Genomic DNA, 57,671 nt, shown 5'->3' on the forward strand with positions numbered 1-57,671 from the left:
ACAGCCAGCGATTCGTTTGGGATCGGCTCTGCGATCGTCGAGGCAGTCGGCAGCGAATCGCTCTCGGTTCGTTTCGCCAAACCGTTGGGCAGAGACTCCTGTTTTGCCAGCCCCGCCGGCAATTCGTCGCGTTTCGCCAAGCCGGCTGGCAGGTTCGGATCGACCGCTCGCGGCGATTCCTCCAGCACCATCATCGATGCAGGTGTGTTGGATGCAGGTGCGGACGTCAGGTTATCGAATGTTTCGACGTCAGCCGATGAGAGTGGCGGCAGCGAATCGTCGACCGACGTGTTGTTGACGAATTCGACTTCGCTGAACGCGGCCAGTTCGTCGTCGACATGCAGATCGTCGATCTGCGGGGCGGCTTCGACGCGGGCCGTCAGCACTTCTCTTTCGGCCTGTTCCGACGGTGCAACATTTGTGCTCGTCGTGTTCACAAGCCGAGTTTCCGCGGTCGCCATCGGAGCCGGAGCCTGAGCCGGAGCCTGCTGCGACACATCGTCTGTTGCCGTTGCGACATTGTTTGGTGCTGGCGCGGTTGTGCTCGGTGCCCTCTCGGACGCTGCGGGTGTTGCAACGGCTGGTGGACTGGTCACAACCGACGCATCCTTGGGCTCCGCCGCGTCAGCGACGTCGCGTTCATCGCCACGATCCGCTTCGCTTGCGACGGCTGTTCCGACAGGCTCGATTTCCGCCTTGGCTGTTTCGATCGACTGGCGATTGTTTTCCGAGGCTTCGGTTTCGCTGGCGACCGCTATCTGTGGCGAGGAAGCGATGTTGGTTTCGGCGGCTGTGCTGCTGCTTGGATTGGCGGTTTGGGGTGACGGTGCTGCAGAGCTGCCTAAGGGAAGAAGGCCGACGACGGTTTGTCCCAGCGAAGCGACGGTGGAGACCGCCTTGTTCGCCGTGTTGGTAGCGAGTTCGACAGTCGTTTGCGCAACATCGGTTACGCTTTGGACAACCGATGGTGTTTCGGATCCTGCGGTTTCGGACTCGGTTGTCGAGGCTTCGGTGCTGCTGTTTGCGGCAGCTGCCGAGCTGGGGGCTGCTGCTGCGGTTCCGGTTGCTGGCGTTTGGGGACTGTTTTCAGTCGAGCTTGCGGGACTGGAGGCGTCGCTTGCAGGAACCTGTTGCGGCGTGGAGGAGCTGGCGGGGTTGGAGGCCGACTCCGCAATCGAAGGCTGCGATGTAGAGCTGGCGTCGGACGCGACAACAGGGGCTGCGGCGGTAAGTGGCGTGCCAGCGAGCAGTTGCCGAGGTTCGAGCGGTTCAGCAAACGACACGTCGCGCAGTCGATTTTGTCGTTTACGAAAAAGCATAGCGAGCGTAATCTAGAGTTGAACCGAAGCAAGCCTGGGACTCTAGGATAGTTGCACAGTTAGCTTTGGGGTGCCAGCGGCACCAAAAATAGCGACATTTCTAGCTTTGTAGCTCGCCGCCCTTCTCCAAATAAGAATTCCATGAACGCAGGACCTGCCGACCAACGCGGCCCCGGAATCTCCCGCTGGAAGCTGGTTGGTGCTTGCTGCGCGTTGGGGGCGTTTTTCGTCCCCTTGCCCGCTGGTTCGCAACGCCTTGACCAGCTCTACAACTTCTCGCATCTACTGGTGTTCGGCGGACTTGCGTTCATGATGATGCAGGTCTTCGTCGGCTGGGGATTTTGGCGAAGGGTTGCCTTTACGCTCAGCAGCGTGCTGGCGCTCGGCGTTGCGATCGAACTGATTCAGCCGTTTTTTGGCCGCCGGGCGAGCCTTCATGACGTCATTAACGATCTGATCGGTGGCGTCGTGGGAATTTCGATCGCCGCAGCGTTTCGCTGGGCGACGCTGATGTACAGACCTTCGGATCAATCCTGAAGCGAAATCGTTTCCTGCATCGCAACCGGAAGCGTCGATTCTGAGTCGGTATCGTCGTGCGCTGCCGATGAATTCGCTCTCCGGACCAGGTACCACATCGCTCCATTGACCATCATGATCGCCAACGCTGCGATGATCCCCTCGGCGATCAATTTGTTCGTCAGGCTCTCGACCCGCGCGATCGTCTTGCTCAAGCGGAACTGGACCAACACGATCCAGTCGGTTTGGCCGCCGTTTCCTTCTCCCGATTTCGGTAGATGCACAGGTTGAACCGCAGCGATCCAGTTGCCTTTAAAGCCCTCGCCATCGTGTGCCGCGGCGATCGGATCGTGGTAGTTGATGTCCCCGCCAGCCAGCAGTTCGTCGAGGACCGCATTGCCAACTTGGAACCGCTCATCCTGATGTCCTTGATGCCGCGATTGATGGTTTTGCATCCAGGGATGCTGAAGAATCGTTCCTCGCAGCGGCCCCGGCCGGGCGTCGACTAAAACTCCGATCACGTCGTATTCATCGTCTTCGCGAACCCGAAACTGTTCGAAGTCGCCGAAGTTGGTGGTGGCCACCAAGACGCCGTCGATCTGGTCGTCGCGGCTGCTGGAGTCGTCCAGGTTGGGCAACCGGATCGGCGTGCTGACAGCGACCTTCCAGACTCCCGTCGCCGTGCTCTGAAACGCCGTCGATAGATGTGTCTGCTGGATGATCTGGTCGATCTCTGCGGGAGGCGTTCCCTTGGGAAGGTCTTCCTTGAGGCCAGTGAAGTAGGTCCGGAAGGCGTAGTTGCGGCCCCGGCTGTTGGTTCTGCGAGTAATCGGCGCCGAGTGAGCAAATCCGATCATCGTTCCTTGGCTGTCGGTGACAAACATCGTCGCCAACTTGGGAACGCCCGGATGCGTTTCGGCCAGCTGGTTGTAGTGGTCCAACCGTTCCGTTAGATGATCTTCCAGCGGTTGGCCCAGTTTCTGATCCAGGATTTCGTCGCGCGCCGCCTCGGGCTGCTGCTGCGCCGCGATCTGCCGGCGCAGCTCCTTCAGCCTCGGCTGCTGCAATGCATCGGTCAGCGTTTCGGCAAGCTCGGGGCTGGAAGCTTCCAGCGACACGAGATCGAAATAAGAACGCAGTTCGATCTCCAACGCGCGGGCTTTTTCGCCGGCCACGCTCAGGTTCGTCTTGCTGCGTTCTTCGCGCATCGCCGTTGTAAATTGTTTCCCCGTTTCGCGGATGCTACGGATCGCGTACAGCCCCATCGCGGTCAGCAGTAGCAGCGGCCCGACAAGCCCCAACAGGATCAATGGCCGGCGAGCCTTCGACGCGTTCCGCTCGTCGATCGCTTCGACCAATTGCTGGACGTTCGCGTACCGATGCTCAGGATCGGGAGCCAAGCAGCGTTGCAGGATCTGTCCCAGTCGGCGATCGACTCCCGCAACTTTTTCGTGCCCCGTTGGCGGCCCAGATTGGCAAATTACATCGCGATATTTTTCGAGCCGCTTGTTCAGCGAACCGGCGGTGTCGATCTGATCCAGCAGCGCTCCTTCGCGATGCGGCGCCGTGCCGGTCAACATCCGGTACAAGATCGCCCCCAGACCGTAGACGTCCCAGCGGACATCGGGGGACGCGTCGAGGTCGGCTTGTTCGGGAGCCATATAAAACAGCGTCCCCAGCGCCGGCGACTGTTCGTGCGACAGTCGGCTCTGACCGAAATCGGCCAGCCGCGGGCGAAGCTCTTCATCCAACAGGACGTTGGCCGGTTTCAAATCGCAGTGCAGGATCCCCTTGCCGTGGGTATGGTTCATGCCGATGCAGATCTCGCGGAACAACTGCACCGCTCGTTCGACCGGCAATCGGCCGCGCTTGTGCAACAGATCTTCCAACGATCCGTTTTCGATCAGCTCCATCACATAATAGGGCGGCTCGCTGTCCCAACCGACTTCCAAGACTTGCACGATGTAGCTGTCGGCACTCAGCGCCACCAGATTCTTGACCTCACGACTCAACAGCGACCAATTGACCCCACCGCGATGCAGATAGAATTTGATCGCCACGGGGCGACCCGTATTGAGGTCCCGCGCCACCCAAACCTGACCAAACGCACCGGCACCAAGGAATCGCTCGATGCGATATCCTGGTACTTCGGCTGGTGGCGTCGTCGTTTGCAAGCTCAGCTTCAGAGCATCCTGCTGCTCGCCCGTCGACTGTTGCTCGGTATAATCATCTGCCATTTACAGTGCAATTCCTTTGAATCCGTGGATCACAATGTCTCTGGCTCGCATTCTATCACTTTGTTGCGCGATCGGCTTGACCACCGTTTGGTGGGTCGGCCTGGTCGATGCTCAACAACCTGCAACAACTCCCGTCGAAATCGATTCGCCCCAGGAACAGCTTTTGATGCCGTTGGATGGCCGCGACGGACGCGAGCTACTGTTGCGGAACTTCCGTCCGAAATCGCGGCTCCGCGTTCCCGAAAATCCTCGCGACGCAGCCAAGTTCCCTGTCGTCGATGTCCACACGCATCTCTCCTATCGTTTGAAAGATGATCCCGAGGCGCTCGACGCGTTTGTCGAATTGATGGACCGCAACAACATCGCCGTCTGTTGCAGTCTCGACGGCCGCTTGGGCGATAAATTGCAGCAGCACATGCGTTATCTATGGACCAAATATCGCGATCGCTTTGTGATCTATGCCAACGTCGATTGGCAGGGCTCCGGGGATGCGGACGATCCGGCGACATGGGCCTGCAACCAGCCGGGGTTTGTCCGCCAGACGGTGATGCTGTTGGAGGCGGCGGTCGAACAGGGCGTCAGCGGTCTGAAGATCTTCAAGGGCTTTGGGTTGGGATACCGCGGCGAGGATCGCAATCTGTTGGCGATCGACGATCTGCGGTGGGATCCGATCTGGGAGGCGTGCGGCCGACTGGGGCTGCCGATCATCATGCACGTCGCCGACCCAGCCGCCTTCTTCGATCCGATCGACCCGCAGAACGAGCGTTGGGAAGAACTCAGCCGCCATCCCGACTGGAGCTTCCACGGCGATGACTTCCCGTCGCGCGAGGCGTTGCTGGAGGCGAGAAACCGCGTGATTGAGCGGCATCCGAAAACGAAGTTTATCGGCGCCCACGTGGCGAACAACGCAGAGGATCTGGAGACCGTAGCCGCGTGGTTGGATCGCTATCCGAACCTATCAGTTGAATTCGCTTCGCGGATCGGTGAACTTGGACGCCAGCCCTATTCAGCCCGCGACTTCATCATCAAGTACGCCGATCGTGTGATGTTTGGAACCGATGGTCCCTGGCCCGAGACGCGGATCCGGCTGTACTGGCGGTTTCTGGAGACCCGCGACCAATACTTCCCGTATTCGGAAAAAGAGTTTCCGCCGCAGGGGCTGTGGCAGATCTATGGGCTCTATCTACCCGACGACGTGCTGCGGAAAGTCTATTCGGAAAACGCAGCCCGGCTGATTCCAGGAGTCCGTCAGCGACTCGGTTCGTAACGCACGAACTCCCTTCCCCTCGAACTTCGCTTCGCTTGTTCTCCGTTTATTCCGCTTCATTGTCGGCGCCGGAAAATTTGAAACTAAAGACATCTGCGTCTTGGAGTTCGAATCGCAATCGGATCGGTTTGCCCGCCAGGGACGACACGTCTTGCGTCTTGTTCCAGGTGACGGTTCTTGCGATGGTGTCTCCGAAGATTTCAGGGCAATCTTGCATTGCGAAGCCGTCGATCGGCTTTCCTGCTTCGTCTTGAATCTCGATTCGAACCGTGCCTGCGGCTGAGGTTGCGAAGTTGAGTTCCAACCGCGTTCCTTCGAAGGTAAAAGGCCTAGTCAAGAGCGAGCCGCCCGTCCAACCAGCCCGCGCCGATACAAATCCGTCTTGCCGCAAGGTGTAGCGGCGGACCGATGTGGAATCGCCTTGCCAATAGCCTTCGGTGGCGTAGAGCGAGATGTCGTCGGGGGCGCCGTCGAGGTCCGATTGCGTTTGCAGCATGCCCCAAAAGATGAAGTTGTCGCCGTAGACCCAAGAGTCAATTGAGGAAGGGCCGGGCTGGATGAAGGCTTCACCCCAACGGGAAAAGCTCTCACCATCGCGACTGGTCATAAACGCTGCATCGGTCACCGTGGTGCCGTAACGAGGATGTTGCTTGGCACGATACTCACGCTCTTCAAGCCCCGGCAACTGTTTCATCGATGGCGACCAACCGCGGTCGACATAACGCATTGGAAAGCCCATGAAGATATGCGGCGCTCGGTAATAGGGCTGGATCTGATTCGTATACAACGCCTGTTCGGGGGCGCCGGGGTATTCGAGCCATTGCGGTTCGGGGAAACGACTCGGATCGGTCGATGTCGCCGTCATGATGCCCCGCACGCCCTCGTCGAATTGACGGTGGTACTCGCGATAAACCTTCCCCACCGAATCCCAAAACATGAGGTTCTGGGAATCGAAGGCACCAACGGTGGTAAAGGGTTTCTTGCTCTTTAAACGAAAACGGACACCATCGGCAGAGACCATCAGGTACAGCCCCCTAGGTTTCGTTCCAAAGATCACGATCTTATATCGTTCCTCCTCGGGGCAATCGGGATTGGTGTCTTTGAAAGTGGCTGTGTGGGCGGGGCTGCCACCGATCTCAGCGACCATCTTGGCGTCGAGGATCAAGTTGTTCTTCGTCGATCCTTCAAACTCGACGATGTCCAGTTCGGGCCGCGTCCAGTGGATGCCGTCGTGACTCTCGGCCAGACACAGCGTCTCCCACGAGTTCTTCTGTTTCTCGTAGGCTTTCGATGCAGTGTGGTGACCGCCGCGGTAGTACATTCGAAAACGGTCGCCATCGCGGAAGACGCTCTGGTAGGCACTTCCGTTTCCCTCCCATGGCGCGTCGGTGCGAAAGACGATCTCTCGCCGCTGGGGGCGGTTCAATTCGAGCCGGACGCCGTCGAGTCGGTCAATCAGATAATCATCGACGAACAGTTCACGTCGCGAACCAATATCGATCGGATTCGATTTAGCGTTCCCCGGTTCGTCAGCGCCCGCCGTCGGCCCCACTCCCGCGTGACCGGTCGCTGCGATGCCCAATACTGCCGCCGTCTTCATCCAATCGCGTCGCGTATGCATTTTGGTTTTTCCATTCAAAGGGTGCGGAAGTCGATGTGAACTAACGTTCGTCCGGGCGTCGATCGCTCGATTATACAAGTCCCGGGAGGGGAATGCGTGACTTGCCATCTTCTGTCGGCGTCACTGCCATTTAAAGGTTTTGCAGAGCCTTAAACACAAACTCAAGAGCCTGCTTTGTGTCGTCGTAGGTGGTGCTGTGGCCTCCATCGGCACGATGAAGGCTGAGGACGTGACAATTCGTATGTTGTACTTTTTCAACCAGTCGCAGCACGCTGTCAGCCGGCACGATCTCGTCGCCGCCGCCGGTTGTTGCTGCCAGCGGCATCGTGAATCGGTCGGGAGCAAATTCAGCGCTACGGCGACGGTATTCGTCGGGGACCTGCTGTTTTGTGCCGCCATAAGATTCCGCGATCGCATCGAGGAACCGCTCGTATTCGACAAGGTTTGCTGTTCCGTTCAGGGAGACAACGGCATCGATCAGGTCGGGATGCAAGGCCGTAAACGTTAACGCTCCCGTTCCTCCCATCGAACCACCGCACAGGATCACACGCCCGATACGAAATTCACCTTTCATCGATTCGATGATCTGCACCACATCCGCTTCGGCCTTCGGTCCCATCCAAGAAGTCTTGGCTCGATAGTCGGGCGAGACTAGCAACGCACCGCGGGTTGCTGCTACGTCGCGGACCGCTCGGCACTCGCCGCGATCCTGCCGAACGAACTGCCAGCGATCGGAACCGTGACCATGCAAAGCAATGATTAAGTCGACACGTTGATCGGAGCTGAACGCGTCGGGCGTGACGAGGACGTATCGCTGTTCGGAGCCATCACATGTGGCGATGAACGTGTGGTCTTCAACCGTCGCCGCGCTGAGGTTGCCCAACGCCAGAATGGAGATAAACGCGGTGCAACACCCAACGATCACTGATCGCGACACAAGACCGTTCAGTAGAAATCGCGTCAGCATGGTGGGATGTGCGGGAGGCGGGGCGGGAGCAAGCACTTCGAAGTAGAGAATGTACGCGGACTCTTTTACGAATGCAATGAATTTCTCTACGGTGGACAGAGTTGTTGGCTTTTCCAAAGTGGATCGTCACGGGAATTGGTGACTCGAAGTTGAATGGCTGGTCGCAGCGGTCTACGATGATTTGGCACTAACCCTCCACTCAATTTGGAATCCCACCTCATGTCCAATCGCTTCGATAGTAAGAACCATCCGGTCGGGAGTTGTCGACTTTCGCGGCGAAAATTCGTAGCCGCTGCAGGAACCGCAGTTGCTGCACCGACGATCGTGTCGAGCTCGGTCTTGGGTGCGAATCCACCGAGCAACCGCATCAACGTCGCTCTGATCGGGTGTGGGAATCAGAGCCGAGTGGATTTGCCGAGCATGCTGCGACAGCCCGATGCACAGGTCGTCGCGGTGTGTGATGTTAATCGAGGCAGTAGCGGCTATGCCCGTCCGGAACATTTCTTGGGACGCGAACCGGCGCAGAAAAAGGTCAACGACTACTACGCCCAAAAAACACGGTCGGGTGAGTACAGTGGTTGCGACGCCTACAGCGACTTCCGCGATGTGCTGGCCCGTGACGATGTTGACGCGGTTATGATCGTGCTGCCCGATCACTGGCACGCATTGGCTACTATCAAAGCCTGTGAAGCCGGCAAGGATGTGTATTGCCAGAAACCAATGTCGCTGACGGTTCATGACGGACAGCAGATGGTCAAAGCGGTTCGCCAACACGGACGTATACTGCAAACCGGAAGCCAGTATCGTTCCAACGCGGTCGTTCGCCGAATGTGTGAACTGGTTCGCAACGGTCGAATTGGCGAAGTGAAGCGAGCTGTCGCCATCATCAACGGCAGCGGTGCCGGACCAGGACCGGGGTGGCAGGAAATGCCCGTGCCCGATGGATTTGATTATGACATGTGGCTGGGGCCAGCACCCGATGCCCCTTACCATGCCGACCGCTGCCTTTACCGATTCCGTTTCCTGCAGGAGTATTCAGGCGGTCAGGTCACCAACACGGGCGCGCACTCGATCGACATTGTCCAGTGGGCGTTGGGTAACGACGGCACGGGGCCCGTTGAATTTGAAGATCAAGATGGAATCGTCTGGCCACCAGCGGGACATCTCTACACGACCGCGATGAAGTCACATTTCCGGGCACGTTACGCCAATGGCGTTGAATTTGTCTGCCGGACCCAGGCTCCCGGTTTCGGTGCCCGGATTGAAGGTACCGAAGGTTGGGTGCAGTTCTCTGTCAACAATATGAAAGAGGTCGAAGCCTCGAGTGAGGCGATCAAGAATTCGGTTATTGGTCCCGATGAAATCCGTCTACCCGTTAGCGGGAATCACTACCGCAACTTCCTCGATTCGGTCAAGTCGCGACAGGAGCCCATTGAACCGGTCGAAGCGGGGCATCGCACAGCCACGATCTGCCACGCGGGTAACATCGCCATGCAACTCAAACGAAAGCTGCAATGGGATCCCGAGCAAGAGATGTTTGTCAACGACGACGAAGCCAATCAGATGCTGCGCCGGCCGTATCGTAAGCCTTGGCAGATTGATGGAATTGAAAGTTAGGGTGTCGCAAAATTCTTATGCAACGTTGAACCCAACGTCGACTGCCGAGATCGGTTGAAGATCTCGGCAGCGCAAGTGACCCTAAATGTCTGAACCTGCATCGGAAAGTCATACGCGACTTTCGTGATGCCTGGGCAGCAGCCCAGGCCGGAGATTCATGCTGCGGCGCTACTTCGAAGATTCAGCCGTCTCATACAACCAGGTCACTGGGAAACGAGTGATCTGGAAAGAATTCAACTTGGGGAATTCACAGTGCCCAAGCACCACGTGATCACCCACAAATTCCATGGCTGTGTAACAGTACCATCCGTCGGGATCGGTGCCGATATTCTTGACGTTCTTCCAAGTCGCACCGTCGTCGCTGGAGATCGCTGCGGTGAATGGTCGACGACCGGTCGGTTTGATTTTTGCCAGCGGATCGTCTCCGTTGTTCCAAACCAGCAACAGGTCGCCTGTCGAAGGAATGCGTTCGATGGTTGCAGGAGACGCCGACGGTTGCGGGATATTGGATTTTTCCAATGGAGTCCATGTTTCGCCGCCATCGGACGAATAGGTCACTAGTTGGCAATCTCGGCTGCGGCAGAACATCATGATTCGGCCATCTTTGAGTTCGACGACTCCAGGTTCCTGAGCCAGCAGTTTGGATTCCAATGTGCTTTTAGAAGTCCGCCAAGTCTTCCCCAGATCGTCCGACAGATAACAATGAATCTGTGCGGAGTTTCGCCATCCGGGCCAGCCGGGTAGATAGTGAGTTGCGACAGGAGCAACCAGACGCCCGCTTTTCAGCTGGATCACGCGATCGTTGTTCAGCACGCGGTAGGCGGGTTCATCCGCTGGAGAAACATGAACGGGCTCCGACCACGTTTTTGCTTCGTCATCACTCGTCTGCATCAAGATCGAATCCAGAAATGGATACTTCGCATTCGCTGGGCTCTTGTACTTTCGGACATAGAACAACGCGATCCGCCCATCCTGCAACCTGAGCAGCGACACCGACATCAAGTTGGCATCGTCTTCGCCGCGTGCGATGGCGGATTCATCATCTTGAGTCCATGTCTTCCCCTCATCGTCCGAATAGCGGGCAACCAGTTCGGCTTCCGCGTGGTCGCTGCGACCGACGAACTTTGTGTAGATCAACATCAGCCTGCCGTCCTTCAGGCGGATGAAGTCTCCTTCGCTGTTTCGATCGTTGCCCGGACGGGGAGAAATTCGCATCGGTTTCTCAACCCCCGCGGCAACTCCCTGCGGCACGGGGGCGTCCGCTTGGGCCAGTAAAGATTCACAGCAGGTAAGCGAGATTGCACTCCAGGCAAACATCGCTACCGACTTCTTAAACAGAACTTGTATTACTCGCATCTCGGTTTTCCAGTTATGAGTTAGGACGTTTTAGTTTCCAAATTAGATAGTCTGTCGTCGTCGGATGTTGAACATCCGCGGCACCGGGGTAGACCAGTTCGCAATCGACGCCCGCTTGTTCGCAGTGCTCTTGCAATTTCACGCCAAAGTTGGCGGTGTGTGTAGGATCTTTTTGCTTCTTGCCCAGTGCTGGGGCAGAGGAGTAGCTGAGATAGACCGGGGGATCATCGGAACTGACCAATGCATAGGGCGAATACTCAGCAATCCACGGCAAGATCGTGTCCCGTTTCGCTAGAAACTCATCGAACGCGGACAACTTCTTTTCCGAGTCACCGCGGAAACCAAACGCATGCCCGCCATAGCGACTGTTGGGAGTCCATTCTTTCATCTGTTTCGGATCCAACGTGGTTTGAGCACCGGTGACGGCGGCACACCACAACCGAGTCGATTCGCGCGCGACGGGATCCTTGCTGTCGGGGTCCGCCATGTCGGGGTGAAACGCTAACCATAGACTCGAGCACGCGCCGGCGGATCCCCCCGATGCACCGATCCGCTGTTTGTCGAGATTCCAATCGGCAGCCTTGCTGCGGACGAACTGCAACGCGCGAGCGACGTCCTCAAGCGGCCCTTTCACCGGTGGCACCACGCCATCGGCAGTCGCTTCTCCGATAAATCGATACTCCACCGAGACGACCGAAATGCCTTCTTTCAGCATGGTTGGCAACATCCCCGACAATCCGCTTAAGCGTCCACCGTTTGTCCATCCGCCGCCATGGATGAAAAACAAAACGGGAGACGGTTTGTCCGATTCGGCTTGCCAGAAATGGAGCACCTGTTTTAGATGCGGGCCATAGGAGACGTCGTACTGCGTCGGCTGAGGCAGAGGGCGGTGCGATGCCAGGATTTTTTTACTCTCTTGCTCGCCAATCTCGCGAACGAAAATGTTACGCCAGCGAATCTCGCCGCCGTGCGTTTGCAACATGATCGGCCCCTTGGCGGGCAATGGTTGCGAGCGATCCCAGAAGTTCTCCATCACCGCGCCTTGGACCACGGCTCGCGAGTTGAGCCAGACCCAAGTTCGGTCGCCGACTTGGCGAATCCGCAGATGGTTCCATTGGCCAAACGGTTTGTCGGCACGCATGATCGGATCGCGTCCCAAGGTGCCCGGCGTGTTGTTGAACAATCCGCCCGAACCTTGATGAGGTTTTCGGTCCGGTCGCTTCAAGTTGTAGGGTTGGTTCCAATCCCAAATCTGAACTTGCGGCGTGCCTCGCAAATAGATGCCGCTATCGGCTTTCGGGACTGTTTTGTACTCGAGCTGCAAATCGATGTTGCCAAACTCTTCTTCGGTCGTTGCGTAAGGGCCGTGACCGTCGTTCACCAATTCGCCGTTTTCAACGGTCCAGTGCTCGGGGAACTCAGCCCGCTGCTTGCGTAGATTTTCGGCCTTCTTGTCGCCGGTCAGCTTCACCGATGCGTGTGGATTCCACCCGTACCATCCCGTTAGATCTTCACCGTTCAAGATCGCCCGGTAGCCCTTGGGTGGCTTGGGTTCCACTGCGTCGCTAGGTTGTGCAACCGACAGACAGATCAAGGCAGTCAACGAAGGTGCCAAGGATTTCAAAACATGCAGCATCATACGCTTCCAAGGTGGGATAGGATTCGAGTTCGTAGTCGGAGTTGCGGGGCTGTTCAGTTTATTTAACGAGATACCAATCGGTACGCGTTAGCGCCAGGCTAACTGGAGAACCAGACGCTAACGCGTGTCGGCTGATTGTCGCTGACACAAAAACTGACTAGCCGTGGCGGGAGTTGGCATTCTCCAAACGCAAGGCGGGCCCATCAATATAGTCCCTCGCATGCTCGGAAGACACATCCGTTTCGGTCATTGCTGTTTTTGGTCAATCCAGGGACCAACGAAACACTGGAAGATTGAAACTTGAGGGTTGTTGAATGCATTCATGCCCGACACAATCGTAGTTGTCGCCGCGGCTGAGTCGAACGAAAGCAAAGGCGGCGCCCTCCCCTTCTCCCGCCAAACCGTCACATCTGACGAGGACAATCGATGACTTCATTGCCCCACCGCGTCGTGTTTCGAATCCTGTTTTCCCTTGTTGCGACTGGCAGCCTGAACGCCTCGGCGTTGCTTGCACAGGAAGCGGCAGTGCGTTGGTGGGAACCGTATACCGATGCCAGCGGCCCGGAAGTCATTGGGCTTTGGAAGTTTGATGGTGACGCGGCTTCGTTCACAAGCGACTCGTCGTCTCACAAACACGCGGCGACTCTGCGAGGCGCGAAGCAGAGTTCTGATGGCCGCTTTGATGGCTGCTTGGAAACGTCAGCCGGCTACCCGGTCGAAGATAAAAGTCACAGCCTGCATGTTGCGAAGTCGCCGGTGCTGTCGCCCAGCGGAGCGTTCACCGTAGAGATGTGGTTGCGAGCGAAAGAGGGTGAAGAGTTTCCCGCAAAATACGCTGCCGTTCTGCTGGACATGAAATACGTGCCGGACAATCACACGGGGTTCATGTTCTCGTTGTCGCCGGGCCGCGCGACCGGAACACGATTGCTGCATCTGGAAATCGGCGGCGGCCAAGATTCGACGCATTGGTATTCGTTGCCGTTTCCGATGGAAGCGGGAGACTGGCGGCATGTTGCGTTCACGTACGATGGTATTGGCACCGCGGAGTTTTTTGTCGATGGCTCAACCGTCGGTCGATCAACAAATGCAACCGCCGGGCCAATGGCCGCCGCGATTCGTCCGTTGTCGATTGGCGACCGGATCGGTTCGCTGTATCGCGGCTTCCCCGGGTTCATCGACGAAGTGCGGATCACGTCGGGCGTGCGGGAGTTTCAGCCAGTCGGTTTTGTTCCCGAGACCGAGCGATTCGTGTTCCAACGCATGTCGGAGAACGCGTTCCTGACGGCGCAGTTGACCAACCGGACTGGCGAATCGTTGTCCGGTGCGATCGTCACGGCGCTGCTGCCCGACGGCTCGACGCAGCGGGTGAACGTGCCGGACCTTGGCGACGGAGCGTCGCATCAGTTGAAGCTGAAGATCGACACGGCATTGAAGCCGGGCGAGTACTTTGTGGAACTTTCGGCGACGGTGCCGAACTGGGGTGGTACCGATGCCGGTTATCAATCGACATCGCGAATTCCCGTCGTGATCGTGAAACGACCGCTGCCGGATCGGATGCCGGTCGTGATGTGGGGTGTTGGTGGAACGGATGGAGTTGTTAAAGAGATACCACGTTTGAAGCAGATCGGATTCACGCATTGCCTGGGGTTGCGATCGGAGTTCCAACGGATCTGGGACGGCGGTGCCGACGCGATCCCCGACTCTGCCGAAGATATTCGCGAAGGTCGCAACATGCTGAACGCGGCACTCGAAAACGATCTGCAAATCGTGGCGTCGCTCTCGCCAGGTCGATGGCTGAGGACTGCGGCCGTGGGTAAATCGTTTCGTCGCATCGATCGCAACGGAGACAACTACGACCGTCAAGACATTAGCGGATTGTTTCCGGCGGTGCAGGATTTTGCGTTCAACAGCGGAGCTGCGATGGGGCGTGCTTACGGCGATCATCCGGCGTTCAGTTCTGCTCTGCTGCACACCGAGGTGCGAGGCGAAACACAGGTTTCGTTTCTGCCGATAGAAATCGAAGCGTACCGAAAAGCAACGGGCAAAGAAATTCCCGCGGAAGTTACGATCAAAAATGGCGTTCAGTGGCAGAAGCTCGCCGACTTTCCGAAGAATCGAGTGATCGCTGACGACCATCCCATCCTGCAATATCTGACCTGGTTTTGGAAGACGGGCGACGGCTGGAATGAACTGAACACGCAGCTGCATGAGGGACTGAAGCAGCACACCCACGAGGACTTCTGGAGTTTCTATGATCCGGCGGTTCGTGCGCCAAGCATCGGCGGCAGTGGCGGCCGAGCCAATGTGCTGTCGCACTGGACGTACAGTTATCCCGATCCGATCCGCATCGGTTTGTGTACCGATGAGTTGTTTGAACTGGCTCGCGCCAACGGCCACGATCAGGATGTGATGAAGATGACCCAGTTGATCTGGTATCGGTCACAGACTGCCCCGAAGAAAAAGGCAACCGATGTCGCCGCGTCGCCGTGGGTCGATCAGGATCCCGATGCGGATTACATCAGCATCGCACCGATGCATCTGCGAGAAGCCTTCTGGTGGAAACTTTCGCGACCGATTACGGGAATCATGTATCACGGTTGGCAATCGCTTGTTGAAACCGAATCGCCTGGCGCGTACCGCTACACAAATCCGAACACGCAACACGAACTTCAACGATTGATTCATGACGTCGTGCAGCCATTGGGCCCGACGTTGATGCAGATTCCCGATCCACCGTCGGACGTGGTCTTCCTGGAGAGCTTCACCTCGCAAATGTTTGCTCGCCGAGGAACCTACGGTTGGAATCGTTCGTGGGCCGGCGACATGTATCACATCCTGATGTACGCGCAATTGCAGCCGCGAGTCCTCTACGAAGAATCGCTGTTGTCGGGCGGACTCAAGGGAGCGAAAGTCCTGGTCATGGCCGATTGCGATGTGTTGACCGAATCGGTCGTGCGCTCGATTCAGGAGTTTCAAAGCAATGGTGGATTGGTTGTCGGCGATGGCGAAGTCTGTCCGGCGATTAAGCCCGATCTGGTGATTCCTCGATTTGCGCGAACCAAGCAGGCGGACAAAGACCGCATCGCGTTGCAGGACGCTGTGAAGCGATTGCGGACATGGCTCGATCCGCAGTATTCGCGTGCTGTCGATTCGTCGAATCCCGACGTTGTCACTCGGCGTCGCGTTTTCGGCTCGACCGACTACGTCTTTGCTGTCAACGATCATCGCGAATTTGGGACCTACGTCGGCGGCTATGGAATGGTCATGGAAGACGGACTCCCTTCCGAAACGACGCTCCACATCGATCGTAAATCCGGATACGTATACGATCTCGTCGCGGGGCGGGAGATCGACACGGATCGCGTCGATGGTTCGATCGACGTTCCGATGCAACTTGGTCCTTGTCAGGGACGTGTGCTGATGGTGACTCAGCGTCCGATCCGCGAGCTGACGGTCACCGCGCCAAAAGAGTCGGCTCCTTCACAATCGATAACGATCGATGTCGCCGTCACCGACGGGAGCCAGCCGGTCGACGCTGTGGTGCCGGTGGAGGTTGAGATCATTTCACCCGAAGGACGCCGTGCAGAATTCAGCGGTCATTATGCTGCCAAAGCTGGCAAATTGACGATTCGTTTCGACTTCGCTGCCAACGACCGACTCCGCGTTTGGGAAGTGCAAGCGAAAGAATTGGCATCCGGGAAATCCGCGACCGCATACGTGCGATTGACTGAATCGGGCGAATGATAGAGAGCTGGCCTGATGCAGTTTCGTTTAACCGCGTGCCCCACGGGCCGCGCGTTTTTCAGACCGACGCGCGGGGCGTTGCCACCGCGGTTAAACGATTTGTGCAGGCGGAGCTGCTATCGGCAGAGACCGCGACTTACTTGCGTTCGATCAGCTTCTTCATGTCGTCGGTGATCGGCATGACTTCGAAGTCCTTGAAGTACATTTCGCAATCGGTGCCACCGTGCATCTGAAGTCCCAACTTGCCGGTCTTCTCAGACGCTTCGTCGATGAAATCCGAAGTGCAGAATCCGTTCAACGTCTGGACCAAGCGGTCGCCAAACGCAGCGGTGCAGGTCGTGTTCCACTGGTCGTCTTTGTTGCGAACCTTTTCGATGAACTCATCGTTTGTAGCGACCCAGCCGCGTCCCGGAATCATCTTGCCGTCGACGATGCCTGCGGTGTGCCAGAGAGCGGAGTCTTTGCTGTTGTTGGCAATTTCATTTTGGAATCCGCGTAGGACCCACGGGGCGCTCGTCTCCTCGGCGCGGAAATAGAGGGCGCTGTTGCCGCCGTGCATCCGGTAGGTGACGCGAGCAATGAAGTTGTCGTAGTTCTTGTTGGAGATCACGAGCCCGTCCTTGCCTTGGCTCTTGGAGTGGACGCCGTGCAAAACACCCTCTTCGGTGAACGACCATTCTTCGGGAAGAACGAACTTGGCGTCCGCAAGCTGATATTTGCCGTCGTCGGATTGGACGAAAAACGGTTCCCACTGGCTCTGTCCCAGATCCTTCACGCGGATATTTTTCCAAGCGACCGAGCCAGCCTTGCCGGAGTGAATCTGCAGTCCGAAAAAGCCCTTCATCGAAAAACTGTCGAACATGTCGACGACAAGCTTGCCGTTCAACCAAGTCTTGATCGATGGTCCAACGCACTGAATTTCCAGATGGTTCCATTCATCTTTCTTGTAGCTCGCTTGAGCTGCGGCGAGACGATCTTCGGGCGTGTAGGCATCGAGCCAGATGATGCCGTGCTTGTGGCCGCGCCGTCCTTCGTCATAGATGCGCCCCGTCGTGTTACCACCGGTGCTGATTTCGTACTGATATCCGTAGACACGCTCGCGATCCCCTTCCTCGCGTGCGGCGGAGCGGAATTGGACCCCGGAATTTCCGGCTTCGATGACTTTGTATTGCAGCTTCAAGATGAAGTTGCCAAATTCTTTTTCCGAGCACAGGAACGTATTGCCCGGCGTATTGGGCACACATTTCCCGACGATCGCTCCGTTCTCGACGTGGTATTCAGCCGACCCGCCACGCTTGACCCAGCCGGTCATGTCGGTGCCGTTGAAGAGGGAGGTGTAGCCCTGTTCGACATCAGCCGCCGACACGGTCATACCGCAGGGCATCAACAGCCCGATCGCCATCGCGGCTACAAAAAATCTTCTCATCGTTGTCTCTCCTGGGGGTGGTATCAGTGAATGCTGAGCCGCTTTTCAGCCCAACAGGTTTTCGGCTCGCAAAAGAACGCGCCAAATGTCGCAGACAATATATCTGGTGCGCGACAGATTCGCCTCTATGCATTTGCGGAGTTAGCCTCCAAGGCCTGACTGATTGTCGTCGCGTCGTTCCCTCCGTGAAGCACTCTGGAGCCTCGTCCACTGCCTACGGCGTGATCAGTGTGACCTTCGGAAAGTACGTCTGATAACGGGCTACGTCTCTTGTCACCAGCGTTAGCCCGCTGAACTCTGCGTGCGCACCGATATAAAAATCGGGTAGCGGCGACGTTCGCGTGCCATGACTGCGGCGATATTTGATAAATGCTGACGCTGCCAGCCAGCCTGCTTCAAACGGAAGAGCGATTCGCTGAAATAGCGTCGGATCAAGCCACCGGTCGAGATCGGATTGAGAAGCAAATGCTGGGGCGATCTCGGCATAAATCAGCGGATTGATCAACACCGGACCAACACTTGACGCGGCTTGAAACTGACGCTGTGACCAAGCTAGCCAATTTGCATCCGCAGTCGCAATGTCGAGCAACACGTTCGAGTCGAAAAGTAGACCGCTCATTCATCGCCACGCGTCAAAGCCATCAGTTCTGCGGTCGTAATCCCCGGCTTCGCAGCGCCAACCGATCGCTTGAGCCATTGGTCTACAGGCGTCGGCGATTGCTGCGTAGATCGAAATGCTTCGAGCCAACGAGCAAGCTCTTCAATCTGCGACGGTGGCAGGTGCGAAATCGCTTTTTCAATCTCATTTATCGTGGTCATCGAAAATCAATTCACTCGAGAAGCACCGAAACAGTTAATCAGTGTGGCTGCGTTTGCAGCGATCGAAGCACCGCCCTCTATCGTAACCTCGAATTCTGTTCGAAGAAACATCCGCGATAGGCTACGATCAATCAAATCGACGGAGCGGTATCGAGGGCCGTTTGTCGAAACTTACTGCAGCCATTTGCTTAGATGTTCACGGACAAATGCGTCGTCGTTCAGATGGGGATAGGCGGCGAGGACTCGGTCGATCTCTTCCGACTGGCCGGGCGAGAGAACTTCGTTGGGGTCCAAGCACCAGGTCCCCGGCAGCAGGCCTTGGCGACGCAGTACCTCATGAATTCCAGGGATGCAGCCGGCGAAGTTGTTTGCGGCATCGAAGAAGGCTGCGTTGCAATCGGTGACTTCGATGTTGCGGCTCAACAATTCCGAGGGGATGTCGTCATCGCCGCGGTCGATCATCCGATGGATTTCGTCGAGCAGGCTGGTGGCCGCGCGAGTCCATACGCACCAATGTCCAAGCAGTCCGCCACGGATCCGAACCGACTTCACGCCTCGTTCGGTGACCATCCGGTACGGTGTGATCAGGTCGGCGATGATGTTGTCGTCGTTGCCGGTGTAGAGTGTGATCGCATCCTCGCGACCGGCATCGCAAACCGCCCGAACGACATCAAGTGTTTGGTAGCGGTTGAAGGGAGCCAGCTTGATCGCGATGACGTTTTCGATCTCGGCAAACTCACGCCAGAAGCGATACGGCAACACGCGGCCACCCACGGCGGGCTGTAAATAAAAGCCGATCACCGGCATGATTTCGGCGACTTCACGGCAATGATCTAACAAGTCGTCGATGCTGCTTTCGGCAAGTGCCGCCAAGCTCAACAGACAGGCGTGATACCGCTGCGATACGGCGAACTGGGCTTCGGCGACTGCTTGCGGCGTCTCCCCGCAAACTCCCGCGACTTTAAACAGTTCGCGTCCCTGATCGCCCGCGTATTGGTCGATGACTTCCGACGCCAGGCTCAGCACCGGTTTGAATAATCCAATCGACGGATCGCGGATTGCAAACTGTGTCGAATGGACGCCAACGGCGATGCCGCCGGCCCCCGCGTCGATGTAGTACCGCGTTAGAGCGGTTTGGCAGCGGGGAGCGAATTTTCGTTGGGCGTCCAATGCCAGAGGCTGAGCCGGGATGACGGTTCCTCGGCGTACGTTCTCGCGGACGGCGGCGGGTAGGTCTTGGATCTTCATCGAATCAATACGCTCCGTCGCTGATTTCAAAGTGTGTTGGTTTGCCCAGCGAGCGGCCGCCGGTCTTGATCCAATGTGCCTGCCAACGGATCAGTTGCTCGGCGGCGACCGATGGCGGGCCAAACAGCTTCGTCGCTTGATTACTATCGCTCAGATAACAACCATCGCCCGGCGTGGATGTGAATTGAACAGGTTTCTCGAGCAGCTCGCCAAACTGCCTCGCAACCGCTTCGGTCTCAAGCGTTTCGGGGCCGGTGACATTCAGAATGTTGGCTGGCGACGAACAGCGCCCCAGGCAGAGCAACGCTTGCCGATTCGCATCCCCCTGCCAAATCACATTAAATGCTTCCGCCGAGTTATCGACTGGTTGCCCGTGCCAGATCTTCGTAGCGATGTCGTGCAACACTCCGTAGCGAAGGTCGATCGCGTAATTCAGCCGATACAGACAAACCGGCGTTCCCCAGCGGTTGCTGCCGTATTCGAACATCCGTTCGCGGCCCAGACACGACTGAGCGTATTCGCCGATCGGATCGGGGGGCGTCGTCTCGTCGGGTTGGCTGTCGACGCGAGCCAGCGGGTAAACGCAGCCAGTTGAAAAGGCGACGATCCTGGAATCGCGAAAATGATCGGCGACGTTTGCCGGGACCAACGTGTTCATTGCCCAAGTCAGCGGTTCCTCGCCGCCGGTTCCAAACTTGCGGCCTGCCATGAATAGGACGTTAGGCGATTGAGGGAGCTTTGCCACAGCGGTTCGGTCGAGCAAATCGCACTGGATCGTCCGGACACCTGCGGCTTCCAAACGACCGCGGGCGTCGGCGTCGGAAAACCTCGCGACCCCGTAGACGTTCTTTTCAACGCCCGCCTTCTCGATCGCCGCGACAGCCAACTGCCCGAGACTAACTCCCATCTTCCCGGCGATCCCCAGGATGATCAGGTCCCCTTCCAGTTGACGCATGAAATCGATCAACCGATCGTCGGGCTGAGCAAGCATCGCGTCGAGTTGTGCTTCGGATTCGATGAGGTCAGGCAAGGTGAGAGCCTCTCTGTAATTGAATATTCAAGCGCTCGCGGGGGAAGGGAGCGATCGACGGGAAGGGACCAGCGGCCGGATTGCGATCAAGCAAGTTATCCAACATTTTAACGGTCTTCGATCTCGTCCGTTAGTGGAAGCATCGCTTCCCAGCCGCGAATGCGGCGATCGCATAAAGCCTGCGGTGCAAACCGCAGGGGCACAATTCCCAATCGATCCCAAGCCCCGGCGAGGGCGACAGCAATCGGGTCTGACGCCCCTGTCCGGGGCTCGTGTGAATCGTCTTCATCCCGGACCTGCGGCTCGCGCCGCAGGCTTTATGCGGCCGCCGCCACCGCGGCTTCGTTCCGGTCGGATTGCAGCGGGCGTATTGCCCAGGCCTTAACCAGCCCGACGCTAAATCTGAAGGCGGCGTAAGTCGCCGGAATCCGGTTAGCCTTCCAACCTGCCACGGTAGGTCTTGTTGGATGCGGTACAATTTGAAATGATCGACTGTACCACGGGGAGTTAAAACCATGCCTGCGACAATCTCGAAGCCAATCCAACAGCGTTTTCAGTCGCTACGTGACGACTGGAAATCGAAGACTCGCCATTTGTCCAACACCGGGCAGATATCGTTGGTGTTTTCTTATCAGAGCATCATTGGAATGGGACCTGCCGCGGTGCCGCTGATCTTGGCGGAGTTGCAGCAAGAACCCGATCACTGGTTTTGGGCGTTGGAAGCGATCACTGCCGAAAACCCCGTCCGCGAAGAAGATGCCGGCAATATGCAGGCATCTACTGAGGCTTGGCTGCAATGGGGCAGAGAAAATGGTTTTCTCGAGCGATGAATCTGTTTGATTTGTTCCCCAATCTGACAGCTGACAATCACGAGGTCACCAGTCAGAAGACGATCAAATACAACTGCATTGCCTGGGCAGCACGCAATGTCGATCGTTGGTGGCAACCGGGAGTATTCTGGCCGATCCAGTCGTCACGCGAAGACATTGGTATCGGGAATCTCGTTGCAGCATTCAAGGCACTTGGATACGAAGAATGCGATGACGGCACGCTCGACGATGGATTCGAAAAACTGGCGATCTACGGATCGGGGTTGATGTATACTCACGCGGCACGCCAGCTACCCGACGGAAGATGGACCAGCAAGCTTGGGCAGCTCGAAGATATCACACACTGGACGACCGAAGCAATCGAAGGTGGCGACTACGGCGAGGTGGTTCAGTTCATGAAACGTCCGACCTAACAATTCTTGAGTTCTAATGAAAGAACCGGTTCTCGTTCAATAAAGTTCTCTGTTCCAGTCGCGGTTTGGGATGAAAGAATCCTAGAACTCAATTCGTAAATCGAGTCCGTGCACCGTCACTCAAGCCGGGGTTTGTTCTCCCGCTATCGACATCTCATCCAGCCCTATTGAAAAGCATCCGCCTGCGGATCGCCGCTGGATCTTAGGTAGGCGATGAGGTCGAGTATCTCGTCGAGCGTTAGCACGTTCATCAGCCCCGACGGCATCGGCGAGAGGCCGCTTGGCGTTGTCTGTTCGATCTCCGCGCGTTTTAGCGGGACCGTTTCAGCACGCATCGAATCGGTCTGGACGGTGATCATCGTGGCGGAGACACCGATCGGTCGGCCCGTGACCAGCTCGCCACTGTCCAACAAGTAGCTGCTTAAACGATATTTTTCGTCGATCACCTTCGACGGCTGAACGATCGATTCTAGGAGCGCCCGTTCGTCGAAGCGGCTTCCGACGTGAGTTAGGTCCGGTCCCGTTGAGCTTCCCTGTTCGCTCACGCGGTGGCACTTCACGCACTGCGCTTTGGCCAACGCGGTGCGGCCTTGTTCCCACGACCGACCGTGACGCGCCCGCGGCAGTTCGGCTTCTAGTTCTTCCCACGTCCATTGTTTGACAAACGAGGCGGAAGGCGATTCGTGTTCGCTCGAGCCATCAACCGCTGTTGCCAGCATCTCCAAGCGTGGTTTCAGATGTTCCTTCTCCGCTTCAGTCAATGTAGCGATCGCATCTTCCTGGATATTTTGCAGCGACGCGCTCAACAGCTTCCCTCCCTGGAATCGGCGAGCTGCCAACAGCGAATCAAAAAACGCCTCACGCGTTTCGTTCGTCCAGCCCTCGGAGAGACGAGCCAATCGCTGCGAATAATAGATCATGTCTTCCTGCCCGATCGCGGTGCGGATCAATTCAACCGTCCGCGGGACCACGTCGGGTGCCTGCAAGTAGATCAGCAGACTGCATAACTCACGATTCACGTAACCGCTTGTCTGTGGATACAAAGGGCTGAGTTGCGATAGCGATTCCGTACGGTCTGATTCCGAAGGCTCTCCCTGGCGAATGAAGCTCAATTGCCAAACCCGCAGCGCATCCAGCAGATCTTCACGGCCCAACGTCGCCAGCGGCAGTCGCCCCAGCGCCGTCAATAGCTGGGACTGATCCTCCGCACGCCCTCGGTGTGCCAACGCCAACAGCGCGGCAATCGACGCTTTCGGTTGCGATTCGTTCAACGCTCGCTCGCGCCACAGCTCTAGGTCCTGGCGTTCGATGGCCAGCCGCGCAGCAAATCGCAGCCAGCGATCGTCGCTGTTCAGGTGAGGCCAGATGAAGTCGATCGCCTTGGCGTCGGCATCGCTCCGCGTGTGCCATTGTTCCAATTGATGTCGCACCTGCCGGGCTGCAGCCGATGCCTGTGCTTGATCGGTTTGTTCGGCGTCGAGCGATGGTGCCGCGACTTCCGGGCCTTCGTAGGTCACTCGATACAGTCCCGACTGCGAACCGCGGCCCCCGGTGATGAAGTACATCGCTCCATCGGGGCCGAACGTCAGATCGCAGACGTTTAATGCGCCACCTTCGAGGAACACTTTGTATTGTCCGCCGTAGCTGGCACCGCGAGGTGTCAATTCGACTTGAAAGATGCGACCGTGCTGCCAGTCGCCCATGAACAGCGACTCACGATATTCCGGCGGAAACTGGGACCGCGTGCCAAACTCAAGCCCCGTGGGTGAACCCAGTCCGGTATCGAGCGTAGTGGGCAGGCTGTCGGCGAAATAGTCCGGCCATTTGCCCGTTCCCCATCGCCAGCCGTATTCGCCGCCGGAGACGACGTGATTCAACCGAGTCGGGCGGTACCATGGCAGGCCGACATCCCATTCCATATCCGCGTCGTATGTGAACATTTCGCCGGCCGCGTTGAAGGCGACATCAAACTGGTTGCGGAAACCTCCGGCGACAATCTCCCAGTTCTTGCCTTCGGGATCGGTCTTCGCAACGTACCCCACGCGAATGTCTTCCACTGTGTCGCGAGGTTCGGGCAGCAGGTGGTCGTCCTCAGGATCTCGGTAAGGCGAGTCGGCGGCAAAGCCCTCCGGGAACGCCACGTCGTTGCCGTTGACAACGTACAGCATGTTGTCGGGGCCCAGCACAATTTGATTGGGCCCGTGCCCGTAACGACTCTGGTAATCGAACGGCATCAGCTCCTGGACCGAATCAAACTGGTCATCCCCGTTGGTGTCGCGCAGCCGGTAGAACCCGCTGTTGTTTGTCGCGCACACATACAGGCTGTCGTGTGCCCAGAGGATCCCGCGGCAATGCTTAAGCGTGTTTTCGATCACTTCGAATTGGTCGACTTGCCCACGATCATCGCTCAACGTCAACCTGACCACGCCTCGTTTGTCGCGTCCCAGAATCACTCGGCCTCGATCGTCGAACGTCATGCTGACCCACGATCCTTCCCCCGTTTCCGCTGACCGCAGCAATTGAGCGCGGAACCCGGCGGGCAACGCGATCGAATCGACCGGAGTCGCCTGACCACCGCCGGGAAGATCGTCATCGCCATACGCGGACGCGCCGACGCAGCTGATCATCAGCAACAGACACGTCGCTCGCGCAACGCCATGGATTCGTGAAAGGTGTTCAAAAACTAGGCGTCGAGTTTTCAAAGGAACGTTCCCTGATGAAAGTGGTTAACGGCGAGAATCAAACGCAACATGACGTCTGACGGGGCAGCTTCCGTCGCGGGCAAGGGCTTCGACAGCTTGGTGAATTGCCAGTCGATCTAGCGAATCCGGCGACGGTGCACTGGGGGGAGCCACAATACTACCCCCCAGCACTGCTCACTTCAAAGCTTTTGGACCGAAGCAGCCGAAACAAAACCGAGATCATTGAAATCGATCCGAGTTGCCGGCACCCACCGCGAGGTTTGTGCATTGCCAGGTTGCAACGATGCTGAGAGTCAGAGACAGGAGGGCCGACGGGGGACTTGAGCCAGCGTCAACGTGGAACTTCAAGCCGCGGAGGCGGCGATCGCATAAAGCCTGCGGCGCGAGCCGCAGGATTGCGATTCGCAAAACAACACAAAGCCCCTGGCGGGGGCGACCGTTTTTGCGATCTGTCGTCGCTACACGCGGCCATCGTTCGTCCCCGACGTGCGGCTCGCGCCGCAGGCTTTATGCGGCCGCCGCTACCGCGGCTTCAAAATGCTCGGGCAGGCGGAAGGCCGGTGCTCCACTAAAACAGATTCATCTGCTGCGGCCCGGCGTTGGGGTTCTGGAAACGCGAGCTATCGACTTGAGGTAGCGGTTTATCCAAGCCATGTTTTTTTGCGAACAGCTGAAACATTTGTTTGATCTGTTCAGCGATTGGTCCCGAGCCACGCATGCGTTGATTCCACTGCGAATCGTACATCGAACCGTCGCGTGTCTGGCGGACGCGGGCTTCGATCAATTCCTGCTTCTCGGGCTGCGTTCGTTGCAACCATTCGCGAAACACAGGTTCGACCGTCAGTGGCAGTCGCAGCAGTATAAAGTTTGCCGTCGCGGCTCCCGCCTGTCGCGCTTGATCGAGGATCGCGGGGATCTCCGAATCGTTCAGGCCAGGGATTACCGGAGCGACCATCACGCCAACCGGCACGCCCGCTTCGGCGAGCATTCGCACTGCCCTCAGCCGCGCCGTGGGGATGCTGGTCCGCGGCTCCATCGCCCGGGCCAGTTCCGGCTGCAGCGTTGTGATCGACAGATAAACGTGGACCAAATTCTGAGCGGCCAATAACTGCAGCAGATCCAGGTCGCGGACGACCAACGCATTTTTGCTCACGATCCCAACGGGTTGCTGGTATCGCAAGGCAACCTCCAGACATTGGCGAGTCAATCGGAACTGTCGCTCCGCCGGCTGATAACAATCGGTCACACCGGAAAAACTGATGGTCTCCGGCTGGTACGACTTGCGATTCAAGAACGTCTCCAGCAACTGCGGTGCTTTGTGCTTGACCATGATCTTGGTCTCAAAGTCGAGCCCCGCGTTGAAACCAAGAAACTCGTGCGTGTTCCGGGCATAACAATAAGAACAACCGTGGACGCAGCCACGATAGGGATTGACGCTGTAGCGGAACGGAATGTCGGGCGATTTATTCTCCGACACAATCGACTTCGAATCGTCCGGCAGATATTCGATCTCCCGTCGGTCGTGCGAGGCGAGATGTTCCTGGTCCCACTGCAACTGCTCAAGATCCAACTCGCGACGAATCGACTCGAAGCGATTGGGCGGGTCGAGCTCGGATCCGTGTCGCATCGGCTGCATCGTCGAGGGGAAGAGGATAAGTTTGTTGACCGATGCAGTCTAACAGCCCTAGGCAAACACCGCGATCCGCAGTTCCTGGGCAAAGCAAAACGGACGCTAAAGCGAGTCGGCTGGTACTTCTTACTCGTAGCACTGATTAGTCCCGAGGGCCTCCAGCGTTGAGCCGCCCAAACATCTGGTGGAGATTCTTGCTACAATCGGCGGATCCCACCGAGGCGGCGGTTTGCAAGCGAGAACGAAGCAGTCAGTCCCAGCGAAGGTGTCCCACCATGTCGACTCTATCGACGCGATTCTTATTGTGTTGCATCGTCCCGTTTGCGGCTGCGTTCAGCGAACGCCCGGCCTGCGCTGTCGACTATCTCACCGACATCAAACCACTGCTGGAAGAGAAGTGTTACGCCTGCCATGGGCCGCTGAAAGCGCAAGGCGATCTGCGGCTGGACACTGCCGTGGCGCTGATTGCTGGCGGCGGATCGGGGGCGGCGATCAAGCGGGGCGATCCGGGTGAGAGTTTTTTGATCGATGTGCTTACCGGCGAAGCGGGCTATCAAATGCCGCCGGAAAACGAAGGGGCGGTGATGACGCCCGCGCAGATCGATCTGTTTCGCCAGTGGATCGCCGACGGTGCTCCCTCACCCGCCGATGAAGAACCGGCCGCTGATCCCAAGACCTGGTGGTCGTACCAAGCAATCACTCGGCCGCCGTTGCCCGAGGTCAACGCTCCCAATTGGCCTCTCGGTCCGATCGATCATTTTGTTGCGGCGCGGCGTCAGGCCAACGGCTTGCCTCACGCGCCCCCTGCCGACCGAGCGACTTGGTTGCGGCGAGTTTATCTGGATCTGATCGGACTGCCGCCGACCGTCGAACAGCAGCAGGCGTTCTTGAACGACGACAGCCCGATGGCGTTTGAAGCGGTTGTCGACGAACTGTTGTCGCGTCCCGAATACGGTCAGCGTTGGGGGCGTCACTGGATGGACGTGTGGCGGTACAGCGATTGGTATGGCAGTCGCGGGAGCAATGAGATCCGCTACAGCCAGCGACACATCTGGCGTTGGCGGGATTGGATCGTTGATTCGCTGAACGATAACAAAGGTTATGCGGCGATGGTCCGCGAGATGTTGTCGGGGGACGAACGGATCGATCCGGCCGATCCCACGTCGTTGGTGGCGACTGGATATTTGGGACGCAGTTGGTACAAGTTCGATCGCGATGTCTGGTTGTTCGAAACCGTCGAGCGGACCGGCGAAGCGTTCCTCGGTTTAACGCTCCGCTGCTGCCGCTGCCACGATCATAAATTTGATCCGGTTTCGCACGAGGAGTACTTTCGTTTTCGCAGCTTCTTCGAACCGCACGACGTCCGCACCGATCCGATCTCGGTGCTGACCGAAATGCAAAAGGATGCGTCCCAAGGGATGGTCCCGACCGATGGCATTCCATTGGTCTACGATAAAACCGCCGACACGCCGACCTATCGCTTTGAACGCGGCGACAGCCGTTTCCCAGACAAATCGAAACCGCTGGAGCCGGGCGTGCCGGAGTCCTTGGGCGGATCGGTCGACCTGCAACCGATCGACTTGCCGGCGCTGGCGTGGTATCCGATGCTCCGCCCCGGAGTCCGCGAAACCTTGATCGAAAAAGCGGTATCCGAAGCGGAAATCGCAGCCGTGGCGTTGGCTGATGCTCAGGCGGCGCTGCGTGAAATGCAAGACAAGCCGGCGGCCGAATCGCTCGCTGAGAAAGCTGATGGCGTCGGCGACATGGTGCTGCTTCACGACAACTTCGACGCTCCCAATCCCAAGCTGTGGCTTAGACAAAGCGGCAATTGGAAGGTTGAAGAGGGGAGCTTGTGGCAGACCGATGTCGGCAGCTTTGCCACAATCGTTGCCGACCGCATGTTGCCGTTGGATTTTAAGTTCCGCTTGCGTTATCGAACGCTTGCCGCAGGATCGTTTCGATCGGTTGGGTTGAGTTTCGATTATCAAGACGCTGGCAATTCGCAAGACGTTTACACGAGCGTGAACGATTCGCAGCCCAGCGTGCAAGCGTTTCATCGCGAGGGCGGACAGCAGGCCTATCCGACTGAAGGAATCGTCTACACGCCGTTGAAGGTGGGCGACGAGATCGTGTTGGATGTGACGGTTGCGGGATCGCAATTGACGATCGATATGAACGGGACGCGGAAGTTAGACTGCCAGATGCCGATCGCGCGGCGCAGTGGCAAGTTGGCGTTATGGGTGCATCAGGGGGCGGCTGAGTTCTTAGAACTGGAGGTGACTCGTTTGCCGCCATCGGCCGAAACTTTGGCGCTACAACAACGCGAGGCCAAGCACGCTGTCGATTTGGCGCGGCTGAAGCATCAAGCGGCACAGGCTCACGTCGAATCGACTCGCTTGCGAATCGCGGCGGAAGTAAAGCGGTATCTCGATCCGCAATCGGCCGAGGAACCGGAGGATCTCGATCGCTGGTTGACGGCGGCAGCGGAGGCTGAGGCGCGGTTGAGGGTCTGCGAGGCGGAGGTCGAATTTTTTGAAGCCGTTCCGTCGGCTGAAAAGCTGGAGGCGGCGAAATCGAAGCTGGCGGCGGCTGAAGCAAAACTGAACGATCCGGCCAATCGAGACTACGAACCATTGGGGCCGAAGTTTCCGCGAACCAGTACCGGGCGGCGGAGTGCGTTGGCCGACTGGATCGTCGATCCGCAGAATCCGCGAACCGCACGCGTTGCCGCGAATCATCTGTGGGGGCGGCACTTCGGCCAGCCCTTGGTGGCGACGACCGAAAACTTTGGTCTCAACGGGCGCAAGCCTTCGCATCCGCAACTGCTCGATTGGTTGGCCGACGAGCTTGTGCGGAACGACTGGAAGATGAAACCGCTGCATCGGCAGATCGTCTTGTCGGCGACTTATCGTATGTCGAGCGATCCGCTGCCTGTGGGGAACGACGCGGCGTTGCAGATCGATCCAGAGAACCGGTTGCTGTGGCGGATGAACCCGCGGCGGATGGAAGCGGAGTTGGTTCGCGACAGCACGTTGTTCCTGGCCTCACAAATCGACTTGTCCTTCGGCGGCCCCGAAATTCCAGTTGAACAAGGGGATGAAAGTCGCCGCCGCAGTCTGTATCTCCGCAACACGCCAAACGAGAAGGTGCCGATGCTGGAGGTGTTTGACGTCGCCGATCCGAACGCCTGCTACCGGCGGCAGGAGAGCATCGTGCCGCATCAATCGTTGGCGATGATGAACAGCGGATTGGCGATCGACGCGGCGCGAACGATCGCTCGGCGGTTAGCGGATGCTAGCGATTTCGTCGACGTTGCGTTTGAAACGATCCTCGCTCGGCGACCGACTGCGGCCGAGGCAGACCGTTGCGACGCGTTCCTGCAATCGCATGCGGAGTTGTTGCAGCAAGCGTCGGGAGAAAAGTTTCCCGGTGCCGACACCGCGACAACGCCGCGAGCTGCCGATCCGATACAAGCCGCTCGCGAGAATTTGATCCATGTGTTGATGTTGCACAACGATTTTGTCACGATCCGATAAGGCCGAGCCTGGGACTCACGATGACTTTAAAAACGCAAAACGCCGCGTGTGGCCGGACCGAACGTCGGCAATTCCTGTCCGACTTTGGACTCGGATTCACCGGTCTGGCGCTGGGTGCGATGATGCATCGCGATGCCCAGGGCTCGACAGCTGAAGCTGCGTTGCGCGGGCTGCCGCATTTCGCTCCACGAGCCAAAAGCGTGATTTGGTTCTTCATGAATGGTGGCACCAGCCACTTGGAATCGTTTGATCCGAAGCCGGCTCTGAATCAACATGCGGGGAAGACGATCGATGAATCGCCGCTTGGGCAGGCGATCGTCGATTCGCCTTTCTATCGAAAGAACGTCGTCGATTTTGGCGGCAAGCCGCGGGCGATGATGTCGCAGATCTATCCGATGCAGGTTGGGTATGGGCCGCGTGGGGAGAGTGGGATCGAGGTCAGCGATTGGTGGCCGCACGTGGGCGATTGCATCGACGACATCGCGCTAGTCCGTTCGATGTGGACGACCGACAACGATCACGCGGCTCAGCTGCAATTCCACACCGGCCGACATATCTTTGACGGCTTTTTTCCGTCGATCGGTTCGTGGGTCCATTATGGGCTGGGAAGCTTGAACGATAACCTGCCGCAGTTTGTGGTCATGGGCCAACCGCCCGGAGATTGTTGTGGCGGCGTGGGAGCTCACGATGGCAGCTATCTGGGGCCGCAGCACGCTGGCGTTCAGATGGCCAGCGATCCCAAGCGGCCGCTGGCTTTTGGGACGCCCGGTGCCGGAACGCGGATCTCACAACAACGCGATCAATTGAACCTGTTGGACGATTTGCATCGGATGACCGCCGCCGCACGCCCCGACGATGAAGCGTTGCAGGCCCGCATCAAGGCCTACGAGTTGGCGTTTCGGATGCAGATGTCGGTCCCCGAGATCGTCGATTTGAATCGCGAAACCAAGCAGACTCAGGCGATGTACGGGCTGGATGTTAAGGAGACGCAGCAGGTTGGACGCCATGCGTTGACGGCTCGCCGATTGGTCGAACAGGGAGTCCGGTTTGTGCAGATCTACGATGGTGGCGGTGGAGGCGGTGGTTGGGACGCGCATACGAAATTGAAAGAGAACCACGCCAGAAACTCCGCTCGCGTCGATAAACCGATCGCCGGTCTGTTGAAAGATTTGAAGCAACGCGGTTTGTTGGAAGAGACGTTAGTCGTCTGGGCGACCGAATTTGGCCGGACTCCGGGAGCCGAGAAATCGGACGGCCGCGATCATCATCCCTACGGATTTTCGGTTTGGATGGCGGGGGGCGGATTAAAGGGAGGCATCGCCCATGGAGCGACCGACGAACTGGGCTTCCACGCGGTCGAGGCTCGCCACTACGTGACCGATATCCACGCCACCGTCTTGCATCAACTGGGCCTCGACCCACGACAACTCTCCCTCCCCTCGCAGAAACGACTGGAGATCGACTACGGCAATCCGATCGAAGCGATCATCGCTTGAACGCGTGAACGCGTAGCACGTTGCCCCTCCCCAAATTTCGCTTCGCTGGTTCGATCGTCCCTAGCAAACTTTTTTGGGGGAGGGTGAAGTGGTGGAGGTGTGAAAAGCCGCTGCATTGCACCCTCCGGACGCCAGTCGGGAGGGTCGGTAAACGAGCGTTTAGCGAGTTTGCCGGGGAGGTCTTTTCTGCTGTCCCGCGTGCCGTGAGCTTGCGCGGAATTCCCCTCCCCGAACTTCGCTTCGCTGGTTCGACCCTCCCCAGTAAACTTTGTTTGGGGAGGGTGAAGTGGTGGAGGTGTGAAAAGCCGCTGCATTGCACCCTCCGGACGGCACGGCAGATGGGGACATCCACGAAATGCTTGGCTAGTGTTTTTGGTTCCGCTCCCTGCTTTTGCTGTCACTGCTTACCAGCACCAAGCTTGTCATTCTGCCCCAATCATCCTGCCAACAACTCCGGTCCTGTGGATCGAATCGAGAGGATTGAAACCCGCCGAGTGGCTTACTCGTTCGTTTTGATTGTCCCCCGCCCCCCCCAGAAAAGAATCCCGCAGGGATTTGAGCCATTAGCCGTAGGTAAGCGCAGCGCCACCTACGGTTCCTGAAAGAATCGCCTCGCAGACCGCGAAGCCGGTCACAGGATCTGTCAGCACCGCGAGGGGGGGCAACGGTACCGCTAGAGGGTATCCAAGCGATCGAAGCTGCAATTTTCAAACAATCCCGGACACTAGTTTACCGGATTTTTGGCCCGCTAATAACGCGAATCGTCGCGAACCAAAACGCCAGTGCTGCGCCATGTTATGTCTTGCGAACATTCTCGCCATCCTTCAACTACGCGACTTCGTGCCTTGGTGAGAGTAAAAACAAAATCGGTTCGGCTGTCCCCGAAATCGCTCTATTAGTCGCCACTGCTGCGCGTTGATTGTTGGAGCCAAACCAGGGCATCGATCGAATTGGATATGAAGTTTGTGGATCCATCAGCCATTCCAACGTTAACGCCTCCATGATGAAGACTACGCGCTGTGTAGAGTCCATCTCCACCACCAAAGGAGAGACCGGTGCAACAGTCCGGTATGAAGGAGTTGGGAGTTGCAACGTGGTTATACCACGTGTGATTATAGCCTCCGAACAGCCATGTTGTGCCACCAAACGAATCGTGAGAGAGCGGTGTCGAGGTTGCGAACTGCCTGCAGGTCCGAGCGGCCTCGTCGCGGTTTGTGAAGCCTGGTGAGAATACAAAATTATCCCGGAATGCTTGATACACCGTTCGGTTCCGATCACCGATCACCTTCTCGCTATACATGATGGTGTTGCTAAGTCCGTCGCTAAAGCTAGAGGGTGACAAGGCTCTGCCATTTTCGAAAGCCCCAATTCCATTGTGTGTTGTGGGTGGTGAGCCTCGGAAAACGCCAATATCAGGGCCGAGGTTCGCCCGATAGTTATTTCCACCGACAGGTCCCGAATCGGAGGGGCATAAGAACATTGGCATGGATGTTTTGATGAGAATTCGATTCGATTCGACCGTAGATATTGGCTGACGATCAGTCCACGACAACGAGGGGTCGAAAATTGCAACCTTTTCAAATGCTGCCTGATCTAACGACGCGAGCAGTTGACTGTGTGGCGATATAGCAGGGAATCGTTTAGCGCTGCCGTTGACGAACACACCGAAATTTTTCGACGTGTAGGGGAACGTGTTGTAAGTGCTAAGATGTATATTCGTGGCAATGGAAAGTTCAGATAACCGAAGTGCGCATTGTATGCGCCGCGCTTTGGCTCTCGTGTGCTGAGCGGCCGGTAATGCGACCGCTAAGGCGATTGCTGCAACCCCTATCACGACAAGCAGCTCGATAATAGAAAACGCATTTCTAAACTTACACCGACACATCAATCGCCTAGTCACACGCGAAGCAAAGTGGAATGTGAACTTTTGATCCGTCCTCGCTTCGCAACTCCAGTTCAGTCATTTTAGTATCGATAGTCGATTTGCGAAGTGAAACTAAGAAAGTGTTTTTAACAGCACCTGGGGTTACTGCAATTAGCTCTTGGTCATAGCGAAAGACGGTCAGTGAAGACCTTCCAAGCCGATCCAGCACAAGAATTTTTGTGTTTTCTCCAGTGCGAACGACTGGGCTCGAAGGATGGTTTGTAAACCTGGGCAACCGCTTCACTCGAATTAGTTGAGGTTTATGAAGCGGCGCACCTGACCTGTCTCGAAGTACATACACGCCTGCATGTGCGGAATCTATTTCCTGGCCTGCACTCGCCTCGAAAAGGTAGGTGCGATGGGTTAATGCGGGATCGCGATTCGGCCGTTCGTGAACCGTTGGCTCAGTGAAATTCACGAGTGAAGGAGGGGTAGTTTCAAGCTTAGCAATCCACGTATCACTATCGGCCCTTTCAATAGTCTCGACGGTGATCCGGCGACCTAGCGAATCGCCATCGATAAACGAGATGTTCAGTTCTCGCTGTTGATGCAAAAATGATGGCGTTAGAACCGGAACACGCAATGCAACTTGAATGAACACGAGGGGTTGCCGTTGACTTTCGATCAATATGGGTATTTTTCGCTGAATCGCCCCCGCAGACGGAGCCCGCAACGAGAACTCAAGCAAGTCAGATTCATTGGGGAAAATGTCCTCAGGCTGCTTTAGAATTTGACATGTGCAGCCTAGGTCAGTCGCGATCCCGCGAAGCGGTTCTCGGCCCACGTTGGTCAATTTGTATCGAAGCTTGACACGAGCATCGCGTCCTGCTTCGATATAGCCATCGATTGCATTCGGGGCGACGAGCTCATACTGGATGGCAAATCTAGGACGCTGCTGCTTGTGATACCAGTTGTGGCAGAGGAAGCCTAGGGAAAGCAGGGCTGGCAACGGCACGATCCATTTCCAGTGTTTAATACGTGCTGATTGATTCATCGACAAAATTTGCATCCAAAGTAGATAGCCAAAAACACAATCAGCAGCGAGCCTCCTAATGGGACCGACGCAAAATCTCGCTTGACACCTTCTTCCATCAATTGATGGACACTTGTTGCGCAATAGAGCCCATCTCCATTCCAAACGGTAATGAGCTGGTTTTTATCTATCCATCTCGCAGGCAACGGGCTGTCAAGCACTTGGATTTTGTTGTCTCGCTGGCCGAAGAGTACAATAAAGTGCATGTGTCCATTCGGCTTGCGAATTGCCGCAATCAGCGGCAATTTTCCCACCGCCAGTCGCGTCGTATCGTGACTTACGAATTGAGTTACTAGACCACATTTCTGCGCCGCATCGGCAACTTGCTGGTAAGTGTGTTCGCCATTGAGTTGTTCGTCAAATGCTAGACGCAAATCCGGCATCGGAATGTTCCGCTCCTGGAGCAACGAGACGCAGATGGCCAGCGAAGATGGCCCACACGCAACATCTTGTCGGGATAACTCCCCAGATCCCTCAGATTTCGATGCACCAAAGCAAATCGTTGCGAATAAAACCCAATGTGTGCAGTAATAGCGATACATACCTTGGACCTTAATACGGGTTCGAGCATCCAAAAGTCGCACTTTGGCAGCCTGACGCATCTTTAGACGTAGCGTGACATCCCCAGGATTCAGGGTATGGGTAACTGGGTTCCGAGTTGCACGACGCGTATGGACAGTTCCAAATTGTATCTCCACAAGTCGTTCCCACACCTTGCCCGGAACAAGTCTCGCCTAACCATGACATGCAGTCAGAATCATGAATTCCGGTTTCACCACTTGTGGGAATAGCATTGGAGCAGAAGTCATGGGCATGCACTGGATCATTTCCGAGTGGGCAATTGCATGGTCCAGTCCACCACTCAGGGTATGCGCCCGTGCAGATTTCATCGCGGGCCGACGCGCGAACTTGTTTTCTTCCGTCGGGAACGCCAGCCGAACCCAATGCGAACACTACGGCCAAGGTCAAGCAAGCTAATGATTTATACCTGTCTAAAAACCTTATAGTAAATGGGTAACGAAAACTAACGGCGGGCAAGCCAGACGCCTAGAACAAGGCAGATGCTTGCCAAACCAAGCAACATGTATTGGATCTGAAGTCCACGCGGAACAATCGCGCGAATCGGTCCATCTTTCATCTCAATTTGATCGGCCATTGCAGCGACCTGGCTAGGGGGTAGGTCACGGCGACGGTATTTGCGTGCGGGGGTTGAATCATGAATGTATGTTTTTTGACCTGTTTCAGGTGGTATAAACAAGCCACTGTCGTGCTGTTCATTGATGCCGATAGCAACGATTTCCCACTCAATGACTTGGTCTCGTGGTGTAGCGTTGCCAGCGAAATATTTTCCGTTATTAGGAAATAGAGTTCCGTTCTCAAGCGATTGATATTCTTCTACGCTAAACTTCGAGCCTATCGCTTCGTGATGAATCGTTTGAACTAGATACTGCTGTTGTCGATCAACTAGCGTTACCTCCGGATTTGCCGTCGATAGCGTTTTGATTTGGATGAGCGTCGTGTTTGGCTGATTGGTCGCAACATATTGTCCAGCCTCAATCGCATCATCAAACCAGCGTCCTGACTGCCATAATCGCATTAATGGCATCGGGTTTCCCGTTATTGCTGAACCAGAACGCATGGGTTTCACCGATAGACTTTTTAAGTATTGCGATCCATCTTCCTCCACACCAAAGTTCGCTTGGTAGATTTCGTTAGTTCGAAAGTTAGCCCCTTCGACCATATGATTACCGACATCCTTTCCGTTGCGATACGGACTAAGCCGACTGTAAACCGATCCATCGTCCTTCCAGATCCAACGGCCCACAAAGTAGCATCCCTCCACCTCCACTTCGCTCCAGTCGGGGTGCTCGGCCTTGACTTCGTTTGGATTCCTATATACGTAATCAATCCGCAGGGATGAGATCGTTTCCCGCCATTTCCTCAAACCTTGAATCACCTCTTGCGTCAGGCTTTCATCTTCGGCATGCAATTCAGAAGCGCTAAGCGATATAAATATTGTTAGCACAGCAAGGCGACCGAACAGACTGTGAATGCTCATGAGCTCTGGCCTCGCGGGCTGCCTGATTTTGGGGGGGGCGGTTGGCGTCATTATGTTGCCTCCTCGGAGAGCAAGCAACGGTTTGTATTGCATTTTGTGGGAAACCGCACGTGCATTGCGAAACTCCTGGCGTGCTCTTCATTTTCTGTTCCAGAGGTTATGAAGGTCAGGTGGCCGATGACGGCCAACGGAGACTTTCCACGACCAAGAAGGGAAAACGACGTGGCCCCGAGCAGATCGTGCGGGCTCTTCAGGAAGGCGATGCGAGGAGGCAGATGGGGACATCCACGAAATGAAGGCTAGCGATTTCGGTTCTGCTCCCAAGTTTCGCTGTCACTGCTTACCAGCACCAAGCTTGTCATCCTGCCCCAATCATCCTCGCAACAACCCCTGTCCTGTGGATCGAATCGAGAGGATTGAAACTCGCCGAGCGGCTTACACGTTCATTTTTGCTTGCCCCTCCAAAAAAACGATCCCGCAGGGATTTGAGCCATTAGCCGTAGGTAAGCGCAGCGCCACCTACGGTCTCTAAACGCATCGCCTCGCTGACCGCGAAGGCGGTCACAGAATCTGCTCGGTCACGCCGATGAGATGATTGGCAGAATGAGGCTGGCAGAATCATTGATCCGCCGCGAGAACCGGTTGCCTGCCAACGGGTTGGATATGGTTTGCTCGATCCCCAAGCTTGTCATTCTGCCCCCATCATCCTGCCAACAACTCCGGTCCTGTAGATCGAATCGAGAGCGTTGAAACCCGCCGAGTGGCTTAATCGTTCATTTTTGCTTGCCCCTCCAAAAAAAGGATCCCGCAGGGATTTGAGCGATTAGCCGTAGGTAAGCGCAGCGCCACCTACTGTCCCTAAACGCATCGCCTCGCTGACCGCGAAGACGGTCACTGGATCTGCTCGGTCAGGCCGATGAGATGATTGGCAGAATGAGGCTGGCAGCTGCGCGAGGGGGCGGGCCGGTTCCCAGCCGACGGCCTGGGCTAGGCAAACGGCCGGGCCTACGGCCCTAGATCGCGATCGGTCGGCGGGATTGATCTGCGGGCTGACGCTCCGCAGCTCGTTGCTTTCGCCGCGTTCGCGGTTGGGCGTAGAACGTTACCCACGGATTGTACCGTGGGCTACTTGCTGTCGTCGCTGCCGGGACTTGTGCGCTAAGGGGGCTGGGGGTGAGCTGGGGGGCCGTCTGCTTGGTGCGATCGATTGGGCGTGCTCGTCTGGCTGGCGAAATCTTTGGTGGCTCGATAAGCTGCGGCGGTGAATTTTTCCTATCCGCCGCCTGTTTCCGGGAACACCGATGTTTCAAACGGTCTGCCGCAATCTCTATTCCTGCTTCCGGACGCTGTTGGCCGTCGATCTGATCTTCAAGCTGGCCGCGTTTACGCTGCTCTCGCCCGCCGTCAGTCTCCTGTTTCGGTTGTTCCTGAGCCTTTCTGGACGGAGCGTCTTGGCCGACGCCGATATCGCTAGGTTCCTGTTGCACCCGACGGGTTGGTTGGCGGTGGTGATCGTCGGTGGCGGGGTGCTGGCGGTGCTGGCGTTGGAGCAGGCGGTGTTGATGACGGTTTGCCTGGGAGCGGACCAGTCGTTGAAGATTCGGCCGAGCCGGGTTGCGATCTTTGTGGCAGAGCGGACGCGGCAGGTGCTGTGGCTGACGACTCGCGTCGTCGCCCGCGTGGCGCTGACCGCGTTGCCGTTCCTGGCGGTCGGCGGCGGGCTGTTCCTCTTCCTACTGACCGATCACGACATCAACTTCTATTTGACCGCCAAGCCGCCGAAGTTCTGGCTAGCTGTCGGGTTGATCGGAACCGTGTTGATCGCGATGTCGGTGGCGCTGTTGTACCGCGTCAGCGGATGGGCCTTTGCGTTGCCGCTGCTGTTGTACCGTGGACTCTCGCCAACCGAAGCGTTATCCGAAAGCAAGCGTTTGGCTAGCCCACATCGTTGGCGGATCGTCGGTTCGTTGGCCATCTGGGCGATCAGCAATCTTGCCTTGGGGTTCTGCCTCTCATTCCTGCTGGCAACGCTCGGGGAATTGGTGTTGCCGTCGGCGACCCGAACCATCTGGACCTTGATCGCTGCGGTTGGGATGTTGTTGGTCGTTTTCGCGATCGCAAATTTCATCGCCAGCCTGATCGCCAACGCGTCGTGCGCATCGCTGTTGGGGATGCTGTACTTGCGGCATGTCGATGAGCCCGGCCAGCGGTTGGTGGAGATGCCGACGTGGAGCCAGTGGAACGGCATCCGATTGACTGGCGGGCGGATCGTTTCGGCGGTGCTGATCGGCGGCCTGGTTGCTGCCGTGTTGGGCGTGCTGACCCTCGAGTCGATCTCGATCGAAGATCGGGTGCAGATCACCGCGCATCGCGGCGGTGCAACGCATTCGCCCGAAAATACGATGGCTGCGTTTCGCCGAGCGATCGAAGATGGTGCCGATTGGGTCGAGATCGATGTGCAGGAAGCGAGCGACGGGGTCGTCGTCGTGGCGCACGATTCGGATCTGAAAAAGGTGGCGGGGAATCCGGTCAAGATTTGGAACGCAACAGCGGAGGAACTGCGCAGCATCGACATCGGCGGCTACTTCTCGGCCGACTACAGGTCCGAGCGGATGCCGATGCTTGAAGAGGTGCTGGCACTGTGCAAGGACACCGTTGGCGTGAACATCGAACTGAAGTATTACGGCCACACCGATCGACTGGAGCAGCGGGTCGTCGATTTGGTTGAGCGGTTCGAGATGGAAGATCAGATCGTGATCATGTCGTTGGATGCCAAGGGGATCGCCAAGCTGAAAAAGCTGCGTCCCGATTGGACCTGCGGGCTGTTAACCGCGGTGGCTGTCAGCGATCTGACTCGCGCCAATGTCGACTTCTTGGCCGTCAACACCTCGCTGGCGACGCAGTCGTTCATCAACGCGGCGCATCGCGTGGGGAAGACGGTTTCGGTGTGGACAGTTAACGACGCCAAGACGATGTCGGCGATGATCAGCCGCGGTGTCGATAACCTGATCACCGACGATCCCGCTCTGGCTCGGAAAGTACTCGCCGAGCGGGAGACGATGAATCCGGTCGAACGCCTGATGTTAGAGCTGGCGTTTCAGTTGGGGTTGCCGATGCCAGCGGGGGCACCACAGTGAGCCGTTTTTCGGGACGAGCAGCGATACGATGTATCGCCTGGTGATAGATTTCCCAGCCGTGAAACGGCGGTAGCGTTTAGCTGCGGGCGTGAGCCCGCAGATTTCAGTGTGCATCGATACGTTCAGCCGCGAAGCGGCGATAGCAATCGAACGCTGCCGCCGCTTCGCGGCTGATGCGCGCTCTTAAACCCTCTCGATCCGTGGGCTGATGCCCACGGCTAGATGCTGCCGCCGGCTTCGCGGCTGATGCATGCTCCAACGTGGGCTTTCGCCCACGCTGGATGTTGCGTCCCTTTGCGGGATTGCGGTTTGAGTTTGCTGCTACTCTTTCGCTTTGAAATCGCCGGCGACCGAGATGATCAACCGTTCTGGATCGATGTACTTCTTCAAGGCGGCGTTGACCTGATCCTTGGTGACCGCAGCAATCTTCTTTTCCTGCTGGTCGGTGAAAGCCATCGTCCGATCGGTGAACATATTTAAGACCAGTTGCGACGCGATGTAGCTGTCGTCGCTGCGACGGACCGATTCGCGTTGCAGATAACCTTCTTTGGCTTTCGCCAATTCTTCGTCGGTGATTCCGTCGGCAAGGATCTTGTCGATCTCTTCGCGGATCACCGTCATCAACTTGTCCTTGTTGTTGGGGTTCGTGATCGCAAAGATCGTGAACTCGCCGCGGTCATCTTTGGTGCTCACGCTGAAGCCCGATCGGATGCCGTAACTGAGCCCTTCCTGTTGCCGTACGCGATCGCCCAAGCGGCTCGACAACGCACCGGCACCGAGGACGTAGTTGCCCATCACCATCGCGGCGTAATCAGGATCGGTGTCGCTCATCACATACTGCTGACCCGCGTAATAGACCGCGTTGGCCTTGTCGGGCGTGTTGATCGTTTTGACTTCGCCCGGCAGATCGGGGTGGGCAGGTCGGTCGATGCGGACATACGGATGATCCGACTTCCAGCCTTCCAACGCCGGCTTCAGTTTCGATTTGATCAGCTCGGGATCAAAGTCGCCGACAACCGCCAGTTCGGTCGATTGGCTGCTGACAAAATCGTTGTACAGTTCGCGCACCTGATCGATCTTCAGGTCCTTGTACATCGCGATCTCTTCTTCGATCGTCGGACGGTAGCGGACATCGGTCTTCGGATACGGCGACAGCGCCCGACGCGTGGAGATCGGCGCCAAGGCTTGCGGTTCGCTCAACTGGCTCTCCAATCCGGTGATCGTTTGCCGTTTGAGCACGTCCAATTCTTCGGCATCCAGTCGCGGTTTGCGGATCACTTCGGTCAACAGCTCCAGAACCTCGGGCAATTGCTCGCGGTTCGTCTTGACGCTCACCTGCAGCAGACCGGTGGTGCCGCTGAGGCTGATCTGAGCCCGCAGTTTGCCGACCTTGTCTTGGTACTGTTGGTAGTCCAACGATTCGGTTCCGCGAGCCATCAATTGCGGCAACACGTCGGCGGCGATCACGCGTGGCTGCAGGCTTTCTGGAGTGCCATAACGCAGGGTCAGCATCAGATTGACCGATGCACCACGCGTCTTCTTCGGCAGGAACGAGTATTCGACCGTGTCGGTCAATTGGCCGCGCTCGGTCCGTTGGTCAATCGCCAGCGGCGAGGTGTCGAAGGCTTCGCCCGCTTGGATCGATTCGCGGCCTTTGTAATCGGCCAGCAAAGCGTTCAAATCGGGAGCTTCGGGGATCGTGATCCGTTGAGCTTCGTCGGTTGGAATGAACAGCCCGGTGGTGCGGTTGTTGCGAGTCAGATACTTCTCGGCCACGGCTTGGACATCCGCTGCGGTCAGCGCTTCCAAACGATCGCGGAACAGGAAGTACAATCGCCAGTCGCCCTGAGCGGCCCAGTTAGAGAGCGAAACGGCTAAGCGATCCGAATCGGCAGCTTCCAATTCGCGACTCTTCAGCAATTGTTGACGCGCCCGTTCGACCTCTTCTTCGGTCACTGGTTTCTCTTCAAAACCGTGCTCCATCGTCAACAGCAACTGTTGGCGAGCGACTTCGATGTCTTTGTCTTTGGGAACTTCGGCCAACGCCAACGTCAGGCCTGGATCGTGGAAACCAAAACCAAACGCATAGACGTTGCTCGCCTTTTCGGTTTCGACAAGCGATTTGTAAAGCCTTCCGCTCGGTTCGTCTCCCAAGACGTACGACAGGACTTTAGCCGCTGCGTATTCTTCGTGGCTGCCGGCCGGGATGTGATATGCGGCGCCAACCCATTGGACATCGCCGACGCGGCGCAGGACAACGGTTCGCTCACCATCTTGGGGCGGTTCGACGGTGTAGGTGCGATCGATCGGAGTGTCGGGCGTTTCGAGCGAACCGAAGTACTTTTGCAGGTACTCGAGTGCCTTTTCGGGATCAAATTGTCCGGCGACGGTGACCAGGACGTTGTCGGGACGGTAGTACTTCTTGTAGAAGCGGCGAAGGTTGACAACTGGCACGCGTTCGATATCGCTGCGGTTACCGATCGTGCTCTTGCCGTAGTTATGCCATTCGTAGGCGGCCGATTGCATGCGCTGCATCAGGATCCGGCTGGGATCGTTCTCGCCACTCTCGAACTCGCTGCGAACGACCGACATCTCGCTGGCCAGATCCTCTCCCTTGATCGTGCTATTGACCAAGCGATCGGCTTCCAAGCGGAGCGCGAACTCGAGGTTCTCGTCGCTGGCGGGGAGCGTTTCGTAGTAGTTTGTGCGATCGGTCCAGGTGGTGCCGTTGAAGCGGGCGCCGTGGTCTTGCAGCAGTTTGGGGATCTCGGGATGCGACGGCGTTCCTTTAAACAGCATATGTTCCAACAGGTGAGCCATCCCGGCTTCACCGTAGCCTTCGTGCCGCGAACCGACGAAGATCGTCACGTTCACTGTTACGACAGGTTTCGACGGATCGGGAAACAAGAGGATCTTGCATCCATTGTCGAGTTCATATTCGCTGATTCCTTCGATTTCCGTAACTTTCATGGGGCCCTCGCCAAACGTGTGGGGCGCACAAATGGCCGTCAGGGCGACAAGACCCATCAACAAAAGAGTTGTGCGATTCACAGTGGTATCCTTATTTCGAATCGTAGATTTGCGGAACGCGCTTGCGCAGCAGCGTTTCTGATTGTATCGCGGCAGCACTTTGCTTCCTATCTAACTGACGCTGCTGGCACGCGTTAATCAACATGATAACCGCGCTGGTCCAATTCGGCCTCCAGTGCTTTGCGAACGTGATACTCCCCGTGGACCAGACGGATCTGGTACGGTTTTTCGGTGAATCCAGCGACGAACCGCAGCAGGTCGCGTTGGTCGGCGTGGGCCGAGTAGCCGCTTAACTGATGCACATCCGCACGGATCTGGTATTTGCGACCGTCCAGCCGCACCCAGTCGCTGCCGCGTTGAATGTAGCTGCCCGGAGTGCCACGCGCCTGGTAGCCGCAGAAGACGATGTCGGTGGTCGGTTCGCCGATCAATCGCCGCAGATAATTCATCACCCGGCCGCCGGTGCACATCCCGCTGCCCGCCACGACGACCGCGGGCAGTTTGTGTTTGACCAGTTGGTCGAGCGTCGCGAGGTGTTCTTGATGATCGCCGACGGTGGTCAGGTTTTCGAAGACCAGCGGTTGGTCGTCGGTCTTGAGCACGCCCTGAGCCTCCGCCGACCAGAACTCTTGCAAGTCGTCGTAGATCTGCGTGAACCGGCTGGCCAGCGGCGAGTCGACGATCACGTCGACCTGCTTCATTAGACTGCGGCCCTGTTGTTTCTGGATCGCTTCAAAGATCCCGTTCATTTCGAACAGGATGTCCTGGGTTCGGCCGAGACTGAAGGCCGGAATGATCGTGACTCCTTTGTCGTCGAGCGTTTTCCGCAAGACGGCCTCCAGCCGCGACTGTCGGTCGGCCCGTCCCTCGTGGATGCGGTTGCCGTAGGTGCTCTCCATGACCAGCAGGTCGGCCCGCTCGGGCGATGAAAACTCCGTCAACAGCGGCGCGTGCCTTGGCCCCAGGTCACCGGAAAAGACCGCCATCTGACCGTTGGGCAATTCGACTTCGAAGATCGTCGAACCCAGGACGTGCCCGGCGGGACGGAGCCGCAGCTTGCAGCCGCCTTGGATCGGATGCCACTGGTGATAGGGGAGCGGTTGCAGCAGCTTGGCGATCTTGTCGTTGAATTTATCGATCAGTCGCTGGTTCCGCGTGAAGCCGATCTTCAGCGCGTCCTGCATCACCAACGGCAGCAGCCGCGCCGTCGGGCCGCTGCAATAGATCGGTTGTTCGAACCCGGCGGCGATCAGATGTGGGATCCGTCCGCAGTGGTCGATATGGACGTGGGTCAGCAGCAGCGACTCGATTCCACGCAGCGAAAACTTGATCTCCGGGTTGGGATGATCGCGTGCGTCGTCGCCTTGAAAGGTGCCACAATCGACCAGCAGACTGTGCTCGTCGTCGGTCCACAATTGGTGACACGACCCCGTGACCCCTAAGTGACCACCGTGATGGATCAATTTCATGACCTGCCTCGCGCGCGAAAATTGAATGATATCGATCTCTATAGTGTATCAATCGGCGACGTCTCACGGAGCTGGCGAGCCGGCTGTCAAACGAGTTGGGAATTTCGCGCAAGGAGCGTGGAAAATGCCATAGCCAGCTTGCCTCAAGTTGCTATGATTGAGTTCTCAACGCAGGTCGAAGGATGGATCTGCAACTTCATGCAGATTGAAGGACGAATCTGCAGAATCCTGCCTAAAAACTTCGTGCGGCTAAACCCCGTGGCACTTTTCGCATTGAATAACGCAATGTTGTCATTCTCAACCACGCGAAGTCATCACCGTCGTATTGGTCTCGCCGATGCGGTTGGAGCACCCGGGGAACGCGATCTCCTTGTGGTGTCGGCATCCCATCCCTCAACTCTTGCTGCTGGCGGGTGCGCGATCTTGCGAACACCTATCTGGCCAGTCACCTTTCTCACTTGCATCCAGATGCCTCGTTGGCAGTAACACAAGCGGCAACGAACAACGATGAACACATATAGCCTGGGCTACATCGACGACCTGTACGTTCAATATGTCAAAGACCCCGAGAGCGTGTCGCCCGGTTGGCGGCGGTATTTCGAACAGTTTCTTGTGGCGACCGATGAGACGACGGCCAAGTTGACCGAAGCGGCGACTGCGGCAGCCGATGGCGATGGGCAAACCCTCGGCAACGTCACCGAGCATGCGCTGTGGTTGGCTCGGATGCAGGACCAAGTCGACCAACTGGTCCGCGAATACCGGGTCCGCGGTCACTTGGTCGCTCAAGTCGATCCGCTGGGGATGGCCCAGAAGGGATGCCCCGAACTGAATGTCGAATCGTATGGGCTGACCGAAGACGATCTGTCGCGCCCCTTCGATTCGAGCGCTCTGGAGAATGTCCAAGGGCGGACGCTCAACGACGTGCTGCAACAACTGCGGAACACCTACTGCCGCAACATCGGCGCCCAGTTCATGCACATCGACAATCGCAACATCCGCGATTGGTTGCAGCGCCGGATGGAAGTCGGCGAGAATCGGATGCCGCTGTCGCACGAGGTCCAACGCCGGATCTACTCGCGATTGGCCGACGCGACGATTTTCGAAGAGTTCGTTCGCCGCAAGTTCGTCGGCGCCAAGACCTTCTCGTTGGAAGGAGCCGAGAGCTTGATCCCGTTGTTGGATCTCGCCTTGGAAAAATGTGGCCAGCACAACGTAAAAGAAGTCGTCATGGCGATGGCTCACCGTGGACGGCTGAACGTCCTGGCGAACATCTTCAAAAAACGTGCGCTCAACATTTTCTGGTCGTTCGACGATCCCGATCCGCAATTGCATCGCGGCGGCGGCGACGTGCGGTATCACCTGGGATACAGCAGCGATTGGAAGACCGCTTCGGGCGACAAGATGCACATCTCATTGTGCTTCAACCCGAGCCATCTGGAATACGTGAATCCGGTCGCGCTGGGACGGACGCGTTGCAAGCAGGATCGCTATGGCGATTCGAAGCGACAGGATGTGGTCACGATCTTGATCCACGGCGACGCGGCGTTTGCGGGCGAAGGTGTCGTGCAAGAGACGCTGAACCTGAGCCAGTTGAAGGCCTACCACACCGGCGGTACGCTGCACGTGGTGATCAACAACCAGGTCGGTTTCACGACCGAACCGCGCGAAGGACGCAGCACGACCTACGCGACCGACATCGCCAAGATGCTGCAAATCCCGATCTTCCACGTCAATGGCGAAGATCCCGAAGCGGTAGCTCAGGTCGTCAACTTGGCGATGGATTTCCGTCGCGAGTTCCACAGCGATGTCGTGATCGATATGTACGCCTACCGTCGTTGGGGTCACAACGAAGGCGATGAACCGCGGTTCACGCAGCCGGAGATGTATCGCGAGATCGATGCGCGGCAGAGTGTTCGCAAGAGCTACCGCAAGCGATTGCTGAAGCTGGGCCAGATGACCGACGAAGAGGCGAAGGAACTGCATCGCAAGCGACAGGATAAGCTGGAGCGTGAATTCGAAGCGACCCGGACCGTTCCGTTTGTTCCCGATGTGCAATCGCTCGGCGGATCGTGGTCGGAATATGTCGGCGGTCCCGAACCCGAAAACGATACCGTGGTCACCGGCGTCGACAAGAAGCGGCTCTCGGAGCTGCTGGAGACGCTGACCACGATCCCGCAAGAATTTAATCTCCATCGCAAACTGAAGCGGCCGTATGAACAGCGTCGCGAGATGGCTGCCGGCAAGCTGCCGGTCGACTGGGCCACCGGCGAAGCGTTGGCTTTCGCAACGCTATTGACCGAAGGGCGTCGCATTCGTTTGACCGGCCAGGACAGCGAACGCGGTACGTTCAGCCAGCGGCACGCGGTGCTGCACGATGAAGAGAGCGGTTCGATTTACACTCCGCTGGAACACCTGGCTCCCGACCAAGCGAAGTTCGAGATCGCCAACAGCCCGCTGTCCGAAGCTGGCGTTCTAGGTTTTGAGTACGGTTACAGCCTCGACTGTCCCGAGGGCCTGTGTGCTTGGGAAGCTCAGTTTGGCGACTTCTGGAACTGTGCCCAAGTGATCGTCGACCAGTTCATCGCGAGTGCGGAGGACAAGTGGAATCGCTTGAGCGGTCTCGTGATGTTGTTGCCACACGGCTTTGAGGGCCAAGGGCCGGAGCACTGCTCGTCGCGAGTCGAACGCTTCCTGGCGATGGCGGCAGAGCACAATATTCAGATCTGTCAGCCGACCACTCCGGCACAGTACTTCCACTTGTTGCGACGGCAGGTTCTGCGTCGTTGGCGGAAGCCGCTGATCTGCCTGACGCCGAAGAGCTTGCTGCGGCATCCGTTGGTCGTTTCCGATTTGAAGGACCTGGAAGCTCGGCAGTTCCGCAAGATCTTGCCCGACACGCAGGTCTCGCCGGACAACGCGCGGCGGATTCTGTTGTGCACCGGCAAGGTCTACTACGACCTCTTGGAAGCTCGTAAGCAACGTGGGCTCGAGGATGTTGCGATCTTGCGGATCGAACAACTGTATCCTTTGAAGCAGCACGAATTGATGAGCTCTTTCGGCGGCTACGCGGAAGGGAAAGACATCTATTGGGTTCAGGAAGAGCCGAAGAATATGGGTGCCTGGCCTTATCTGAAGCTGAACTATGGCGACCAATTGGCTGAGCGTTTCAAGCTGCATTGTGTCAGCCGCGTCGAATCGGCTAGCCCGTCGACCGGATCGATGCGGACGCATAAGTTGGAGCAGGAAGAGCTGCTGGAAGCTGCTTTTGCATCGCTCTAGTGTCCCGCTTTCCTAGGTGCTTGCCACGTCGGAATCGATTGCCGTCGTGGCGGCTGGTGGGAAAGGGAAAGTAAATTCGTCGTGAATTTTGCTTGCGTTGAGCCCCTCTGCCCCGGAGAATCCAGTTTTTGCTGGACTTGTCCGACCGGGCGGAGGTTGTTTGATGTTGCTGAAGATTTCGATTGCGTTGTTGGGCTGTGCTGCGATCGCAGCTGCGTCCGTTCCTGGCCGTCTCTTGGCTGAACCGCTGCGGTATGCTCCCGAATCGGGGTCGCGTTTTGCCTATCGCTTCGAAATCGTCGTCGACGGCGACGATGAAACGATCACCTACAAGGGCGTGACGAAATATACCGTCAACGCCGTGAAGGAGGATCGCGTTCGGTTGACGTACCACGGTGGGTTGTCGGAATCGAAGAAGGCCAAAGGGCGACAGGGCCGCGGCGGCCGCAGGTTTGGGCCTCCGTCGATTCCTCGTCCTTTCTCTCGCCCAGCCTTTGCTGGCAAGGTGACGACCACCAATCAGATCACGCTCTCGCCTCAAGGCGAGGTCTTGGCGATGAACGGCGATTCTCAGTTGCCCTACCTGTTGGGGAACGTGTCGCTGATGCCGTTTGAGACGCTTCCCGAAGAGGAGACTCAGGCGTGGACGATTGACTCCGGCGTGTCGATCACCAAAAACGAACAGAATGGTCGAATGGGCGGTCGCTTCGGGCCGTTGGATCCTTTTGGCCGTGGCGACAACGGTCCCAAGGACGTGCGGGCTGCGGGTGAGGTCACGAAGTATTCGATCACGGGTGAGCAGGATGGGCGAGTGCAGATCAGCAAGTCCTATCAGTTGACGATGCCAGCCAACGACAAGAATCAGACTTATGAAATGACCGGCTCCGGATCTTGGACTTTCGATCGCACCGCTGCCCTGCCCGATGCGATCGACATCCAATACAAGTTGGTGGTCAACGATGGGAACACCACCGTGACGGTGCCGATCCATGTGAAATATGATCGCATCTCTGGCGAAGAGCTCGATCGGATGGAAGCGGAAGCCAAGCGAATCGCCGAAGAGCGAGCGATGGCGGCGAAGCAAGCTAAGGAGGAGGCGGAGCGACCGCTGAGCGAAGAGGAGTTGGCGGCGGCGATCGCCGATCTTCAATCGGGCGACGATGGAAAAATTCAGGCTCAGCTAGAAGCGTTGGCGAAGAAAAGCGTAGCGGATCCCAGCCCGAAAGTCGCCGCGGCGATCGAGGCTCACATCGAGCACGAGGACAAAAAACTGCGCTCGGCAGCTCATAATGCCTTGATGCGATGGGCACCCGACTACAAGGTGGTCCAGGATCTGAAGAAGGCCTACGGCGGATTTGGGACGGTGAAGTCGACCGACCGCGAAGTCGATGCGTTGACGCCGTTGTATGTCGGCCAGATCGTCCAGTTCCAAGAGCACGGCTCCTTCTGGTTTCCCGGAGAGATTGTCTCGTTGAACGCCGACAAAAGCGTAGTCGTTCGCCGGCGTGCCGGCAGTTCGCGAAAGGTCACCGTCAAACGCCGCAACGTCCAATTGGCTCCCGAGCAATTACCGCAACCGAACAAACCCGCTTCGGTCTCCGCCGCGCCGATGGCAGCTGAGGGGACCAGTCCCGTTCGAACATGGTCCGACGCCACGGGGCGATTCAAGATCGAAGCCAATCTGTTGCGAGTCGAAAATGGTGGCGCGGTGTTGAAGCGAACCGACGGGCGAGAAGTCACCGTCCCCGTGACAAAACTAAGCGCCGCCGACCAGACCTATCTAAAAGCATGGGAAGCCGCCCTCAACGCAGACAACCCCTTCGAACCGTAACCGACCGCGCTGGAGTCGAGGCTTCAGCCGACGACCGCCAGGTGGTTGCGTTTGCGATGCCGCGGTGAATTCCGTTGGTGGGTTGCTGGGTTTGAAGGGAGTCTCGGATTCAACGCGGCTACTGTTGCGCGGCTAGCGGTTGGACGTCGTAGTCGACTCGCAGCAGGAACAGGGCGTGGGCTGGGGCGGTGGGGCCGGCTTGGTTGCGGTCGCGACCGGCGATCAGTTCCTCGATCCAGGCGGGCGGATGTTTGCCGCGGCCGACTTCGACAAGGCTGCCGACGATGTTCCGGACCATGTTGTAGAGGAACCCGTTCGCTTCGACTTCGACGATCAAGTGCCCCTGCCCTGCTCTCCCCTGCCCTGTTGTCAGCGCCAAATCGTGGATCGTGCGGACCGTCGTTTTACGCTCGCTGCCGGTCGCTTGAAAGCAGGCAAAATCATGGGTGCCGACGATCATGGCGGCTGCTTGCTGCATCGCTTCGATGTCCAGTTGGACGTGGTGGTGCCAGAAGTAGCGGAAGTCGAAGGCGTCGCGGACGCCACCGATCTGCAGTTGGTAGCGGTAGCGTTTGCCGACGGCATCGCGCAACGCGTGGAAGTCGACGGGCATCTCTTCGCAGCGATAGACGGTGATGTCGTCGGGGATCTTCGTGTTGATCGCGCGACCCAACGCGGCGTCGCTGGATCGCCAGGCGTCGGTGGTGAGACTTGCGACTTGAGCGATCGCGTGGACGCCCGAATCGGTCCGTCCGCTGCCGGTGATCGAGACGCGCTCGCCGGTCAATTCAGCGAACGCGCGTTGCAGTTCGCCTTGGATCGTCGGCAGGTCCGCTTGGACCTGCCAGCCTGCGTAGCGGAAGCCATCGTAGCCGATGGTCAAACGAAAAGTTCTCAACACGTCAGGCCTGGCTTCCGCAAAATGATCAGGCGACCGAAGCCATCTTCTTGGCCAACAGTTCGGCGATCTGAACGGCGTTGGTCGCGGCTCCCTTGCGGAGATTGTCGCTGACGCACCAGAACGCGATCCCGTTGGGGCTGCTGAGGTCCTTGCGAACACGGCCGACAAAAACGTCGTCCTTGCCAGCGCTGTCGACAGGCATCGGGTATTGTCGCCCGGCCAGATCGTCGATCAAAGTCACGCCGTCGGCATTGGCGAACAGCTCGCGGGCTTGTTCGACGGTCAGCGGTTTTTCGGTCTCGACAAGAATCGATTCGCTGTGGCCGATCGCAACCGGAACGCGAACGCAGGTCGGGCAGACGTCGATCGAATCGTCGCCGAAGATCTTGCGAGTCTCGTAGACCATCTTCATCTCTTCGGAGGTGTAACCCTCGTGTTTTTCCGATCCGATCTGAGGGATCAGGTTAAACGCGATCGGGTATTGGAACGTCTTGGCTGCGGGAGCGGAGCCATCGAGCGATCCTCGAGTCGAGTGCATCAGTTCCGCTTCGCCCGCCAGTCCGGCACCGCTGGTGGCTTGGTAGGTGCTGACGACGACGCGCTTGATGCGTGCCGCGTTGTGCAGCGGAGCCAAGGCGACGACCATCTGCGTGGTCGAGCAGTTGGGGCTGGCGATGATGCCTTGGTGGTTGTCGATCGCCGACGCGTTGACTTCGGGGATGATCAACGGCACCTTCGGGTCCATCCGCCAATATCCGCTCTCGTCGACCACGATCGCACCGCGTTCGACAGCCCACGGCGCGAACTCAGCCGATACTTCGTCGGGTGTGCTGGCGATCACGACGTCGACGCCGTCGAACGCGCTCGGTTCCATCAATTCAACGGTGATCTGTTGATCGCCAAACGTGACGACTTGGCCGGCCGATCGCGCCGATGCCAACAATCGCAAGCGTCCGTGTGGCAGCTTGCGTTGCAAAATTTGGTCTAGCACGATCCGACCCACGGCGCCGGTCGCGCCGACGACGGCCAAGGTATCAATCACTTTTGCGTCTCACTTTTCCAGATGTTTGTTGTCTATGTCTATCGGTTCTCGGACGATCTATTCGCGAACCGCTTTAGCAGCTTCGGCCAAATCGGGGTCGGCCAGTCCCAGCACGCCGCGGCCTTCTTCGATACGAGACATCACGTCGAATTCGATGTCTTCGGAATCGATCTCCCAGAACTTGTTCATCGCTTCGTCGGACAGCGGTTTCCACGATCGGAACAATCGCATGCCGACGCCGCGCGATGGATCGCTGGTGAACCACCATGGGCTCAGCGGAATGTTCGGGTCATCCATTTTCCAATCTTCGTCGACGCTGTATAGACGGGAAGCACAGCGGACGTCTTCGGGCTCCATCTCCCAGCTGCCGCCGCGGACGACGCGTGGGTCAGCGGTTTCGATCGACTTGATCGCTTCGGACGCCTTCACGGTTTTGCCTTCAAAAACCTTGTAGCCGTCTTCCAGGTAGGCGTCGATTGTCCATTCAGCCACGTTGCCCAGCATGTCGTTGAGGCCAAAAGCGTTTGGCTTTTTCAGTCCAACCTTCGACGGGCCATCGGGAGAATTGTCGGCGTACCAAGCGTATTGGTCGATCTCGTCGGCCGATTCGCCCCAGCTGTAAGCGGTGGTGCTGCCGGCGCGAGCCGCCCATTCCCATTCCGCTTCGGTCGGAATGCGGTACTGGGTGTCGGTCATCTTCGACAGCCACTTGGTGAATTGCTTGGCTGCGAATTGGGTCATCGTGACAGCCGGCAGGTCGTCGTCGTCGCCAAATTCAAAGGTGTAGCTGGGCTCGTACAGTTCGGTCGGCGTGGTGACCGCGTCGACTTTGTTTTCCGGAGTGACCTTCCGCATGTCGCGGAAAACAAACTCCTTGAAAGTTTTGTACATTCCCATGAACTCTTTGTATTCGATCCAGCGGACCTCGGTCTTGCAGACCCACATCGGATCGACATTGACCATGATCTGCGGGCTTTCGTCCTCTTTGTGCCCCTTTTCGCTGGCTGGGCTGCCCATTTTGTAGCTTCCTGCGGGGACCGGGATCATTTCAAAGCTGATCTCGGTGCCGGGGATCGTCTCGGTGTAAGGGACCATAAAGCCCCCTTCGACTGCGACAAACGGCCCTTTCTCGGGCTGGGTTGTCGAGAAGCCTTTGATTTTTGCACTGTCATCGGCTGCGATGGCGACGCAGCTTGTCAACGCAAACAAGCACAGGGACAAAGATCGAGCGTACAGGTTCATATGTAAGTCGTTTCTGCGGGACGAAGATTCGTGAAGCACGGAGTTGCTTTGCATTGTAGTCAAAGGGGGGCAATTTGGCGATTGTTACCGGCTCAATTCCGGCTCCTCTCCACTCGCCGCGGCCACAAAAAATGCGTGTTCTGCACAGAGTGACCGCTCGGCTACTTCTTTTCGCCGATGATGGTGTACCGTTCGGGTTGCCGGTCGGCAAATCGGTCGATCACATGCTTTCCGGGAGTCCGGACGATCTGTTTGTTTCGAGCGATCGAAAGGTCGATGTCGGCGGTCAGGATCAATTCTTGATCGCTATCGGTTTCGGCGATCATCACGCCGTCGGGACCCGCGATCGAACTCATCCCGCAGAACTCGAACGTCCGCTCGGTCCCCACGCGATTGGCGGCGATGAAGTAGAGATGGTTTTCCATGCTGCGAGCCGGCGGCACGATCTCGGCAGTCCGCCGCGCCGCGACGGGCCAATTGGTCGACAGCGCGATCACGTCGGCACCGTGCAGGCCGAGGACGCGAGCCGTTTCGGGGAAGGAACTGTCGTAACAGATCGCCATCCCGACACGGATCTCTCCCGCCGCTTGAATGCTGAATTCGCGATCGCCAGAATCGAGGAATCGGTCGACGCCCACGCCCGGCAGATGGATCTTGCGGTAGCTGCCGACGACACCGCTGCGGTTGATCATCGCTTGCGAATTGAACAGCTTGTCGCCTTCGATTTCCAGGAAACCGATGATCACGTGCAGGTCGGAATCCCCGCAGGCGGCGGCAAACGAATCGAACAGCGGGTCGTCGATCGACAGTCCCAGCGGCAACGCTTCTTCGCGACTTTCGAAGCAGTATCCGGTCAGTGCGCACTCGGGGAAGACGGCTAGATCGACTCCATCGGCTTTGACCGTCGCGATCTTGGCGAGGATCTGTTGGACGTTGTGGTCGATGTCGGCAAACGCGACATCCATCTGAACCGCTGCGACGCGTTTTGTTTGTTGGCTCATGGCAAGTTGGACCTGTTTGAAAGTTTGGTGACCCGACCGATTCGGGCCGGCGGGCCCCGCTTCTAGCCTCGCCCAAGGGGGCGTGTTAATATACATGAGATTCAAATGAATTCCCGCCCCAACTGGGATTTCTCCATCCCTCGAACACTCTTGAAGGTCGATTCCCGATGGCTCTAATGCTCCAAATTTCGCAACATCGTGCGCTTGTCGCTTCGCTGGTTTTGTCCGCTCTGATGCTGGGTTGCAAGAAGAGCGACAGCACTGGCGATGGCGGTGCCACTGGCGGACGTCAGTTCTTGAGCATGGGAACCGCTCCGGTCGGCGGTGCCTTTCCCGTCGTCGGCGGCGCGATCGCTGAGGTCTTGAACGAACACAAGGGGACCGTCGATTGGAAGGTCCAAGCCAAGGGGACCAAGGGCTCGCAAGAGAACATCCGCCGATTGCAGCAAGCGGAATTGGAGCTAGCGCTCTCCAACGCCGCGATCTCCTACTTCGCCGCGCGTGGCGAAGCGGGTTGGGACAAGGTTTACGACATTCGTGCGATCGCGACGCTGGCACCTAACGTGGCACTCTTCATCGCACGAGCCGATTCGGGGATTCAATCGATCGCCGATCTGAAAGGCAAACGCGTGATCACCGGACCTGCCGGTGCCGGATTCCAACAGTTCGTCGAACCGATCCTAGCCGAGCATGGTGTCGCTTGGGATGAGATCACTTCGCTGAACGCCACGCAAAGTGGAGCTGTCGATCAATTGGGCGACGGCGCCGCCGATGCTGCATTTTTGGGCGGAGCGGTTCCAACGGGATCGATCACTCAAGCTGCCAGCACGTTCGACGTGACCTACATTCCGTTCGACGAATCGGCTCGCCAAAAGCTGATCGAGAAGTACGCCTTCTTCCACCCTGCGACGATTCCCGGCGGAACCTATAAAGGACTCGACAACGATTTCTTGGGACTGAACGTCGGTTCGATGCACTTGATCACCGCGGCATCGCAGAGCGACGAACTGATTTATGAAGTCACCAAGTCGATCTGGGAAAACCGAGCGGAGATCGCCGGCAAGCATCCTGCGGGCAAAGCGATCAACGAAAAGAATGTCGCTCGCAATACCGGGATCGAATATCACCCCGGTGCCATCAAGTTCTACGAAGAGGTAGGCGTCTTGGAGGCTGCGGAAAAGCCAGCTGCTGAAGAAGCTCCCGCAGCAGACGCGCCAGCCGAAGCACCCGCAGCGGCTGAGTAGTCGGCGACGTTAAAGGTTCTCGTAGTGGATCTTGTTAAAAGATCCTTCGAGGATATCCAATTATCCCGGCAGGGATCGAAGCAATTAACCGTAGGTAAGCGTAACGCCACCTACGGTTTTTGCGTTAGGGGCGTCGTTGACCGCCGAAGGTGGTCGCAGTTGAGCGGTGGTGATCGCGTTCGCTCCACAACCGGCTGATCGTTGCAACGCGTTCGGCGTGATTGCGGCTGATGTGCGCTTGAAGGATCTTTAACAAGATCCACTACGGTTGGGTGGCTGTGTTCGGGCGGCCGAAGACGAACCGATTGTAGAACAGGAACTTTGCCGCAAAGCCTGCGATCAAGACCGTTGCAGTTGCGATCAGGTAGTGGATCCCCAGCAGGCTGTGCAATCCCAAGAACGCTGCGTATTCCAGGCCACGAAAGCAGATCGTGGCGGTCAGGAACGAAGCGAGTTGCGTGGCGATCGGTTGTTCGTTGGCTTGGAAAACGAACCAGCGACAGCAGGCGAAGTTGACGAAAAAGATGATCACTAGCGAGGCGGCAAACGCCAGTTCGGCGGGCCACGCGGCGTGCTGAGTCAGGGCGTGGGTGATCCCAAGGTTGCCGAGAAAGCTGACGCCGCTGAGGATCAAGAACCGGATCGCGCGGCTTGCTCGGGGTGCACTGACGCTTGCCCGGATCATTCCGAAGGAGTCCGCGAATTCTGAGGCGTCGATTGTGGATCGGTCGGCATTTGTCCGGCGACGATCACGTTCCAGGTCAGCGGTGTCAGCAGCCGTCCGGCGATCGCTTCGATTCCACGATCCAGGCCGCAGGCGATCCGCGATGCAGGAGCGGTCAGCCATGATGGATTCATTGGGACTTCGGCAAACGGTGTCGACAGCAGTCCTTGCGGTCGTTGGCGAAGCGACGTCAGGCCGGCGTCGGCGAAGCAGTTTTCCATCTCGCGGCCGGTCAGTTCCAGTTGCTCGTCGGAGTAGCTGGCGTCGACCTGTTTTCTCAACCGGCGAGCGATTCCGACAATCGGATTGCTCGGTTGCGGTTCGTTCACGACCAGCCATCCACCAGGTGCCAGCAGCGACACCAGGTTCTCGACGACTTCGTCCATCTGGTCCATGTGATGCAGGACACCGATCATGAAGATGATGTCAAACGGTTCGTCGGTTTTCAGGTCGCGAGCGTTTGTCGTGGCGAAGGTCGCTCGATCGGTTTGGCGTTCGCTGCGGGCCAGATCGATCAGCATCTCGGAGTAATCGATGCCCAGGTAGCAGTCGTAATCGGCGGGTAGGTAATCGACCGAATATCCGGCACCGCAGCCAACTTCGAGGATGCGTTTGCCGTGCAGCGACCGCTCGGGGAGTGCACCGAGCGTTTGCAGTAGGCGTTGTCGTCGCGCCGGGCGGGCCGACGGCGATCTATCTTTGGCGGCATACTTTCCCGCAATCGTGTCGAACAGTTCGCGGTCGCGTTTCTCGAAGCTTGATTCTCCGCCGAGGGCGTTCGCCTCGGTTGCCGAATCCGCCGAGGTCGGTTTTGGGTCGGCTGAGGATTCGATTTCGGTGATCGTTGACATTGCGGTCGTTCGGGTTGTAGTGACTGGAGAGGGCCCGCCGGTCGTGGTCAATGGCTCCGTTTGTCGATCATATCGGCCAGAAGTGCGAAAAACGTTGTGTTCATTCCAAACAGCAACAGCATCAACGTCTTCTCGGTCAGATCGCCTAAGAAGAATACGTCATAACCGAGCGAGATGGTGAATCCGGCGAGCATTAACGCGCAGAACGGTCCCAGCACGCGCAGCGGTGCGAAATACATCCCCATCCGCATGATCAATTGCACAAATCGCAGCGTGTCGCGGATCGGTTTGATCTTCGATTGGCCGATCCGGTGTGCGTAACTGATCGGTTCGTAATGAACGCTGTGCCCGTTGGTCATGAAGGCCAGCGTGCTGGTCGTGGTGAAGCTGAAGCCGTCGGAATACATGTGGATGAACTTCTCCGCCGTCTCCTTTCTGAAGACGCGCAAACCCGAGTTCAGGTCGGGGATCTTGCGGTTCGCGATCCACGACGCGTATCCCTTCAGGAAGAACTTGGGGATGCTGCGGATCTTGGAGTAATGGACGTCTTTGCCGGTTCGCGAGCCGACGACCATGTCGTAGTTCTCGGCGAGTTTCACGAGTTCGCCGATCCGTTGGTTCGGATAGGTTCCGTCGGCGTCGGTGATCACGATCAGCGGAGCCGACGCGTGGCGGATCCCCGTTTTTAGGGCCGCACCGTAGCCGCGGTTTTCGGGATGGGTGAGCACCACGATGTCGGGATACGATTGTTTGATCTGTTGCAGCTTTTCCGCCGTGCCGTCAGTCGATCCGTCGTCGACGACGATCATCTCGACGCGTTGCGGGCCGATCAGCATGTGCCGCAACTGGACGATCGCATCGGGCAACGCACCGGCTTCGTTGTAGCAGGGGACGATCACCGAGTAGTGCGGTCGCTGTGGCGGCAGAGATTCTTCGGTCGCTCCCCCCTGCTCTACTTCTTGCGTGATCAACGTCGTCAGGAATTCGGGGAACGTCGGTTCGGTTTGCATCGCGTAGGCAACCCAAGGAGTCATCGGACAGTTTGGCGGCAAGCGGATTTGCTTTTTTGATGTGCCGCGCCGGTGGCCGCTGCAAAAAAGCAGGGCCTAGTCTGTCCATACAACTTCCGCGTGGGTGAATGCAAGTTCATCCTGCGGTGATAGCAAAGGAACTCCCATGCCTCGTCGGGCACGGATTGCAGATGGTCGCCTTTCGCTCCGCGAAAGTGCGCCACACGCACCGCACTTTCGCGGAGCGAAAGGCGACCATGGCGATACTCGAACGACGCTGTTGCGAGTGTTGTTGTGGGATGCGATTCCCTTACGCTTCGTCAGTCGGTGGGGGCTCGGGCGTTGGGCTGGCCAGGACGTAATAAAAGACGGGAGTCAGGAAGATCCCGAAGAAGGTCACGCCTAACATTCCTGAGAAGACGGCGATACCAAGCGTCGATCGCATCTCCGCTCCAGCACCGCTGGCCAGGGCCAACGGGAC

Annotated in this window: 39 protein-coding genes (2 of these 39 running past the window's edge); 12 read left to right on the forward strand and 27 right to left on the reverse strand. The window is 57.6% G+C overall.

The window, feature by feature from the left end:
- Positions 1-1,319 carry the 5' end (the start) of a hypothetical protein gene (locus tag CA51_RS03890; RefSeq protein WP_145117967.1) on the reverse strand. Its footprint begins 2,368 nt before the window's first position, so only the first 1,319 of its 3,687 coding nucleotides appear in the window; the start codon lies at positions 1,317-1,319; its stop codon lies beyond the left edge, outside the window.
- 141 nt (positions 1,320-1,460) lie between these two features.
- Between CA51_RS03890 and CA51_RS03895 the strand changes: the two genes are divergently transcribed.
- Positions 1,461-1,856, forward strand: coding sequence for a VanZ family protein (locus CA51_RS03895; RefSeq protein ID WP_145117969.1), 396 nt, complete (start codon positions 1,461-1,463; stop codon positions 1,854-1,856).
- Here CA51_RS03895 and CA51_RS03900 read toward each other — a convergent pair.
- Entirely contained in the window at positions 1,847-4,072 is a 2,226-nt protein-coding gene (locus CA51_RS03900; RefSeq protein ID WP_145117971.1) for a serine/threonine protein kinase, read from the reverse strand. The two genes, CA51_RS03895 and CA51_RS03900, sit on opposite strands and share 10 nt — an antisense overlap.
- A gap of 166 nt (positions 4,073-4,238) precedes the next feature.
- Between CA51_RS03900 and CA51_RS03905 the strand changes: the two genes are divergently transcribed.
- Positions 4,239-5,339: an amidohydrolase family protein gene (locus CA51_RS03905; RefSeq protein ID WP_338052350.1), complete on the forward strand. Its 1,101-nt coding sequence runs from the start codon at positions 4,239-4,241 to the stop codon at positions 5,337-5,339.
- Positions 5,340-5,385: 46 nt separating this feature from the next.
- Here CA51_RS03905 and CA51_RS03910 read toward each other — a convergent pair whose 3' ends face one another.
- Positions 5,386-6,960, reverse strand: a complete 1,575-nt coding sequence (locus tag CA51_RS03910; protein WP_197451581.1) for a hypothetical protein — start codon at positions 6,958-6,960, stop codon at positions 5,386-5,388.
- Positions 6,961-7,090: 130 nt separating this feature from the next.
- A complete protein-coding gene (locus CA51_RS03915; protein WP_145117975.1) occupies positions 7,091-7,927 on the reverse strand; it encodes an alpha/beta fold hydrolase in 837 nt (278 codons plus the stop codon).
- Between the two features lie 219 nt (positions 7,928-8,146).
- Here CA51_RS03915 and CA51_RS03920 point away from each other — a divergent pair, with 219 nt between their 5' ends.
- On the forward strand, positions 8,147-9,544 hold the full coding sequence (locus CA51_RS03920; protein ID WP_145117977.1) for a Gfo/Idh/MocA family protein: 1,398 nt from the start codon (positions 8,147-8,149) through the stop codon (positions 9,542-9,544).
- A 168-nt stretch (positions 9,545-9,712) separates the two neighbouring features.
- On the opposite strand, the gene CA51_RS03925 is transcribed toward CA51_RS03920, so the two are convergent.
- Both CA51_RS03925 and CA51_RS26075 read right to left on the reverse strand, forming a co-directional pair.
- Positions 9,713-10,900, reverse strand: coding sequence for a sialidase family protein (locus tag CA51_RS03925; protein WP_231745988.1), 1,188 nt, complete (start codon positions 10,898-10,900; stop codon positions 9,713-9,715).
- 13 nt (positions 10,901-10,913) lie between these two features.
- Positions 10,914-12,503, reverse strand: a complete 1,590-nt coding sequence (locus CA51_RS26075; protein WP_231745989.1) for a 3-keto-alpha-glucoside-1,2-lyase-like domain-containing protein — start codon at positions 12,501-12,503, stop codon at positions 10,914-10,916.
- A 462-nt stretch (positions 12,504-12,965) separates the two neighbouring features.
- On the opposite strand from CA51_RS26075, the gene CA51_RS03935 reads away from it, so the two are divergent.
- Positions 12,966-16,283 carry a LamG domain-containing protein gene (locus CA51_RS03935; RefSeq protein WP_145117982.1) on the forward strand — a complete coding sequence of 1,106 codons (3,318 nt, stop codon included), beginning with the start codon at positions 12,966-12,968 and terminating at the stop codon, positions 16,281-16,283.
- 136 nt (positions 16,284-16,419) lie between these two features.
- On the opposite strand, the gene CA51_RS03940 is transcribed toward CA51_RS03935, so the two are convergent.
- The 5 genes from CA51_RS03940 to CA51_RS03960 all read right to left on the reverse strand — a co-directional run bounded on the left by CA51_RS03940 (position 16,420) and on the right by CA51_RS03960 (position 20,806).
- The gene (locus CA51_RS03940) at positions 16,420-17,709 is read right to left on the reverse strand and encodes a 3-keto-disaccharide hydrolase (RefSeq protein ID WP_145117984.1); all 1,290 of its coding nucleotides are present in this window, start codon (positions 17,707-17,709) and stop codon (positions 16,420-16,422) included.
- A gap of 214 nt (positions 17,710-17,923) precedes the next feature.
- Positions 17,924-18,328 carry a type II toxin-antitoxin system VapC family toxin gene (locus CA51_RS03945; protein WP_145117986.1) on the reverse strand — a complete coding sequence of 135 codons (405 nt, stop codon included), beginning with the start codon at positions 18,326-18,328 and terminating at the stop codon, positions 17,924-17,926.
- Positions 18,325-18,528 carry a hypothetical protein gene (locus CA51_RS03950; RefSeq protein ID WP_145117988.1) on the reverse strand — a complete coding sequence of 68 codons (204 nt, stop codon included), beginning with the start codon at positions 18,526-18,528 and terminating at the stop codon, positions 18,325-18,327. The genes CA51_RS03945 and CA51_RS03950 overlap by 4 nt, the downstream gene beginning before the upstream one ends.
- Positions 18,529-18,699: 171 nt before the next feature.
- The gene (locus CA51_RS03955; RefSeq protein WP_145117990.1) at positions 18,700-19,776 is read right to left on the reverse strand and encodes a dihydrodipicolinate synthase family protein; all 1,077 of its coding nucleotides are present in this window, start codon (positions 19,774-19,776) and stop codon (positions 18,700-18,702) included.
- 4 nt (positions 19,777-19,780) lie between these two features.
- Entirely contained in the window at positions 19,781-20,806 is a 1,026-nt protein-coding gene (locus CA51_RS03960; protein ID WP_231745990.1) for an NAD-dependent epimerase/dehydratase family protein, read from the reverse strand.
- Between the two features lie 515 nt (positions 20,807-21,321).
- Here CA51_RS03960 and CA51_RS03965 point away from each other — a divergent pair.
- Together CA51_RS03965 and CA51_RS03970 are read left to right on the forward strand one after the other, a co-directional pair.
- Entirely contained in the window at positions 21,322-21,636 is a 315-nt protein-coding gene (locus CA51_RS03965) for a hypothetical protein (RefSeq protein WP_145117992.1), read from the forward strand.
- Positions 21,633-22,049 (forward strand): DUF7689 domain-containing protein, encoded by a 417-nt coding sequence (locus CA51_RS03970; protein ID WP_145117994.1) that lies wholly within the window; start codon positions 21,633-21,635, stop codon positions 22,047-22,049. Before CA51_RS03965 ends, CA51_RS03970 begins: the two co-directional genes overlap by 4 nt.
- Positions 22,050-22,213: 164 nt before the next feature.
- Here CA51_RS03970 and CA51_RS03975 read toward each other — a convergent pair whose 3' ends face one another.
- Positions 22,214-24,751, reverse strand: coding sequence for a DUF7133 domain-containing protein (locus CA51_RS03975; protein ID WP_145117996.1), 2,538 nt, complete (start codon positions 24,749-24,751; stop codon positions 22,214-22,216).
- 568 nt (positions 24,752-25,319) lie between these two features.
- Entirely contained in the window at positions 25,320-26,378 is a 1,059-nt protein-coding gene (locus CA51_RS03980) for a PA0069 family radical SAM protein (RefSeq protein ID WP_145117998.1), read from the reverse strand.
- Positions 26,379-26,656: 278 nt separating this feature from the next.
- Here CA51_RS03980 and CA51_RS03985 point away from each other — a divergent pair, with 278 nt between their 5' ends.
- Together CA51_RS03985 and CA51_RS03990 are read left to right on the forward strand one after the other, a co-directional pair.
- Positions 26,657-29,917 (forward strand): PSD1 and planctomycete cytochrome C domain-containing protein, encoded by a 3,261-nt coding sequence (locus tag CA51_RS03985; protein ID WP_145118000.1) that lies wholly within the window; start codon positions 26,657-26,659, stop codon positions 29,915-29,917.
- 20 nt (positions 29,918-29,937) lie between these two features.
- Positions 29,938-31,413: a DUF1501 domain-containing protein gene (locus tag CA51_RS03990; protein WP_145118002.1), complete on the forward strand. Its 1,476-nt coding sequence runs from the start codon at positions 29,938-29,940 to the stop codon at positions 31,411-31,413.
- An 895-nt stretch (positions 31,414-32,308) separates the two neighbouring features.
- Here CA51_RS03990 and CA51_RS26485 read toward each other — a convergent pair.
- The 4 genes from CA51_RS26485 to CA51_RS04010 all read right to left on the reverse strand — a co-directional run bounded on the left by CA51_RS26485 (position 32,309) and on the right by CA51_RS04010 (position 36,429).
- Positions 32,309-33,298, reverse strand: a complete 990-nt coding sequence (locus CA51_RS26485; protein WP_145118004.1) for a DUF1559 family PulG-like putative transporter — start codon at positions 33,296-33,298, stop codon at positions 32,309-32,311.
- Between the two features lie 7 nt (positions 33,299-33,305).
- Positions 33,306-34,331 (reverse strand): hypothetical protein, encoded by a 1,026-nt coding sequence (locus tag CA51_RS04000; protein ID WP_145118006.1) that lies wholly within the window; start codon positions 34,329-34,331, stop codon positions 33,306-33,308.
- A complete protein-coding gene (locus CA51_RS04005; RefSeq protein WP_145118008.1) occupies positions 34,328-34,972 on the reverse strand; it encodes a cysteine peptidase family C39 domain-containing protein in 645 nt (214 codons plus the stop codon). The genes CA51_RS04000 and CA51_RS04005 overlap by 4 nt, the downstream gene beginning before the upstream one ends.
- Before the next feature lie 422 nt (positions 34,973-35,394).
- A complete protein-coding gene (locus CA51_RS04010) occupies positions 35,395-36,429 on the reverse strand; it encodes a hypothetical protein (protein ID WP_145118010.1) in 1,035 nt (344 codons plus the stop codon).
- A 1,301-nt stretch (positions 36,430-37,730) separates the two neighbouring features.
- Between CA51_RS04010 and CA51_RS04015 the strand changes: the two genes are divergently transcribed.
- The gene (locus CA51_RS04015; protein ID WP_145118012.1) at positions 37,731-39,566 is read left to right on the forward strand and encodes a glycerophosphodiester phosphodiesterase family protein; all 1,836 of its coding nucleotides are present in this window, start codon (positions 37,731-37,733) and stop codon (positions 39,564-39,566) included.
- 321 nt (positions 39,567-39,887) lie between these two features.
- On the opposite strand, the gene CA51_RS04020 is transcribed toward CA51_RS04015, so the two are convergent.
- Positions 39,888-42,536, reverse strand: a complete 2,649-nt coding sequence (locus tag CA51_RS04020; RefSeq protein ID WP_231745991.1) for a M16 family metallopeptidase — start codon at positions 42,534-42,536, stop codon at positions 39,888-39,890.
- Positions 42,537-42,730: 194 nt separating this feature from the next.
- Positions 42,731-44,065: an MBL fold metallo-hydrolase RNA specificity domain-containing protein gene (locus tag CA51_RS04025; protein WP_145118014.1), complete on the reverse strand. Its 1,335-nt coding sequence runs from the start codon at positions 44,063-44,065 to the stop codon at positions 42,731-42,733.
- A gap of 507 nt (positions 44,066-44,572) precedes the next feature.
- On the opposite strand from CA51_RS04025, the gene CA51_RS04030 reads away from it, so the two are divergent.
- Positions 44,573-47,344 (forward strand): 2-oxoglutarate dehydrogenase E1 component, encoded by a 2,772-nt coding sequence (locus tag CA51_RS04030; protein WP_145118016.1) that lies wholly within the window; start codon positions 44,573-44,575, stop codon positions 47,342-47,344.
- A gap of 163 nt (positions 47,345-47,507) precedes the next feature.
- Positions 47,508-49,175 carry an SHD1 domain-containing protein gene (locus CA51_RS04035; protein ID WP_145118018.1) on the forward strand — a complete coding sequence of 556 codons (1,668 nt, stop codon included), beginning with the start codon at positions 47,508-47,510 and terminating at the stop codon, positions 49,173-49,175.
- A 118-nt stretch (positions 49,176-49,293) separates the two neighbouring features.
- Here the strand turns inward: CA51_RS04035 and truA are convergent, their stop codons facing one another.
- The 4 genes from truA to CA51_RS04055 all read right to left on the reverse strand — a co-directional run bounded on the left by truA (position 49,294) and on the right by CA51_RS04055 (position 53,361).
- The gene (truA, locus tag CA51_RS04040; RefSeq protein ID WP_145118020.1) at positions 49,294-50,076 is read right to left on the reverse strand and encodes a tRNA pseudouridine(38-40) synthase TruA; all 783 of its coding nucleotides are present in this window, start codon (positions 50,074-50,076) and stop codon (positions 49,294-49,296) included.
- 25 nt (positions 50,077-50,101) lie between these two features.
- Entirely contained in the window at positions 50,102-51,118 is a 1,017-nt protein-coding gene (locus CA51_RS04045; protein WP_145118022.1) for an aspartate-semialdehyde dehydrogenase, read from the reverse strand.
- 57 nt (positions 51,119-51,175) lie between these two features.
- Positions 51,176-52,339: a formylglycine-generating enzyme family protein gene (locus tag CA51_RS04050; RefSeq protein ID WP_231745992.1), complete on the reverse strand. Its 1,164-nt coding sequence runs from the start codon at positions 52,337-52,339 to the stop codon at positions 51,176-51,178.
- A gap of 182 nt (positions 52,340-52,521) precedes the next feature.
- A complete protein-coding gene (locus CA51_RS04055) occupies positions 52,522-53,361 on the reverse strand; it encodes a carbon-nitrogen hydrolase family protein (protein ID WP_145118026.1) in 840 nt (279 codons plus the stop codon).
- Positions 53,362-53,528: 167 nt separating this feature from the next.
- On the opposite strand from CA51_RS04055, the gene CA51_RS04060 reads away from it, so the two are divergent.
- Positions 53,529-54,605 (forward strand): TAXI family TRAP transporter solute-binding subunit, encoded by a 1,077-nt coding sequence (locus CA51_RS04060; protein WP_145118028.1) that lies wholly within the window; start codon positions 53,529-53,531, stop codon positions 54,603-54,605.
- 262 nt (positions 54,606-54,867) lie between these two features.
- On the opposite strand, the gene CA51_RS04065 is transcribed toward CA51_RS04060, so the two are convergent.
- The 4 genes from CA51_RS04065 to CA51_RS04080 form a co-directional block, all read right to left on the reverse strand.
- A complete protein-coding gene (locus tag CA51_RS04065) occupies positions 54,868-55,290 on the reverse strand; it encodes a GtrA family protein (protein WP_197451585.1) in 423 nt (140 codons plus the stop codon).
- Positions 55,287-56,180: a class I SAM-dependent methyltransferase gene (locus CA51_RS04070; protein ID WP_145118032.1), complete on the reverse strand. Its 894-nt coding sequence runs from the start codon at positions 56,178-56,180 to the stop codon at positions 55,287-55,289. The genes CA51_RS04065 and CA51_RS04070 overlap by 4 nt, the downstream gene beginning before the upstream one ends.
- A gap of 47 nt (positions 56,181-56,227) precedes the next feature.
- On the reverse strand, positions 56,228-57,214 hold the full coding sequence (locus tag CA51_RS04075; protein WP_197451586.1) for a glycosyltransferase family 2 protein: 987 nt from the start codon (positions 57,212-57,214) through the stop codon (positions 56,228-56,230).
- Positions 57,215-57,500: 286 nt separating this feature from the next.
- Positions 57,501-57,671: the 3' portion of an efflux RND transporter permease subunit gene (locus CA51_RS04080; RefSeq protein ID WP_145118034.1), read on the reverse strand. The gene runs 3,120 nt beyond the window's last position; the window shows 171 of its 3,291 coding nt (coding positions 3,121-3,291); the start codon falls outside the window, past its right edge — the gene reads right to left on this strand; its stop codon occupies positions 57,501-57,503.

Origin of the sequence: Rosistilla oblonga, from assembly GCF_007751715.1 — a bacterium.
In the GTDB taxonomy this organism is placed as follows: domain Bacteria; phylum Planctomycetota; class Planctomycetia; order Pirellulales; family Pirellulaceae; genus Rosistilla; species Rosistilla oblonga.

What these genes read in the sequence shown, in the direction of transcription:
- CA51_RS03950 (WP_145117988.1), bottom strand. Translation starts at nt 18,528, where the DNA reads ATGACCACGATAAATGAGATTGAAAAAGCGATTTCGCACCTGCCACCG.
- CA51_RS03970 (WP_145117994.1), top strand. Translation starts at nt 21,633, where the DNA reads ATGAATCTGTTTGATTTGTTCCCCAATCTGACAGCTGACAATCACGAG.
- CA51_RS04030 (WP_145118016.1), top strand. Translation starts at nt 44,573, where the DNA reads ATGAACACATATAGCCTGGGCTACATCGACGACCTGTACGTTCAATAT.
- CA51_RS03925 (WP_231745988.1), bottom strand. Translation starts at nt 10,900, where the DNA reads ATGCGAGTAATACAAGTTCTGTTTAAGAAGTCGGTAGCGATGTTTGCC.
- CA51_RS04025 (WP_145118014.1), bottom strand. Translation starts at nt 44,065, where the DNA reads ATGAAATTGATCCATCACGGTGGTCACTTAGGGGTCACGGGGTCGTGT.
- CA51_RS04020 (WP_231745991.1), bottom strand. Translation starts at nt 42,536, where the DNA reads ATGAAAGTTACGGAAATCGAAGGAATCAGCGAATATGAACTCGACAAT.
- CA51_RS03955 (WP_145117990.1), bottom strand. Translation starts at nt 19,776, where the DNA reads ATGAAGATCCAAGACCTACCCGCCGCCGTCCGCGAGAACGTACGCCGA.
- CA51_RS03965 (WP_145117992.1), top strand. Translation starts at nt 21,322, where the DNA reads ATGCCTGCGACAATCTCGAAGCCAATCCAACAGCGTTTTCAGTCGCTA.
- CA51_RS03945 (WP_145117986.1), bottom strand. Translation starts at nt 18,328, where the DNA reads ATGAGCGGTCTACTTTTCGACTCGAACGTGTTGCTCGACATTGCGACT.
- CA51_RS04035 (WP_145118018.1), top strand. Translation starts at nt 47,508, where the DNA reads ATGTTGCTGAAGATTTCGATTGCGTTGTTGGGCTGTGCTGCGATCGCA.
- CA51_RS04055 (WP_145118026.1), bottom strand. Translation starts at nt 53,361, where the DNA reads ATGAGCCAACAAACAAAACGCGTCGCAGCGGTTCAGATGGATGTCGCG.
- CA51_RS03990 (WP_145118002.1), top strand. Translation starts at nt 29,938, where the DNA reads ATGACTTTAAAAACGCAAAACGCCGCGTGTGGCCGGACCGAACGTCGG.
- CA51_RS03905 (WP_338052350.1), top strand. Translation starts at nt 4,239, where the DNA reads ATGCCGTTGGATGGCCGCGACGGACGCGAGCTACTGTTGCGGAACTTC.
- CA51_RS04015 (WP_145118012.1), top strand. Translation starts at nt 37,731, where the DNA reads ATGTTTCAAACGGTCTGCCGCAATCTCTATTCCTGCTTCCGGACGCTG.
- CA51_RS04010 (WP_145118010.1), bottom strand. Translation starts at nt 36,429, where the DNA reads ATGAGCATTCACAGTCTGTTCGGTCGCCTTGCTGTGCTAACAATATTT.
- CA51_RS03940 (WP_145117984.1), bottom strand. Translation starts at nt 17,709, where the DNA reads ATGAGAAGATTTTTTGTAGCCGCGATGGCGATCGGGCTGTTGATGCCC.
- CA51_RS04005 (WP_145118008.1), bottom strand. Translation starts at nt 34,972, where the DNA reads ATGCGTCAGGCTGCCAAAGTGCGACTTTTGGATGCTCGAACCCGTATT.
- CA51_RS04060 (WP_145118028.1), top strand. Translation starts at nt 53,529, where the DNA reads ATGGCTCTAATGCTCCAAATTTCGCAACATCGTGCGCTTGTCGCTTCG.
- CA51_RS26485 (WP_145118004.1), bottom strand. Translation starts at nt 33,298, where the DNA reads ATGTGTCGGTGTAAGTTTAGAAATGCGTTTTCTATTATCGAGCTGCTT.
- CA51_RS04070 (WP_145118032.1), bottom strand. Translation starts at nt 56,180, where the DNA reads ATGTCAACGATCACCGAAATCGAATCCTCAGCCGACCCAAAACCGACC.
- CA51_RS03895 (WP_145117969.1), top strand. Translation starts at nt 1,461, where the DNA reads ATGAACGCAGGACCTGCCGACCAACGCGGCCCCGGAATCTCCCGCTGG.
- CA51_RS03920 (WP_145117977.1), top strand. Translation starts at nt 8,147, where the DNA reads ATGTCCAATCGCTTCGATAGTAAGAACCATCCGGTCGGGAGTTGTCGA.
- CA51_RS03900 (WP_145117971.1), bottom strand. Translation starts at nt 4,072, where the DNA reads ATGGCAGATGATTATACCGAGCAACAGTCGACGGGCGAGCAGCAGGAT.
- CA51_RS03935 (WP_145117982.1), top strand. Translation starts at nt 12,966, where the DNA reads ATGACTTCATTGCCCCACCGCGTCGTGTTTCGAATCCTGTTTTCCCTT.
- CA51_RS03985 (WP_145118000.1), top strand. Translation starts at nt 26,657, where the DNA reads ATGTCGACTCTATCGACGCGATTCTTATTGTGTTGCATCGTCCCGTTT.
- CA51_RS03980 (WP_145117998.1), bottom strand. Translation starts at nt 26,378, where the DNA reads ATGCGACACGGATCCGAGCTCGACCCGCCCAATCGCTTCGAGTCGATT.
- CA51_RS04065 (WP_197451585.1), bottom strand. Translation starts at nt 55,290, where the DNA reads ATGATCCGGGCAAGCGTCAGTGCACCCCGAGCAAGCCGCGCGATCCGG.
- CA51_RS03910 (WP_197451581.1), bottom strand. Translation starts at nt 6,960, where the DNA reads ATGCATACGCGACGCGATTGGATGAAGACGGCGGCAGTATTGGGCATC.
- CA51_RS03915 (WP_145117975.1), bottom strand. Translation starts at nt 7,927, where the DNA reads ATGCTGACGCGATTTCTACTGAACGGTCTTGTGTCGCGATCAGTGATC.
- CA51_RS04000 (WP_145118006.1), bottom strand. Translation starts at nt 34,331, where the DNA reads ATGAATCAATCAGCACGTATTAAACACTGGAAATGGATCGTGCCGTTG.
- CA51_RS04075 (WP_197451586.1), bottom strand. Translation starts at nt 57,214, where the DNA reads ATGACTCCTTGGGTTGCCTACGCGATGCAAACCGAACCGACGTTCCCC.